The organism is Enterococcus nangangensis, from assembly GCF_005405245.1.
Lineage (GTDB): Bacteria > Bacillota > Bacilli > Lactobacillales > Enterococcaceae > Enterococcus_J > Enterococcus_J nangangensis.
Window position 1 is genome coordinate 1 of record NZ_BJDR01000006.1, and the last position, 57671, is coordinate 57671.

Below are 57671 nucleotides of genomic sequence, written 5' to 3' on the forward strand. Positions count from 1 at the left end.
CGCCGTATACGGAACCGTACGTACGGTGGTGTGAGAGGTCGGTAGGCGAAATAATCGTCTACCTCCTACTCGATTTTGTAAAGAAACTAGTTTAAATGTTTTTCGCAACTTTTCTTTCATTAATTTTTTGATCTGGCTAGTAATAAAAATTAAATTTGTGAATTTTTTTGAACAGATGAGAATTGTTTGCACAAATGGTACATCAAGTATAATAGCGTTACAATAAATAAGAAAACGGTTACCTCGAATATTTGTTTTAATAATATTTGATATTTAATTAAAATTTTGAGATTTAGATTAAAAATGTGTTATTATGAATGAGAGAAGTAAAGCGTAGCTGTTGGCAGGGACAGTGAGAAGTGAAAGGAGTTTTGACGGATTGGAAAATGAAAAACAACAGGAAAATCTTCGGGAAGCTGCCCGAACTTTTACTACAGGGGAAAACTTTCGCATCGATCGTTATCTTGGTTGTCATGCAGGCTTAAAAGAACAAGAGTCGGGATTTTATTTTCGCGTTTGGGCTCCTCGGGCTCAGGAAGTTTTTCTAGTGGCTGATTTCACAGATTGGCATTACGGTGTACCGCTGGTTAAAAATGAATTTGGTATTTGGGAAATTTTTAGCAAAGTTGCCGGGGTTGGTGCTTATTATAAGTATCGGGTTATCCAAGCCGACGGAACTGAAGTGTTTAAAATCGATCCTTTTGCCAAAGTGATGGAGTTACGACCGGGAAATGCTGCGGTAGTTTACCAGGAGGAAAAACGCAAGTGGCGGGATGGTTTGTGGCGTGGGCGCAAGAAACGCTCCAATGCCTTTCAACGGCCACTAAATATTTATGAGGTTCACGCTAACTCTTGGCAACAGCATCCTGACGGGAGTTTTTTAAATTGGCAGGAACTGAAAGAGCAGCTAATTCCTTATGTGAAGGATTTAGGCTATACCCACATTGAATTTATGCCGTTAACGGAATACCCATTAGACGCTTCTTGGGGCTATCAGAGTATCGGTTACTTCTCCTTAACGAGTCGTTTCGGTAGCGTTAGTGATTTTCAAGATTTTGTAGAAGCATGCCATTTGGCCAATATTGGTGTTTTCATGGACTGGGTACCAGGACATTTTTGTGCCAACACCGATACCTTACCTTATTTTGATGGGACGGCGCAATTTGAATATGAGGACCCTAACCGTGCCCAAAATTTTGGCTGGGGTGCTTTAAACTTTGACCTAGGTAAGCCCGAGGTGCAGAGTTTTTTAATCTCTAGTCTGATGTATTGGCTAGATACTTTTCATTTAGATGGAATTCGGGTGGATGCCGTTTCCAACATGCTTTACCGTGACTTTGATCAAGGTCCTTGGACGCCTAATGAAGATGGCGGTAACGAAAACTACGAAGGCTTACACTTTTTAAAAAAATTAAACGCGGTGGCGCATCTTTATCAGCCAGATGTGTTAATGATTGCCGAAGAAAGTACGCACCAAATTAAAATTACGGGGCCTTTAGAAAGTGGTGCTTTAGGTTTTGATTATAAGTGGAACATGGGGTGGATGAATGATATTTTACGTTTCTTTGAAATGGATCCCATCTATCGCAAATTTAATTTTAACTTAGTGACCTTTTCCTTTATGTACACGTTTAACGAAAACTATCTCTTACCTTTGTCCCACGATGAAGTAGTCCACGGCAAGAAGTCTTTGATGCATAAGATGTGGGGCGACCGTTATCGGCAAAAAGCACAATTGCGCAATCTTTTCACCTTCTTAATGTGCCATCCAGGGAAAAAATTAAGTTTCATGGGGAATGAATGGGGCCAGTTTTTAGAATGGAAATTCCAAGAAGCATTGGAATGGCGCGATTTAGAAGATGACTTAAATCAAAAGATGCTCTTTTTTTCTAAAACTCTCAATCAACTTTATAAAGATGAGCCTGCTTTATACGAGTTAGACCATGAAGCAGCTGGGTTACAAATTATTGATGCTGATAACACGGAAGAAACGGTTTTAAGTTTTGTTCGCTATGGCAAACGAAAAAAAGATTTTTTAATTGCTGTTTTTAATTTTACCCCTGTCGAAAGACAAGCCTTTACAGTAGGGGTCCCTTATAGTGGGACTTACCAAGAAATTTTAAATACAGAAAAAGAAGAATTTGGCGGGACCTTTACAAAAGGCAATCCTCCCATGACCACCACCGGCGAAACTTTCAAAGATTTTCCTGATCAACTTAGTGTATTAGTGCCTGCTTTTGGTGCTTTAATTTTAAAACCAACAAGTATTCAACTGAAACAAGCTGAAAAAACGAAAATGAAGGGAGGAATGAGAAAAGTCTAAAAGATTTTTCTCCTGTAACATGAAAACCGAAATGCTGGCAATGATTTTAGCCGGGGGCCAAGGAACCCGGCTAGGAAAACTAACCAAAGATATTGCTAAACCCGCTGTTTCCTTTGGAGGGCGGTACCGCATCATTGACTTTGCTTTAAGCAACTGTACCAACTCCAACATCCGTAATGTCGGGGTCGTGACGCAATATCAACCGTTAGGATTAAATTCTCATATTGGTAATGGCTCTGCTTGGGGCCTAGATGGCATTGATACTGGGGTGACGATTTTACAACCGTATTCCAGTAGTGAAGGGGAGAAGTGGTTTGAAGGAACTGCTCATGCTATTTTCCAAAATATCGCCTATATTGATCAAATGGATCCAGAGTATGTTTTGATTTTATCCGGCGACCATATTTATAAAATGGATTACGAAAAAATGTTGCAGCAGCATCAAGAAAATAATGCCAGCTTGACGGTAGCCGTGATTGAAGTGCCAATGGAAGAAGCGAGTCGCTTTGGGATTATGAATACCGATGAAAACGATCGTATTATCGAATTTGAAGAAAAACCTGCGGAACCAAAAAGTAATCTCGCTTCCATGGGGATTTATATTTTTGATTGGGGACGTCTACGCTCTGTTCTCATGAATTCTTATTCAAAAGATGATCAAATGCTGGACTTTGGGAAACACGTGATTCCTTTCTTCTTAGAAAGTGGTGAAAACGTCTTTGCTTATCGTTTTTCTGGCTACTGGAAAGATGTCGGGACGATTGATAGCCTTTGGGAGGCAAGCATGGAGTTTATCCAACTAGACAACGAGCTAGATATTACCGATAAAACGTGGCGCATTTATTCTAAAAACCAGATTGCTCCTCCCCACTTCTTAACTGCCACCTCTGATGTTCAAGATTCATTAATCGTCGATGGCTGTTACGTAGCAGGCAAGATTCAACATTCAGTGCTTTCCGGTAACGTACAAGTAAAAGAGGGCAGTTTGATTCAAGATAGCTTCATTATGGCTGGTGCGACTATTGGAAAAAATGTCACAATCCAACGGGCAATCGTGGGAGAAAATGCCATTATCGGGGATAATGCCGTTATTGATGGAACGGAAGAAATCGCGGTAATTGGAAATGCTGAAGTGATTGGAGTGCAAAAAAATGAAGACTAATAAAATGTGTGCCATTTTAGGCAATGTTCACCGCTATGACGAGTTGGAACCTTTAACGGCTAATCGCCCCATTGCCACTTTACCTTTTGACTGTAAATATCGGTTAATTGATTTTCCTTTATCAGCGGTAGCCAATGCCAATTTAGAATCGGTTTTTATGGTGTTTAATGAAGGTGAGACGCAATCGGTCATGGATCATATTCGTGGAGGGAAAGAGTGGAGCTTAGACACGTTAAAAACGCGCCACTTTATGTACTTTTATCAAGAATTTGCCCGGATGCGCCAAGCGGGTCAGCCGTATTATAGCCCGTTAATTGACTTCATCGAAAAGTCTAAGACACAATATGCGGTGATTATGGGCAGCAAAATGCTTTGCAATGTAGATTTAAAAGCTATTCAGCGCGTACATGAAAAACAGCATAATAAGTTAACGGCTGTTTATAAACGTGTGGATCCGAAGATGATTGACAATTTTGATACAGTTATTGAATTTGATCAAGATAACCACATCACCGATGCCCATTTATATTATCAAGCACCGCAAGATCCAGAAAAAATGAATTTATGTATGGATATTTTTATTGCTGATGCGGAATGGTTAATTGATTTTTTGAAAAACGCGCAAGCTAATAATGAAACAGATGTCTTAGCTCAGCTTTTGAAAAACCATTTGACGGATGCCGGTTGCTCAGCTTATGAATATACTGGATACCTTAGTAATATTTCATCAGTCGATGCGTATTATCAGGCCAATATGGATATGTTAGATTCGCAAAAATTCCACGCCTTACTTTACAGCAATCAAAAAATTTACACGAAAATTAAAAATGAAGTGCCTACTTACTACGCGCCAGCTTGCCGAGTAAAAAATGCGCAATTTGCCACCGGTTGCTGGGTGGAAGGTGAAGTAGAGAATACCTTAGTTTCCCGCGGAGTGACTATCGCCAAAAAAGTGAGTATCAAGGATGCCATCATTATGGCTAGTTGTGAAATTGGTGTAGGCGCTGAAATTCAATATGCAATTTTAGATAAGAATGTCACTGTAGCACCGGGGGTAAAAATTAAAGGTACCGTGGATGCACCCCTCGTCATTGCTAAAGGAACCAATGTAACCACCAATCAAGTGACACCTACGACAGTTTTATCGGAGGCTCTATGAAAATTTTATTTGCAACGGCTGAATGTGCGCCCTTTTTTAAAACTGGTGGCTTAGGGGATGTCGCTGGAGCGCTACCGCAAGCATTGGCTGCTGAGGACCATGAAGTAGCGGTTATCTTGCCTTATTTGACAAAAATCCCCTCAGAGTTTCAAGCTGCAATGGAAGATTTATTTTATGATTTCATTCAAGTGGGTTGGCGTCGACAATACGTGGGGATTAAAAAATTAGTGCGGCAAGGGGTAACCTATTATTTCGTAGACAACGAGGATTATTTCGGACAAAGGGAGCTTTACGGCTATTACGATGATGGTGAACGTTGGGCTTTCTTCTGTCAAGCGGTTGTTCAGTTGTTGGAACGGTTCGACTTTTTACCTGAAGTAATTCACGTCAATGACTTCCATACGGCGATGATTCCTTTCCTCTTAAAAGAAAAATGGCATTGGGTACAAGCGTATCAAAAGATAAAAACCCTCCTGACAATTCATAACATTGAATTTCAAGGAGCGATGGATCCACAAGTTTTACCAGAGCTTTTTGGGGTAGGCATGGAACGCTACACCGATGGCACCTTGAGAATGGGGGATGCTGTTAATTTCTTGAAAGCGGGAATTCTGTATGCTGATGCGGTTAATACAGTTAGCCCCACATATGCTGAAGAAATTCAGACGCCGGCCTTTGGTTGGGGTCTGGATGGTGTCTTGCGCTCTGTTTCCGGCAAGCTTTCCGGCATTTTAAATGGGATTGACTACCAAGTGTACAATCCAGCTGCTGATCCTTACTTAACCGATCATTTCTCAGTTGATGATTTAACAGGCAAAGCACGCCTAAAAGCCCAGTTACAAAAAAGCTTTGGCTTACCACAAGACGCCCAAGTTCCTTTAATTGGGATTGTGAGCCGTTTGACAGAACAAAAAGGGTTCCGTTTGATGCTGAGTATGATGGATGAGCTATTGAGTGCTGATGTGCAGGTTGTCTTATTAGGCACGGGAATGCCTGAAATTGAAAATGGCTTCCGCTATTATGAGGGCCGTTACCCAAGTAAATTCAAAGCAGACATTGCTTTTAATTTGCGCCGTGCTCAAGAAATTTATGCCGGTTGTGATTTATTCTTAATGCCTTCCGCCTTTGAACCTTGTGGCCTTTCGCAAATGATTGCGATGCACTATGGCACGTTGCCTATTGTTCATGAAGTAGGTGGCCTTAAAGATACTGTAGAACCATACAGTCCCATTACTAAAAGAGGTACTGGTTTTAGTTTTAAAGATTTTAATCCAGAAGGGCTACGTTATGCCTACCAGCAAGCTGTGAACCTTTGCTGGCAAGATCATGAAACGATTTTAAAAATGCAAAAACAAGCGATGACCACTGATTTTAGTTGGGAGAAAAAAGCAACAGAATATTTAACGCTCTACCAAAGTCTGTTTGCCTAAAAAAATATCGCGGTAGGGAGTAAAAATGAAACTTAGTAAGAAAAAATTTGTTGCTGACTTTACACGGACACTACATGAACGCTTTGCTCTTTCCTTGGAAGACTCATCTAATTATGAATTTTACATGTCTTTAGGAATTTTAACCCGCGCCTATTACGCCAAAGCGTGGCAAAAAAGTACGGAACAATTAAAAAGAAACCAGAGTAAACAAGCGTATTACTTTTCCATTGAATTTTTACCAGGAAAACTCCTAAAAAGTAACTTGTTGAGCTTGGGAATCTACGACACCGTTGCGGCTGGTTTAAAAGATTTGAATTTAGATTTAGATGAATTAGCCAACTATGAGCCGGATATGGCTTTAGGGAATGGTGGTTTAGGTCGGTTAGCTTCTTGTTTTATGGATTCATTAGCTTCTTGTGGCCTGCCAGGGAATGGGAATGGGATTCGTTACAACTACGGGTTATTCAAGCAAAAATTTGTCGACGGCTACCAAGTAGAGCTTCCTGATTCTTGGCTAACCAGTGGTAACGTTTGGGAAGTCCGTAAGGAAAATAAAGCTGTGGAAGTAGGCTTTGGCGGTGAAGTATATTTAGTTCCCGATGGCAGTGGTGGTTTACAGCCGCTTTATGAAAATCAAGAAATCTTACGAGCGATTCCTTACGATACTCCAGTTGTCGGCTACCAAAATGACATTATTAATCAAATGCGTTTGTGGTCAGTAGAGATTCCTCTGCGGGAAGAAGGAAAATATTTAACCGTGGAGCAGCGAAAAGCAGTAGAGGATATTACCGCCGTTTTATACCCAGACGATTCTAGTGAAGCCGGTCGTTTATTGCGCTTGAAACAAGAATACTTTTTTGTTTCAGCCGGCTTACAAAGTATCCATAATTACTTCACTAGTTTAGGATTGCCAATTGAAGACTTTCCTAGTAAAGTCGCCATTCACATTAACGACACCCATCCAGCTTTATGTGTGCCAGAATTGATGCGTCTGTTACTAGATGTCAACGGGTTAACCTGGGAAAAAGCTTGGGATTTGACGGTGAAAACTTTAAGTTACACCAACCACACTATTTTACAAGAAGCCTTGGAAAAATGGCCCATCTTTATGGTGCAGTCTCTTTTACCACGCATTTATCAAATCATTCAAGAAATTGATGCTCGTTTTGTAGCAGAAAAAACGCCGCAAGTTGGGCCAACATTAGTCCGTAATACGCGAATTATTCAAGATGGTGTCGTCCATATGGCTAATCTTGCAATTATTGGCTCTCATAGTACTAATGGTGTAGCTAAGTTGCACTCGGACTTGTTAAAAAACGTGGTCCTTCACGATTTTTATTTGCTTTATCCTGAACGTTTTAATAATAAAACAAATGGCATTGCACATCGCCGCTGGTCTCAGTTGGCTAACCCCGCATTAAGTCAGGTTTTGGATGAGACGATTGGTACTACTTGGCGAAAAAATATTGAAGATATTGCGCTGCTGAAAGCTTATCGGGAAGATGATGAGGTTTTAAAGGCTTTACATGCAGCTAAACGCCACAACAAAGAACGATTAGGACAACTAATCCTCGAGAAAACCGGCGTTAGGGTCAGTCCTGATGCAATCTTTGATGTTCAAATTAAACGATTGCACGCTTATAAGCGGCAATTGTTAAATCTTTTGCACATTGTGAAACTTTATTTAGACTTAAAGGGAAATCCTCAGTTAGCCATGGTACCACGCGTCTTTATTTTTGGGGCTAAAGCTGCGCCTAGTTATGACTATGCCAAGACAATTATCAAATGCATCAATGAGGTTGCTAACTTAGTCAATCATGACGATACTCTCCAAGGAAAGCTGAAAGTTATCTTTTTAGAGAATTATAATGTTTCTTTAGCTGAAGTAATCATTCCTGCTGCAGATGTTTCTGAACAAATTTCTTTAGCCTCCAAGGAAGCTTCTGGCACCAGTAATATGAAATTGATGCTGAATGGAGCGTTGACTTTAGCAACGCTAGACGGTGCTAATGTTGAAATTCGCGATGCAGTAGGAGAAGAAAATATTTATCTCTTTGGTTTAACTGTGCCGGAAGTTTATGGCTATTACCAACGTGGGGATTATTGTGCGATGGATTATTATCATGCAGATCCAGTATTGCAGAAGGTTTTGAATGCTTTTGTCAACGGCGTAATTCCCAATATCCAACAAGAAGGGCACGTCATCTTTGAATCCTTGTTAAATTACAATGATGAATATTTTGTTTTAAGGGACTTTGCCTCTTATGTCGCAGCCCAAGCCGCAATTGAGGCTGACTATCAAAATCAACGACATTGGACCCAAATGAGCTTGCAAAACATTGCGAGTATGGCGCGCTTTTCATCTGATCGAACAATTGAAAGTTATGCAGCTGATATTTGGCATATTGAAAGTAAACAGTAGCAAGTAGAGGGTAAAAGAACCAGCGCTGTAAGGAAAAGGACTGTGAGCTAACCAAAGTCACAGTCTTTTTTTGTAAGGAGGAAAGAAAATGCAGGAAAGTTATTATAATTCATGGCTCAGCTATTATAAACGACCCTTTGGCGCGCAGCCGCTTCACAGTCAGGTAACCTTTACGATTGCGCTACCTCAAAACTGCCAGGCTACATTAGTCGTGCAAGGTCCTGACGCTGAATATGGGCAAGAACGATATCCTATGAAAAAGTTGAAAGAGCAGCACTATACATGCGAATATCATATCAAAGGTCAGCCAGGCCTGTATTTTTACTATTTTGAAATTAGTCAAGAAAATCAAGGAATTAGGCGCATTCAATACTATGGTGCTGGCACTAGCGGAGGTGGTGTGGGCCAACTTTATTTGAATGAGCACGAGGTTCAGCCTTATCAACTCACTTGCTATGAAAAAGATGATCCAGCTCCAGCTTGGTACTTAGAAGGCGTCGTTTACCAAATTTTTCCGGATCGTTTTTTTAATGGAAATGAGCACAAGACCATTACTAATCCTAAAGAAAATATTTTTATTTATGGCCGCCCCACCGATGAACCCCTGTATGTCAAAAATCAGCATGGAGATATTATCCGTTGGGATTTTTATGGAGGAAATTTGCAAGGAATCCGCCAAAAAATTCCTTACTTAAAAAAACTTGGGGTGACTGTTGTATATGTAAATCCAATTTTTCAAGCTGCTAGTAATCATCGTTACGACACGGCGGATTACTTTGCAATAGATGAAATGTTAGGTAGTGAAAAAGATTTTGTCCAACTAGTAGAAGCTTTGCACGAAAATGGAATGTATCTCATTTTAGATGGTGTTTTTTCCCATGTGGGACGTAACAGTCGCTACTTTAATTATGACGGTCGCTTTGGGGCGACAGCAGGTGCTTACCAAACGCCGGCCAGTCCTTATTACGAGTGGTTTACCTTTATGGATTATCCTGATAATTATAAATCTTGGTGGGGGATTCAAGACTTACCTGAAGTCAATAAAGACCAGCGTTCCTTTCAAGAATTCATTTATGGAGATTACGAGAGTGTTTTAAGTAAATGGAATCGTTTAAAGGTGGATGGTTGGCGCTTAGATGTAGCTGATGAATTGCCGGATACGTTTATTGCTGGCATTCGCCACAATTTAGATAGTTATCAAGATCGCGTACTTTTAGGAGAGGTTTGGGAAGATGCCTCCAATAAAATTGCTTACGGAAAACGTCGCCAATATATCTTAGAGCCACTGCTTCATGGGGTGATGAACTATCCGTTTCGCAAAATTATTCTCGACTTTTTAACGCAACAAAAAAATGCACAAAACACTAGTTTGTCTTTAATGACTATGAAGGAAAATTATCCGCCGAAAGTTTTATTGAACAATCTCAATAATATTGGTACTCACGATACGCGGCGTATTTTTACAGAATTGAAAGAAGAAGCAGCCTTGGTCAACCTTGCTTGTGGCTTGATGTTTATGTTGCCAGGAGTGCCATGTGTTTATTATGGCGATGAAGCAGGTGTGACGGGAGAGACGGATCCCAATAATCGCAAGTTTTTCCCTTGGGAGCATATTAACCCAGACCTGTACCATAGCTATCAAAAGTGGATCAAGGTGCGCAAAGAAATCCAAGTTTTACAAAGAGGGGAGTTTGTACCATTTTACTCGCAAGAATTATTAGGCATTTGTCGTTACGATTCTTCCGGCTATGCTTTGTATCTTTTAAATCCAGCCTTAAAAAAACAAAAAGTTGAAGTTGCAGAATTAAACTTTGCTGGTGAAAGTCCGTTACCCTACGAAAAATTAGTGAGCTTACTAGCGGGATTGGAGTTGAAACCTCGAGACGGTTATTTAGTCGCTGAAAGCTGGGGGGCCGATGGGGAAATCATCGAGTTTTCATAGGAATTTTCACAATTTTATGCTACACTAAAGCTACTAAATTAAAGTGGGTGAAAGCAATGAATAATCCTGATTTGAAACGCCACTTTCGTTTTCCGGCTTTCCCTGATGAAACCGGCGTAAAATTAACGAATTCCCGAGAAGAACTCTTAGCTGACTTACATTTATTTACTGATTCTAATATCGATGCTAGCATGAAGACAGTTCAGCCAAAAACAGTTGACGAAAAAGAAATTATCCCCGCAGAAACACAAAACGTTACAGCTTCTAACGAAATGGAGCCAACAGGGGCAACTAATCCCGCAGCTACAACGCGGCAAGAACGTTTCCATGGCGTGCCTGAAAAAAGAAACTTTCCAGTAGGGGGGAAACGGACGCAACACGAGCGGATGCAAATGAATAGTCGGCCGACAAAAATCCAGCACACTACAACAAAAATTACGAAACCGACTGATCGTTACAACGGTCGTTCTTATTTTGTGCCGAAGTACGTACCAGCTTCTTTAATTCCTGATGAAGATCAAAAGAAAATAAGTGCAAGTGAACTTATCCAAAGCTTAAAAAAAGCACCAGAAAGTTATTTAAACTTCACAACGGCTCCTGAAGAAACGGAAAGCTCCACACCCCAAGCTCGAGAAAGCTTCGTAGCTACTCCGCCAGTCACGTCGCCAGAGCTTGGCAAAAAAAAGAGCGCTTTGGAACGTTCTTTGGCCGGTATTTTAGCGGATGAGACGGAACAAGAGCCGCTGCGCAATCGCTATTTTGAAGATTAAGCTTGACGCTTAAGGATTGGCCCAATGTATTGTGGCCAGTCCTCTTTTCATGTTAACAAATGGGAGTTGCGAGAAACTCTAGTTGCAATTCTTTTTAAAATGTATCATAATACACAAAGTAGTTTAAACAAAAAACCTAAGTTATTTACAAAGAAGAGGGAAAAAGATGACCGAAACAACAATCGATACTTTAGTAACGGATAAAAGCAAATTATTTCATTTTGTAGGAATTAAAGGAACGGGCATGAGCTCTCTTGCTTTGATTTTGCACCAAAAAGGCTACCGCGTCCAAGGCTCCGATATTGAGAAGTACTTCTTTACGCAACGGGATTTAGAAAAAGCCGGAATTCCTTTGTTGCCTTTTTCAGCTAATAATATTAAACAAGACATGATTGTCATTGCCGGCAATGCTTTTCCAGATACTCATGAAGAAATTGAAGAAGCCAATCATTTAAATGTACCCGTTATTCGGTACCATGATTTCATTGGCAAGTTTATTCAACCTTATACGAGTATTTCCGTTAGTGGTTCTCACGGAAAAACTTCGACGACCGGTCTTTTAGCCCACGTTTTAAGTGGTGTAGCACCAACGAGTTACTTAATTGGCGATGGTACGGGTCATGGTGACCCTCACGCTAAATTCTTTGCTTTTGAAGCGTGTGAATATCGCCGCCATTTCCTAGCGTATTCTCCAGATTACTCGATCTTCACCAACATCGACTTTGATCATCCCGATTATTATACCAACATTGATGATGTCTTTAACGCCTTTCAAACGATGGCTAACCAAGTGAAAAAAGGAATCTTTGCTTATGGTGATGATCCTTATTTACGGAAAATTAAAACAGGCGTGCCAGTCTATTACTATGGTTTAAAGGAGACTGACGACATTTACGCTACCAATATTGAGCGGACAACAGAAGGCTCTGCTTTTGATGTTTATCATGGCAGTGACTTTGTGGGCCATTTTGTTTTACCGGCCTTTGGTCAACACAATATTTTAAATTCTTTAGGTGTGATTGCCGTGGCTTACTTTGAAAAATTAGACATGGCCTTAGTTGCCAAAGAAATGTTGACTTTTAAAGGAGTCAAGCGTCGCTTCTCTGAAAAGAAAGTCGCTGACATGGTGATTGTGGACGATTATGCTCATCATCCAGCTGAAATTAAAGCGACGATTGATGGCGCACGGCAAAAGTATCCCGATAAAGAAATCATCGCCGTTTTCCAACCCCATACTTTCTCGCGGACCATTGCTTTATTAGATGATTTTGCTGAAGCTTTGGATTTGGCAGATAAAATTTATTTGTGTGACATTTTCTCCAGTGCCCGGGAAAAATCCGGTAACGTAAAAATTGAAGATTTAGGCGCAAAAATTAAAAAAGGGGGCACGGTCTTAAAAGAAGACAATGTTTCACCCCTTTTAGATCACCATGATGCTGTAGCAATTTTTATGGGAGCTGGGGACGTGCAAAAATTTGAAGCGGCCTACGAAAATTTATTATCTACAACTACTCATAACGTTTTATAAAAGCGGGGGCCTTTGATGGATAAAATTAAAATTGGTAAAAATATCCACGAGCTCCAAGTAGGAGATTCGTTAAATTTAACAGAACAAATTGAGGATCGACAATTGTTGTTGTATTTAGGGTTAACCAATGACAATAATCCGTTAAATATTCAACATGACTACGCCGCAGAGACAGTTTATGAGCGGCCCCTTGTACCCGTTATTTTGTTGATGGGCTTAATTACTTCCGGTATCTCGAAGCATTTGCCAGGGCCAGGTAGCCGGATTGTTAATTTTGCCATTAACTTTATGAAACCTGTTTATCATTATGATACGATTACTTTGACCTTCCAGTTGACTAAAATCGACGAGCGGAAAGAGGTTGTGACCTTTGACGTGGAAGGGTATAATCAAAAGGAAGAGCGTATTTTGGACGCCACGGTGATGGTGGAACCGCCGCAAACTATTTTGAATGAAGGAGTCGATTTCAATGCAAGAAGTACAAACGAGTTCCCTGAATAAATATTTCGCCAAGATTTATTTATTGATGGCTTTAGGTTTAGCAATGAGTGCTGCTATGAGTTTTGGTTTATTAATGGCCAATCCCTTTCAAGCGGCCTTAGTGAGTTTCGTCAATCATTTTCCTTTAGGGTTTACGGGTCTTTGGCTGGTGGAATTACTTTTAGTCATTGTCTTAGGGATGAAAGGACAAAAAAATCCTACTCTGGCTTTGACGGGCTTTGTCGCTTTTTCTTTGATTAACGGGCTGGTGATTGCCGTAACGCTTTATGCGTATGAGTTGGGTTCAGTAGTTCAAGCTTTTGTCGGGGCTAGCGCTATGTTTGTGGGTTTAGGAATTTTTGGCGCTGTAACTAAAAAAGATTTAACCGGTTTAGGTTCTGCGGCTCGCGCCTTGTTGATTGGTTTAATCATTATGATTCCTTTGAACCTTTTTATTTTTAGAAGTAGTGGAATGGAAATGTTGATTTCTTGTTTGGCTTTAGTCGTCTTTTCTGCTTTGACGGCTTACGACCACCAAAAAATTAAAGCTTACTATCAACGCTATGGGAATCAAAACGGTATCGCCATTTTTATGGCCTTACAATTGTACTTAGACTTCATTAACTTGTTCTTAAGTCTCTTACGTTTGACGGGAAGTCGTCGGAGTTAAATGAAATTTCGAGTAGCTGCAGATTTTGCAGCTACTCTTTTTTCTTTTTCAGTGAAGATTTGTTACAATGAGGAGAAAGAAGAGAGCTAAAGGAGTTTACTATGAAAAAAATATTATTGATTGACGGCAATAGTGTGGCTTACCGCGCTTTTTTTGCCTTGCATAATTCTTTGGAACGCTTTAAAAATCATTATGGACTCCATACGAATGCAATTTATGCTTTTAAGAATATGTTAGAAAATATTTTAAAAGCTGAAGAACCTACCCATGCTTTAGTGGCCTTTGATGCGGGGAAGACAACTTTTCGTACGGCGTTTTTCCAAGAGTACAAAGCTGGTCGCGAAAAAACACCGGGGGAATTCAAAGAACAAATTCCTTTTATTAAAGAGCTAACGACGGGTCTCGGTTTAGCTCAGTACCAATTGGAAAATTATGAAGCTGATGACATTATCGGCACCTTAAGTCGCCAGGCAGCTGCTGAAGGTTTTGAGGTCGTCGTGATTTCCGGTGATAAAGATTTAACGCAATTAGCCAGTGACCAGATTACCGTGCAAGTCACTAAAAAAGGAGTCAGTGAGCTAGAAAGTTACACACCGCTTACTTTTGCGGAAAAATATGATGGTTTGACGCCGCTGCAGATGATTGATTTAAAAGGATTAGCCGGCGATACTTCCGATAATATCCCTGGTGTCCAAGGGGTTGGACCCAAGACGGCGATTAAATTATTAAATCAATACGGTTCTGTCGAAGGTGTCTATCAACACCTTGACGAGTTGAAGGCGTCTAAGATGAAGGAAAACTTAGTACGGGACCAAGAGCAAGCAATGTTGTCGAAGCGCTTAGCGACGATTAACCAAGAAGCGCCTTTAACGATTACCTTAGCTGATCTCGCCTATACTGGACCTGATATTGAGAAGCTAATACCTTTATACCAAGAATTAGATTTCAAAAATTTCTTGCAACAAATTGCCCCTAGTACGGCGGCAACGGAAATTGCGCCTTTAGCGTATGAAGTTGTCACAGAAATCACACCAGACCTTTTTGGTACCGAAAATACCTTCTACATTGAAATGTTAGCTGACAATTATCATACAGCAGAAATTGTCGGTCTTGCTTTTGGTCATGGAGAAAAATACTACGTCTTAAAAGATTTAAGTTTGCTACAAGATTTATTTTTCCAAGAGTTCTTAAGTAATCCTCAGCAGAAAAAAATTGTCTTTGATGCTAAGCGCACTATTGTAGCTAGTCATCGTCTCGGGGCCGATTTAGCTGGAATTGAGATGGATGTTTTATTGGCGAGTTACTTATTGAATCCTAATGACAATGCCAACGATTTGGCGACGATTGCCGCAACTTTTGATTATCAAGATATTCAAACCGATGAAGAGGTCTATGGCAAAGGGGCTAAAATTGCGCTACCGGAAGACCCTGAAGTTTTCCATCAACATTTGGTGCACAAATTAAAAGCTTTACAAACCTTGCAACCACTGCTTGCTAAAGAGCTGGTGGAGAAACAACAAGTGGAACTTTTCAATGAAATTGAACTGCCTTTATCCCAAGTCCTAGCACAAATGGAAATTACCGGAATTACTGTCGATAGCAGTCGCCTTGAAGCAATGAAAGTAGAATTCAGCGGGCGTTTAAAAGAAATCGAGGAAAAAATTTACCAAGAAGCCGGCGAAGAATTTAATTTAAACTCCCCCAAACAATTAGGGGTGATTCTCTTTGAAAAAATGGGTTTACCAGTCATTAAAAAAACAAAAACGGGCTATTCCACAGCGGTGGATGTCTTAGAGCAGCTGCGGGTGCAAGCGCCGATTGTGGATGATATTTTAACCTATCGGCAAATTGCCAAAATCCAATCGACTTACGTGGAAGGCTTGCTAAAAGTTATTGCCCCCGATCACAAGATTCACACCCGTTACCAACAAACCTTGACCCAAACTGGCCGACTCAGTTCAGTGGATCCTAACTTACAAAATATTCCGATTCGCTTGGAAGAAGGCCGGAAGATTCGCCAAGCTTTTGTGCCGCGAAAGGCCGATTGGTTATTGTATTCTTCTGATTACTCCCAAATTGAATTACGCGTCTTGGCGCACATTTCTAATGATGAACATTTACGGCAAGCCTTTTTAGCTGGGGAAGATATCCACGCGGCTACCGCTCGTCGGGTCTTTGGTTTAGCACCGGAGGCCGAAGTGACCCCTAATATGCGGCGTCAAGCCAAAGCCGTGAACTTTGGCATTGTCTACGGCATCAGTGATTACGGTTTATCACAAAATTTGGGGATTAGTCGTAAACAAGCGCAAGAGTATATTGATACGTATTTTGAAAAATATCCTGGGGTTAAGAAGTATATGGAAGATATTGTGCGGCAAGCCAAGGAAGAAGGCTTCGTGGAGACCTTATATCACCGACGCCGCTATTTGCCAGATATTAATTCCCGCAATTACAACTTACGCAGTTTTGCAGAACGGACCGCCATTAACACGCCGATTCAAGGTAGTGCAGCCGATATTATTAAAATCGCCATGATTCGGATGAACGAACGGTTAGCAGCCGAAAAAATGCAAGCGACCATGTTGCTACAAGTCCATGATGAATTAGTTTTCGAGGTGCCAGAAAGTGAACTTGAAAAACTCGACGCCTTAGTCAAAGAAGTCATGGAACAAGCTGTAAGTCTCAGTATTCCTTTAATTACGGAAAGTAACTGGGGCAAAACGTGGTATGAAGCGAAATAAAGGACGGTTAAGATGCCAGAATTACCAGAAGTAGAAACAGTACGGAAAACTTTGGTTCCTTTAATCCAAGGAAAAGTGATTGAAAACGTCCAAGTTTACTGGGACAAAATTATTCAAACGCCTAGTGTCGCGGAATTTTGCCAAGCCTTAGTGGGAGAAGAAGTTGTCGATGTTAAGCGCCGGGGCAAATATTTAATTTTTGAGTTGACCCATTATCAACTGATTTCTCATTTGCGGATGGAAGGAAAATACGGGCTGGCCAAAGTTGGCGAGCCTCATACTAAACATTTGCATGTTGTCTTTACCTTTAAGGACGGCTGGGAATTACGCTACTTTGATGTGCGTAAATTTGGGCGGATGTCCTTAGTGCCGAAAGGCCAAGCAGCAGTGTACCCCGGCATATTAAAATTAGGGCCGGAACCTTTTCCAGAGACTTTTGACCTGCCCGCCTTTCAAGCGGCACTGCAACGAAGTAGTAAAGAAATCAAACCTTTATTACTAGAACAAAAAGTGGTGACGGGTTTAGGGAATATTTATGTGGATGAGGCCTTGTGGGAAAGTAAAATTCATCCTTTAACCCCTGCTAAAAAGCTGACCCATGCAGAAATTAAAAAACTCCACCAAGCTATTATGGACGTCTTAGGTCGCGCTATTATTAGTGGGGGTACGACGATTCGTTCTTATCATAATGCTGTCGGGGAAGCGGGTCATTTTCAAGTGGAGCTGGCTGTTTATGGTAAGACCGGTGAGCCATGTCCCCGTTGTCAAACCGCGATTGAAAAAATAAAAGTGGGGGGCCGCGGAACCCATTTTTGTCCCCACTGCCAAGTATTGAAGGGCTAGCCATGACTTTTATTTTAGGACTAACCGGCGGCATTGCTTCTGGCAAGTCGTTGGTCACCAATTATTTTTTACAACAAAAGATTCCCGTCGTGGATGCTGATATAGTGGCCCGCAAAGTAGTCGCTCCAAAAACGCCAACTTTAGAACGGTTAGTTGCTGCTTTTGGCGTCGAAATATTGCAAGCAGACGGACAATTGAATCGCTCGGCTTTAGGCGCAATCGTTTTTCACGATGATGCGGCCTTAACGCGTTTGAATCAGTTAATGGACGGAGCAATTCGGCAAGAAATTTTAACAGCGATTGCCCAGGCTAAAAAACAAGAGCTGCCACTTTTAGTTTTGGACATTCCTTTATTATATGAAAGTCACTATGATCAGTATTGCGACAGTGTCATGGTGGTGAATGTTAGTTTGGCTACCCAAGTGACGCGTTTAATGCAGCGAAATAATTTGTCGGCTATTGAGGCCCACAATCGGATTCAAAAACAAATGCCTCTAGCTAGTAAAGTCGCCAAAGGAGATGTGGTGATTGACAATAATGGGACACCACAAGCTACCTATCAACAAGTTGAGCGCTGGTTAGCGCATCAAAATTTTAAGCGTGAATGAATAAAGCACTAAGGGGCGAAAGGTTAATCTTTCGTCTCCTAGCGCTTTTTCAGTTATCCTTTTTTACCACTTGCAAAGTAGTGAGCAAGCATCCTTTTTTCGTTTGTCTGTCGTTTCTTTTATACTAACTAGGTCAATCAAGATTTGACGAGGAAAGGAGCTTACAAAAATGGAATATCGGGTTTTACTTTATTATTGTTACACGTCTATCCCTGATCCAGTTGCTTTTGCCAACGAACACTTAGCTTTTTGCAAAAATTTGCATTTATTAGGTCGTATTTTAGTGGCGACAGAAGGAATTAACGGCACGATCTCTGGGACAGTAGCCGAAACGCAAGCTTATATGGATTACTTACATCAAGATTCCCGCTTTGCCGCGACTTATTTTAAAGTGGATGAAAGTCCCAGCCACGTTTTTAAAAAGATGTTCGTTCGTCCCCGCAAAGAGTTGGTGGCGTTAAATTTAGCAGATGACATAGATCCAACAGCTTTAACTGGAAAATATTTGACGCCGGCGGCCTTTAAAGAAGCTTTATTGGATCCAGCGACGGTGGTGTTGGATGCCCGCAATGATTATGAATACGATTTGGGTCATTTTCAAGGGGCCGTTCGCCCAGAAATTCGCAATTTTCGTGAGCTGCCCCAATGGATTCGCGATCATAAAGAACGCTTTATGGATAAAAAGATTGTCACCTATTGTACCGGGGGCATTCGTTGTGAAAAATTTTCCGGCTGGCTCTTAAGAGAAGGCTTCACAGATGTTGGCCAACTCCACGGTGGGATTGCGGCTTACGGGAAAGATCCGCAAGTGCAAGGTGCTTTATGGGAAGGGAAAATGTACGTCTTTGATGAACGATTAAGTGTGGAAATCAATCACGTGGCTAAAACAGTGGTGGGGCGAGATTGGTTTGACGGCACGCCTTGTGAGCGCTACATTAATTGCGCCAATCCTGAGTGCAATCGCCAAATTTTAGCATCAGCAGAAAATGAGTACCGGCACTTAGGGGGCTGTTGTTTAACTTGCAGTCAACATCCGAAAAATCGCTACGTTTTAAAGCAACAATGGACACCAGAAGAAGTGAACCAACGGCTCGCGACTTTAAGGGCGCTATGAAATAAGAATTGATGGAGTTTTTTCGCTCCATCAATTTTTTATTTGCCGCCAAAAAATAGTTTAAGGTAAAAGTTTCTAAAATTTAGCAAATGTCAGGGTGTTTCTTTAAAAAAGCTGCTAGAATCTGTTATACTAACAGTAGTTTAAATTACAGTAAAGAGGTGAGGACCATGCGTTGTCCACGATGTAATCATGCCAACTCGCGAGTTATTGATAGCCGTTCCACTGACGATGGTAAGGCGATTCGTCGGCGTCGGGAATGTGAAAGCTGTGGCTTTCGGTTTACCACTTTTGAACGCATTGAAGTAGCTCCGCTACTAGTGGTGAAAAAAAATGGCGAACGGGAAGAGTTTAAGCGGGAAAAAATCTTGCGGGGCCTCGTCCGTTCCGCTGAGAAACGACCGGTTTCTTTAGAACAGATGGAAGCCGTAGTCGCGCGAATTGAAAGTAAAATTCGCAATCTGGGAGAAAATGAAGTTTCCAGTACCTTGATTGGGGAATACGTGATGGAAGAATTGGTGGACTTAGACGAGATTGCTTACATTCGTTTCGCCAGCGTCTATCGTCAGTTTAAAGATATGTCGGTTTTCTTAAAGGAATTACAAGAGATTGTCCAAAAAGCGAAAAAAAATGAGGAATGACGGTGACTGAAGACGTTTTAAAACCTAGCCAAACTTTTTTTGTAACGCAAGGATTACCCTTGACGTCCCAAGAGCAAGAGGTACTGGAAGGCCTCTACCTACCTTTAGTGGGAAGTATTGCCTTGAGTTTGTATCAATTCTTTGCCTTTCAAAGCAAATTTACAGATCCCCAGCCTCATTTTCAACTTTTAACGCGGTTAGATTTAGGACTGCAAAATTTTTTAACAGCCCGCTATAAATTAGAAGCGTTGGGGCTATTGCGGAGTTTTGTCACGCCTAAAAATGAATATCATTACCAATTGGTGGCGCCAATTAGTGCGCGGCAATTTTTACAAGACGATATTTTTAGTCATTTACTTTTAGGGAAAATTGGCGAAAAAGATTATCAAATGTTGGCCCAGTATTTCTTAACACAAACGGCTACTAGTGCCTCTAACAGTGAAGAAATCGAAATTACCACTTCTTTTCAAGGGAGTTTTGATTTATCACAAGCTCAAATGAGCCAGCCTTTACCCATCACCATCGGAGAGGTACAAGAAGTTCGTCCGCCTGCAACGAAAATCGACTGGCTATTTTTAGCCGATTTATTAGCAAAGCAAGGTTTAAAACTCAAACAATTAACAGGGCTTGAACGGACGGAGTTAGTACAATTGGCTGACCTTTATGGCTATGATGACTTTACGTTAGGCAAATTATTAGTGGAGACTGCCGATGATGACGGTCTTAACTTAAAAAAACTGAAACAAGCCATCGCCAAAAACTTTAATGCCAAGTTACAAACCATCGCTGCAAAACCAAGCGTACCCGCCAATGAAGAACGGTTTGCTGGGTTGAGACAACAGGGGTTTTCAGCAGCAGAGTTACAATTTATTCAAACAATTGAAAAGATTAGCCCGATGGACTTTTTAGCCGCTATTAAAAAGCAAAAAGGGGGCTTTGTGGCGGATCAAGAACGGTACTTACTGGAGCAATTGCGCAGGCGCAGTACTTTGAGTGATGGCGTTTTAAACATTTTAATTGATTATGTCTTGCGCCAGCAAAATCAAGCTAGCCTGCAAGCTTCTTACGTCAATACGATTGCCAATGATTGGGCGCAAAATAAAGTTCAGCTACCTGAAGATGCCATGGTGAAAATTAAGGAACTTATCGGGAAAAGCCAACAATCTAAAGAACAACGTTATGGGCGGAAGAATAATAATAGCCCTCAGCGCAAACGGCCGAAAGAAGAGTTGCCTGATTGGGTAGATAAGCCCATGACGGAAACGGAGATGGACGAAAAAGACAAAGAAGCCTTTTTAAAACGCATCGAAAAATTAAAGGAAAGCCGGTGAGCAGATGGAAAATGTGGGGAAAACGTTGCGCCATTTAATGGATCAACGACACGTAGCAGGCGTCTACCAGCAGTTGATGGAAGATGTGCTTCAAGATAATGAAGTGCAAGCTTTTTTACAAGAGCATGCTGATGAACTTTCTGAAGAGGAAGTCATGAAAAGCTATGCTAAACTTTATGAGTTTGTCCAAGAAAAAAAGAAATATTTAACCCAAGATACGACCATGATTGCTCCTGGTTATAAACCGCAATTAGTTTTGAATCATCATTTTGTTGATGTGAGTTATGTACCCACGGCTGAACTTTTAGCGCAACAAGAAAAGCAAGCCATTATGCGTCGTGTTTCCACTTTTGAAATGCCTAAAGACGTCAAAAATGCAGCTTTTGACCAACTGGAGTTGACACCAGAGCGAGCTCCTGCTATTGATCAAGCCTTGGCTTTTGTGGAAGCCTATCAAGAAAATCCCCGCGACTTTCATAAAGGCTTGTATTTGTCCGGTAGTTTTGGGGTGGGAAAAAGTTACCTCTTAGGTGCTATCGCTCATGAATTAGCCGTGCGGGGCCACGAGACGTTAGTCGTCCATTTTCCTGCTTTTGCTGGTGAAATGAAACGCGGAATTGGCCGGGGCACGTTAGATGAACAACTACAACAAGCAAAAAAAGTTCCGATTCTCATGTTAGACGACTTGGGGGCCGATACTCTCTCTAGTTGGATTCGGGATGAAGTACTGGGGGTCATTTTGCAATATCGGATGCAAGAGCAATTGCCGGTATTCATCTCTTCTAATATCGCCATGAAAGATTTGGAGCGGGTTTACCTGACGACCAATAACAAAGGAGAGGAAGAACCCTTAAAAGCCAAACGATTAATGGAGCGGGTACGCTACTTAACTAAAGAAGTCCACATCGAAGGGCGCAACCGACGCAATATGAATTAAAGTGTTATAAAAAAATAAATAAACAATCAATAATACCAAGGGTTATGTTTTCAAATTGCATTGACTTACTAGTTATCTTATTGGATAATTTAGCTAGAAGGAGGTTTTGCAAGATGAAAAAAATAATCTTTGGTATTTTGCTGAGTTTAACCACTTTAACATTCCTTTCCGCTTGTGGTGAAAACAAAGCTAGCACACAAGAAAGTACGACAGCCTCAAGTAGCGCTGAAGTGGCCAGTGATGCTAGTGTTTTTACTGGTGTGTTAGCTGAAGAAGCGACAACGAGTGCAGATGGTTCCATACAGTTAAAGTTGACGGACGTTGAAGCCATCAATGATCCAGAAGAAATCAGTAAGTCTTTTGCTAATGACGGTGTCATTCTGAATGTTAGCGAAGAACAGTTTGCGGCGAGTTTTGATGCAAACGATTACAAAACCGGAGCGATTGTCCGCTTCACTTTACAAGGGATGCCGATTATGACCATGTCGATTCCCCCACAAATTCCTGGCAACTCCATTCAAACGGTGGAATTAGGAAAATAAATTTTTCTTCCTGAGACTCGCTAGTTTTATCCTTTACGAGTTTCAGGAAGTGAATTTTTATTTGTGAGAAATTTGTTACGGAAAAGAAGGAAAAATCGTCTTTTTCTCCACCATAAATAACTGGTATAATGAACACGAGGTGAGGAAAAGCATGAATGAATATAGCTTATCAAAGCGCTTAAAAGCGGTGGCCGATTTGGTTCCAAAAAACAGCCGCTTAGGAGATATTGGCTCCGACCATGGCTACCTAGCTAGTTATTTACTTTTAAAAGGGCAAATTACAGCAGCAGTTTGTGGCGAAGTAGTACCTGGACCTTATCAACAAACCCTTGAACAAATCGAAAAAAGAAAATTGACCGCGCAAGTGACCGTCCGCTTAGCCGATGGTTTAGAGGCAATTGAAGAAAGCGACCAGTTAACGTGCATCACCATCTGTGGGATGGGGGGCAAGTTGATTCGCGATATTTTAGCAGCGGGAAAAGAAAAATTGACGCCAGCCATGACGTTAATTTTACAAGCTAATGTTGGGGAACATTTACTGCGGGAGTGGTTAGTAGCAGAAAATTACGTTATTACTCAAGAGGTAATTCTTGAGGAAAACAATAAAACTTATGAGATTATCAAGGCAGAAAAAGTACCGGCGCAAGTTTTATTAACGCCAGCTGAGCTCCTTTTTGGTCCTATTTTGTTACAAGCTAAAGAAAATCAAGTTTTTCAAGCAAAATGGCTGCGGGAATATCATAATAAAGAACGCATTTTAAATCAGTTATTAGCAGCAAAAGATGTTGAGCCAGCGAAAGTGACGTATTTCCAACAAGAATTAGCTTTAATTAAGGAGGTACTGGTGTGATTGTTGCTGATTTTATTGAACGTTTTGAAGCGTATTGTCCGCCATCTTTAGCGGAAGAAGGTGATCCGATTGGTTTACAAATCGGGGATCGTAACGCTGTTGTAAAAAAAATCTTAGTGACCCTAGATGTGCGGCCGCAAGTGGTGGCAGAAGCGATTGCTGCCGGTGTCGATTTAATTTTTGCCAAACACCCCTTAATTTTTCGTCCAGCTAAAACCATTACGACGGACAATCCGCAAACGAAAATGTATTTGGATTTAATTCAGCATCAGATTGCCGTTTATGTCGCCCATACTAATTTAGATATCGTTCCTAACGGTTTGAATGACTGGTTTTGTGAAGCTTTGGAAATTCAAGAAACAGACTATTTAACACCGACCCATACGAAAAAATTCTATAAGCTACAGACCTTTGTTCCAGCCAGTCACACGACAATTTTGCGGGACGCTTTAGCTAATGTTGGGGCAGGCGTTCTTGGGGCGTATCAAGGATGTGCCTTTACTAGTGCAGGGACTGGTTATTTTACGCCAAATGTTGAAGCAAAACCTTTTAGTGGCACTAAAAATCAGCCTAGCGCCGTTCCTGAAGAAAAATTAGAAGTGAGTTTTCCAGAAGAATTGTTGGCGATGGTTGTTGAAACAGTGTGGCAACATCATCCATATGAAGAACCAGTTTTAGATATTTTTTTAGACGAAGGTAAGCGGGAGAACTACGGCTTGGGCCGCGTGGGGAATCTCGCAACGCCAATCCCCCTTGCGGATTTTATTCAGCGGGTGAAAAAGACTTTTGCAGTACCGACAGTTAAAGTAATCGCTAATGACCCGCAACAAATGGTGCAACGTATTGCCATTTGTGGTGGGAGTGGCGAAAAATTTTATCCCGATGCGATTAGGCAACACGCCGATGTGTATATTACCGGTGATGTCTATTATCATACGGCCCATGATATGGAAGCACTAGGATTGACAGTGATTGATCCAGGCCATTATATTGAGAGCTTTTGTAAAGAAAAGCTTGTCCGTCTTTTTAATTCTTGGCAGTTAGAAAAGGAGGAGGACCTAACGATTGTGGCCTCCAAGGTCAATACGAATCCTTTTTCTTTTCAATAAAATAAATAGCACAAAAGGAGAGATGTACCATGTACGAAAAATTGTTGGATCGTTTTTTAAAGTATGTAAAAATTGAAACTCGCTCAGATGGAAACAGCACGACGACGCCGTCAACAGCTACGCAAATTGATTTCGCCCGTATTTTACAAAAAGAGATGGAAGAAATTGGCTTGCAAAATGTTTTCTACAACGAAAATAACGGCTATGTCATTGGTACGTTACCAGCGAATACCGACCATGCACCACGGAAAATTGGCTTTATCGCCCATTTAGATACGGCTGACTTTAACGCTGAAAATGTTAACCCACAAATCGTTGAAAACTACGATGGCCAATCAGACATTCCATTGGACGCTGAAGGAAAATTTGTTTTAACGACGAAAGACTTCCCGCATTTAAAAAATTATGCTGGGCAAACTTTAATTACCACGGATGGCACGACGTTACTAGGAGCTGATGACAAATCCGGGATTGCCGAAATTATGACAGCGATGGATTATTTAATTCAACATCCAGAAATTAAACACGGAGAAATTCGCGTTGGTTTTGGTCCTGATGAAGAAATCGGTGTTGGTGCTAATAAATTTGATGTGGAAGAGTTTGATGTGGACTTTGCTTATACGATTGATGGCGGACCAGTCGGCGAATTACAATATGAAACTTTCTCTGCCGCTTATGCTAACATTACGATTCAAGGGAAAAATGTCCACCCAGGGACAGCCAAGGATACCATGATTAATGCTTTACAATTAGCTGTTGATTTCCAAAATGCCTTACCACAAGACGAAGTGCCAGAAAAAACCGCAGGGTACGAAGGATTCTTCCATTTGATGCACGTGGAAGGTAATGTGGAAGAAGCAAAAATGAGCTACATTATTCGTGATCACGATAAAGAAAAATTTGCAGCGCGGAAACAACAAATTTTAGACGTCGCTGAAAAATTAAATGCCTCCTTTGATCAAGAACGCGTCCATGTGGAAATGGCGGACCAATACTACAACATGCGGGAAGTTATTGAAAAAGATATGTCCATTGTGGAATTAGCGAAAAATGCCATGATTGAATTGGACATTGAACCAATTATCGAACCAGTACGGGGCGGGACAGATGGGTCCAAGATTTCCTTAATGGGTCTGCCTACACCAAATATTTTTGCTGGTGGTGAAAATATGCACGGTCGCTTTGAATATGTTGCTTTAGAATCCATGGAAAAAGCGACGGATGTCATTGTAAAAATTGCCGAATTAAACGCTAAATAATTACTATCAGTAAACCATTGGCGCTGTCTGCTCCTAAAAGCCAAAGCTTGGAGGGAGACGGCGACAATGGTTTTTGCATTTTTTTTGAATAACGGCTAAGATAGACAAAGAAAGGAGGAGACAACGTGGTAAATATTTTGTTAGGCTACCTATTAGTAGTCAATCTTTTTTTATTTTGTTTAATGGGTTTTGATAAATATCGCGCGATTCATCACGGGTGGCGGGTACCTGAAGCGCACTTGTTAGGCTTGGCGATGCTGGGTGGCGGCTTAGGTGGTTTTATTGCCAGTCGTTTGTTTCATCATAAAACACGCAAAATTTATTTCACTCTTGCTTTTGCCCTAGGGATGTTGGAGCTTTTAATCGTGTTGTGGTGGCTTGTCTTCAAAGGTGGTATATGAAGAAAAAGTTAAAACTTGCCTTAAATGTCTTACTAGTGGTGGTAATTTTTGGCGTAATTTTTTATGTCGTGCGAACCTCTATGGAAAGTGTTTTTCAACAATTAGCGCAGACGAATCTTGCTATTATTTTTCTGGTTGTTTGGGCCGGACTTTTATTTCAGCTAATTGAAGGGGCGAATATTCAAACCATGATTCAACGCTCCGTGAAAAAGTTTTCCATTTACGACGGCTTTTGGTGTTCTTGTTACACGGCGTTCATGCGGGTGATTACCTTTGGGGCAGGAACGATTGTCGCTGAAGTATTGTATTACCGTGATAAAGGCCTCGCTTCTTCAAAAGGCTTTGGCTTAGTCTCATTGCGGATGATTTTTTACAAGGCAGCCTTAATTATCTTTTCCATCGTGGGTCTGATTTTCTTTGGTCCTCAGCTGCTGCAAGAATCCCCCAGCTTATTTGCCGGCGTAATTGCCGGAATTGTGGTGACATTTCTAATTATCGCCGGTCTCTTGGCTTTATCTTTAAGCATTACGTTGCAAACACTTTTTGCAATGCTGGCTAATAAAATGTTTAAAAGTGATAAGTGGCGCGATCGCATCGATGAGTTGAATCTCAAAGTTTTCTCCATTCGTGAAATGGTTTTACATCTGCTACAAGATCGAAGTATTTTAATCAAATTAATTTTGTTAAACTTGGGGAAATTATTTTTCTGGTTTATCGTTCCTTGGTTAGTTTTCCAAGGAGAAACAGCCTCGCTGGGCTTTTTTGAATGCTTCTTTTACACAGCCTTTGCCTCGATTTTAGCCGGCATTATTCCCACACCGGCGGGACTTGGTTCACTTGAATTTGTCTTTACGTTATTGTTCCGTCCATTAGTCGGACAAGTTGCGGCCATTTCCGCTTTACTTTTGTATCGCTTTGCTACCTACGTCTTACCTTTCTTACTGGGGCTAGGTTTTGCCGCTTATCGTAAGCGCCGTAGTTTAAAACAAGAAGTGCAAGAAATCAAAGAAGAGGATAGCGAAAGTAAGTAGTGCTGAAATTTTTCAGTGCTACTTTTTTGCATTAAGCGCATAGTTTAATCGGCAGTAATGTTCTATACTGAAGCTAAGACAAGATTCAACGAATAGTTGAGTCATTTTTTAGGACGTTCAACAGAGAGTTCATTGCTTAAGTTCAAACAGGGGAGGTAGACTGATGTTAGCACTAGGAAAAAATATTCGCGAATTAAGGATGGCCAAAAAGTTAACGCAAAAAGATTTAGCCCAAGTTTTAAACGTTACACCGCAAGCCGTTTCAAAATGGGAGCGAGACGAAAGTAATCTCGATTTAGAAACATTGCTTAAACTAAGTCATTACTTTGATGTTTCGGTGGATAAAATTTTAGGCAACCAAAGCAAAACTTTTTTGGCTTCCTTGTTCTCAAAGGTGAAAGGGAGTAAGCAGATGGAAAAAGGTAATAGGACGAAGGGGAGTAGTCAGGACAAGAAGGTCATTATTTTTGACATGGTTGTCAGTTTCATTGCCGCTAGCGGTCAGTTGCAAACGCAATTCTTACAACAAAAATTAGTAAACTTGCTGCAAGAAAAACAAAAGGATATCAGTGTCATCACCCACACTTCCAATGAAGTTGCCACGCATGGCCCAGAGGCTGACCTCATTTTGTTAACGCCAGCTTTTGCGTATGCCCAAGCAGATATAGCTAAAGAATTTCCACAAATTCCAGTGTTGACGATTACCCAAAAAGATTACGGTTTATTAAATGTTGAAACGTTGTATCAGGAGATTGTTACTTTAATTGGGTAAAGGCATAAAAAGAGCAGAGCCAAACTTTTTTGGGAGTTTGGCTCTGCTCTTTATTTTGCGGCAATCCAATTTTCTACAGTAGCGATTTGATTAAGATTTCAGCTCACGGAGGTAACTGCCGTAAAGAGATTCATCGTTAGTATTTTTTACGAGAGCCGTTATTTCAGCTCTTTTTTCGTCAAAGTCAGGAAGTGCTAAAATACGGGCTAAAACTAATGGATTTAAAGAATCAGTCGCCGCAGTATTTGCTAGCTCTGTTTTAAAAAGTTCTACGAAACACGTCTTGCAATCCGCCTTTGCAAGATAAGTATTTAAATCTGCGTTGCTATTTTTGGTGGAAGTTAAGCCTTGCTTTATATGATCGTAAGCATAGGCAGGCATCAGGGCATCAGCGGCCAAAAGTTGTTTGCCTAAAGCCAAGGTTGTAGGCGTCAAAGTAGCAAAGCCGCCAGTTATGGGACTGGTTCAGTTGCGGAATTTTCTGTCGCTAAAGGTTGCGGACTTAAATTAGGGACAGAAGTTGAAGTAGCTAGACTTTTCGCAGCTTCGTTGTTAGGATTCTCGCTGTCTGTTTTTATTTTTAAAAGTAGGACGGCAGAAGTTAACACGAGTAAGGGAATGAGCCATAAAATTTTCTTTTTATTTTTCATGGTGCGAAATCCTTTCAAAAAAATATTTAAAAACAAAGGCTACAAGATATTTTCTATTATTTACACGATAGCATATTCATAATTACTTTACAATATAGGATTGAGGGCACACTTTAAAAATAAAATTTCAAGCAAACTTTCGGAGATTTTGAAGGCTTTCTTTTTGACCAATTCTGACCATTAGCAGTATAATGGTTACAGTGCTAAAGGAGGTAGATAAAATGAATCCAGAAAAAATGACTACGACGTTGCAAGAAGCCATTGGTCAAGCACAGCAAATTGCGGTGACACGTCACCATCAAGAAATTGACATTGCCCATTTGTGGAAAATCTTCATGACGCCTAATCATTTCGGTCGCAATTTATATCAAGATTGTGGGATTGAAGTGGCTAGTTTTGAAGGAGAAATTGACCGCTTGTTGGATGAATATCCGCAGGTTAACGGCAGTAACGTAAACTATGGTCAAAGTATGAGTCAAAATCTTTATCATTTATTACAAGAAGCTGAACAATTAAAAAATCAATTTGGCGATGAGTATCTCAGTACGGAAATTGTGATTCTTGCGTTAATGAGTTTGAAAAATTATCCCTTAACCGTTTATTTAAATCGCCAAGGACTTACTGCTAAAAAATTACAAAGTCAGATCGAAACACTGCGAGGAGGAGAAAAAGTGACCTCACAAAATCAAGAAGAACAATACAAAGCGTTAGAAAAATACGGCGTAGACTTAGTCCAACAAGTCCGTGCCGGTAAACAAGATCCCATCATTGGGCGCGATGAAGAAATTCGTGATGTGATCCGAATTCTTTCGCGGAAAACCAAAAATAATCCGGTTTTAATTGGGGAACCTGGGGTAGGGAAAACCGCCATTGTGGAAGGTCTAGCTCAGCGAATCGTCAAAAAAGATGTGCCGGATAATTTGAAAGGCAAAACGATTTTTTCTTTAGATATGGGCTCTTTAATTGCGGGCGCTAAGTTCCGTGGTGAATTTGAAGAACGTTTGAAAGCCGTTTTAAAAGAAATCAAAAAAGCGGACGGCCAAATTATTTTATTCATTGATGAAATTCACAACATTGTGGGTGCCGGGAAAACAGAAGGTTCGATGGATGCGGGTAACTTATTGAAACCCATGTTAGCACGTGGGGAACTACACCTCATTGGAGCGACCACCTTAGATGAATATCGGCAATACATGGAAAAAGATAAAGCTTTAGAGCGGCGTTTTCAAAAAGTTTTAGTGCAAGAGCCGACTGTCGAAGATACGATTAGTATTTTGCGGGGGTTAAAAGAACGTTTTGAAATCCATCATGGCGTTAATATTCACGACAATGCTTTGGTAGCTGCGGCTACTTTATCGGACCGCTACATCACGGATCGTTTTTTACCGGATAAAGCTATTGATTTAGTGGATGAAGCTTGTGCCACCATTAAAGTGGAAATGAACTCCATGCCTACCGAATTAGACCAAGTCACGCGGCGTTTAATGCAATTAGAAATCGAAGAAGCCGCCTTGAAAAAAGAAACCGATGACGCTTCGAAGAAACGTTTGGCTAATTTGCAAGAAGAGCTGGCTGATTTACGAGAAGAAGCCAACGCTAAAAAAATGCAATGGGAAACCGAAAAAGAAGAAGTTGGGAAACTCTCTGAAAAACGGAGTGCCATTGAACAAGCCCGGCGTCAATTGGAAGATGCGGAAAATAATTACGATTTAGAAAAAGCGGCTGTTTTACGCCACGGGACGATTCCACAATTGGAAAAAGAATTAAAAGAACTAGAAGCCAAAGCTCAAAGCGATGACTTGAAGATGGTGCAAGAATCCGTCACGGAAAACGAAATTGCCGAAGTCGTTGGGCGTTTAACTGGGATTCCAGTCACCAAGCTAGTCGAAGGCGAACGGGAAAAACTCTTAAAACTAAACGAAACCTTGCATCAACGGGTAATTGGTCAAGACGAAGCCGTCAATGCCGTGAGCGATGCAGTATTACGCTCAAGAGCAGGCTTACAAGATCCACACCGGCCATTAGGTTCCTTCTTATTCTTAGGACCAACAGGTGTCGGGAAGACGGAGCTCGCCAAAGCTTTAGCGGAAAACTTATTTGATTCTGAAGACCACATGGTGCGGATTGATATGAGTGAGTATATGGAAAAATTTGCCGTTTCCCGGCTAGTGGGAGCTCCTCCAGGTTATGTCGGGTATGAAGAGGGCGGCCAATTAACCGAAGCTGTGCGTCGTAATCCATATACCATCGTCTTACTGGATGAAATTGAAAAAGCCCATCCAGATGTTTTCAATTTATTGCTACAAGTCTTAGATGATGGTCGTTTAACGGATTCTAAAGGACGCGTAGTAGACTTTAAGAACACGGTTTTGATTATGACTTCTAATATCGGCTCGCAGTTGCTACTAGAGGGCGTTACCCCTGAAGGAACAATTCCTGAAAATATCCAAGAGCAAGTGCTGGAACTGTTGAAAGGTCACTTTAAACCAGAATTTCTTAACCGGATTGATGACACTATTTTATTTACCCCGTTAAGCCTCGAGAACGTCAAGGGTATCGTGGGTAAATTAGTGGAACAAGTTGCTGATCGTTTGAAAAATCAAGAGATTGAATTAGTCTTGAGTCCGGAAGCACAAACGTGGATTGCCGAACAAGCTTACGATCCAGCTTATGGTGCGCGGCCATTGAAACGCTTCTTAACGAAAGAATTGGAAACACCATTGGCCAAAGAAATCATCGCCGGTCGGGTCTTACCGAAGACGAAAGTAACGGTCACTTTATTGGGAGATCAGTTAGTTTTCCAAAATGAACCCCTTGCAGAAGACGAGGAATAATCGTCTTAAATAATCTTTAAAGAAATCTTCAAGCAAGATTAACACCTTAAAAAGAAATCCTTGTTATACTTAAGGTAGAAAGGTTGGTGATGAAGATGCAAATGGTTGTCACTAGTATTGTTACAGTGTTAGGCGTTGCTTCTTTAGCAGGGTTACTCTTGGTGGGGTTGAAAGCCGCGCAAACTAAACCCGAACCGATTCGTGTACCTGTAGAAAGAAATCGTCGTTAACAAAAAAATGAAGAGCCATCTGTACTACTCCTTGTTGAGTCGTTACAGATGGTTTTTTGTTTTTAAAATTATTTTCGGCTGCTGATTGAGCTAGCTTACTTAATGATGAAAGCGTATACTAAATAAAAGGTCTCCAATATCAAAAAATAGAGTGGAGGATGCGCAATGGTTACAACCGAAAAAATAGTTGATGAGTTGGCGCTACTGTTGATGGGAAAAATCGCAGCGGAGTTAAGTGAAGGACAACATTTATTTCTGCAAGACCAAGTTCTTAGTAAGATTCAAGCCAGCTTAGCACCGACTGAAAATATTTTAAGTGTGGTCGTTGAACAGCAAAAGTTAGGGGTTTGGGTGAATGTTCCAGTAACGAAAGCCAGCACTAAGGAATACCTGCGACTCTTTGCCAACGATAATAGCAATGTGCTGCTGCTGACGGATAAAAAATTTATTTATTTTAACGTGGTGACCTTGCTAGAAAACGAGGAAGTATTGTCTTATCCTTTTGATACCCTGCAGACGATTCTCTATGGTCCTTATTATCAAAAGGGTGAGGTGAGCTCTGCGGCAGCTGGTCTGGCGCTTTTAACGCGAGATTATACGTTTGTGGCGCTGAAAATTACGGCGGAAATGCCGGCATTAGCACCACTTTTGACTGCTACTGGTGTGCAAGTTTTAACACCGACTACAACAGGGATTGCCGATATTCAAATTAAATGGAGTAATACTTCCCAAGCCGGCTTTACTAAATATCTTGCCAGTCTCAGCTAGCATTATGAGATAAAAAAATGAGGTGAAAAATGACGACACCCTTTACTATTTTGGTACTCCCTTATCGGTATGATGAAGATAACCAAGTACAAGTAAGTATTTTGAAACGAAAAAATCAGCGATTTTGGCAATTTGTTAGGGGGAGTGGGAAAGCTGGGGAAAGTGCTGAAGAAGCCGCTTTAAGCTTACTAGCTAAAGAATTTTGTTTGCCTAAAAATTTCTTTCCTCTAACCCCTTTAATCTCCTTGGAGACTAGTACTCCTGGACTATCAAGAAGATTAACTACCCATCACCACCACAGGCTGCCGGTAAAATGTTTTGCTTACGACTTGTCTAATCCAAAAGAGAACGTCAATATTTTTAAGAATGACACAGTATATCAATGGATATCCTACGATAAAGCAGCTGCGCTATTACATTTTGCTTTGGATAAAAAAGCATTGAGAGAACTTGCGCAACGATTGAGAAAATAAAAACAGTAAAAAATATCTGTGAGCGAGCCATTGAGGTGTAGTTTGCAGATGTTTTTATGATTCGCACTCGTGCTAGCGCTATCATTTCCAACTTTTTCCCGTTATACTAAAGTAAGCAAAACAAAACGACAAGAGGTGACGGGATGATTAAATTAGTAATCAGCGATTTAGATGGCACGTTTTTAAACAGTCAAGGAACGTTTGACCGCAAGCTTTATCAAAAAGTGCAAGGATTAATGGCTCAACAAGGAATTATTTTTGCTCCTTGTACCGGGAAGCAATGCGAGCGCGTGGAAGAACTCTTTGGACCAGAATTAGCTAGTGATTTATGGATTTTAGGAGACAGCGCCACGCGAATCAAGCATCAAGGGCAATATGTTTATGAATCCTTTTTACCCAATAGTTTGGGGCAACAAATCATTACCCAATTAGAAAAGATTGCCGACGATCACGTGATTATCGTTTGTACACCTGATGCTGCCGTGATTAAAAATTCGGTGCCAGAAGAAATTGCCTCTAAATTACGTCGTTCTTATACGCGAGTTACCACAGTGGAAGAGCTGGCTACCATCTCTGAGGATTTTGTTAAAATTACGGTCTTTGATCCTCAGTTGCGCTGTTTCACCAGTGTCAAAGAATTAGCGGACTTTCAAGAGCAAGCCTACATTGTTGCTTCTGAAGCGGCGTGGATCGATATTTCCAACTACGGTGTGCATAAAGGCACGACCGTGGCCCAGCTCCAAAAAATTTTAAAGGTGACACCGGCGGAAACCATGGCTTTTGGCGATGGCTTAAATGATTTAGAATTATTGGCTGCAGCTGATTTTAGTTTTGCGATGCGTAATGCTTTTCCAGAGGTACAAGAAATTGCACGTTATATTACGGGGAGCAACGATGAGCAAGCCGTGCTCACCACAATTGATCAAATTATTCGTTTACAAAAATAAAACAACACGTCTCTTCCTGTGCGTTTCATGAGCATAGAAAAGAGACGTGTTATTCATTTTAAAAGTAATCAGAAAAGTAAGCTTCCGTATCGGGGATAATCAGCTCTAAAGTTTTTAACGTGCCGGCATCTGTGTGGAGGCGTTCAATTTTAGCTAAGTAAGTCGCCCGACGATAGTTCATTAATAAACAGCTTAAAGTTTGAATATTCAAGGCGACTTTCTCACCGCAAGCTTTACCCCGCGTGACGGTAAGCTTTCCGGTGTCATCCCATTCCAGTCCGAAAATATCCTGATTCCATTCAGCCAAAGGATCAGTGACGGCCAAATGAAAAGCCTGAAGTCCTGGGGCGTAATTAAAAGGAAAATGGGCTAAAAATTCTTCAACGTCGACAATTCGCGCCATATAGTAAGGTTCAATCGTTTCTTTAAACTGGGAATCCTCAATGAGAAAAGCGAGGGGTTCATTTTTATAAATATCACCTTCCACCCAGTAAACCATGGAAAAGTGGGCGCTAATAAAGTTCCACAAACCATTCCGAGCTTCTTGGTTTAAATAAAACATCTCCCGCACGTGGAAAATGTCATCGCGAATCCAGTAAAACAAGACTCCTTGCGGCTGATGATTTTCATCATAATAAATAGCCGCAGTGCGTTCTTCTTCTTTTTCATAGCGCCAATATTCTTCCCAGTGAAACTGATTGCGAATCAAGGCGCCATGATTTTCTTTGGCAAAACGTTGGTAGACATCATCCACATCTGGATCGTCAACATTTTTCCGTTCCACAATGCCCGGCAAGGTGATGGGTTTAGGAAGCTGGGTATCTCGCAATTTAAAAGTAATTTTATCACTCATAATTTCCCAACCTTTATTGCGGTAATAGGGAATGGAATAAGGATAAAGATAAGAAATCCATTGCTTTTTGGCTCGCATTTTCGTCAGGGCTAAATGAATTAAGTCTTTCATTAAACCGTGACCGGCAAACTCGGGATAGGTGCCCACACCCGTGATGCCCCCCATCGCAAAAATTTTGCCATGAATGTTGACTTCACAAGGATAAATGGCGATTTGGGAGACCAATTGATTGCCTTGAAACCAGCCGAAAACATCGGATAATTTTAAAATGGGCTGTTTGGACTTTAAGAGCTCGCGTTTTGTTTCAAAACCACTTTCTTCAATTTCATCATCAGTAATTTGAAAAACGTAGCGCAATAACTCGTTAAATTGATTCACGTCTTTTTCCGTGACTTGCTTAATTACCAGCTGACTTTTGTAGTCGGCTTCCATAATTCCAACTCCAATCTCAATAGTTATTTTTATTATAGCACCATTTAAAATAAGAAACGAATGGCAAACTATCCTTTAGGGGAAAAAGACTTTCCTTGTGTAGTTTTGCTTGTTATAATACTATTGACTAACTGAAAGTAGGGAACGTAATGAAGATAGATGAATTAAAGGCACGGCAAGAGTTAATTCGGAATTTTTCCATCATCGCCCATATCGACCACGGAAAATCCACTTTAGCTGACCGTATTTTAGAAAAAACCAATACCGTTTCACAACGGGAAATGCAAGCACAACTCCTAGACTCCATGGATTTAGAAAGAGAACGGGGGATTACCATTAAATTGAATGCTGTCGAATTGCACTACAATGCTAAAGACGGTAAGACGTATATTTTTCATTTGATTGACACCCCAGGACACGTGGACTTTACGTATGAAGTATCCCGCTCCTTGGCGGCTTGTGAAGGCGCCGTTCTCGTGGTGGACGCAGCGCAAGGGATTGAAGCCCAAACGCTAGCTAATGTTTATTTGGCTTTAGACAACGATTTAGAAATTATCCCGGTGATTAATAAAATTGACTTACCGGCGGCTGATCCAGAAAAAGTGCGCCAAGAGATTGAAGATGTCATTGGCATCGACGCCAGTGAAGCGGTTTTAGCCAGTGCGAAAGCTGGGATTGGGATTGAAGAGATTTTAGAACAAATTGTGGAGATTGTTCCGGCACCCACTGGCGATTTGACGGCCCCTTTGAAAGCTTTAATTTTTGACTCCGTCTATGATAGTTATCGTGGCGTGGTCTTAAACGTGCGGGTGATGGATGGCATTGTGCGGCCCGGCGATGTGATTATGCTCATGAGTAACGGCAAAAAGTTTGAAGTAACCGAAGTAGGGGTCTTCTCCCCTAAAGCCATTCAACGAGATTACTTGATGGTAGGCGACGTGGGCTACATTACCGCCGCCATCAAGACCGTTCAAGATACGCGCGTCGGGGATACGATTACCTTAGCGAATAATCCGGCAACCGAAGCTTTAGAAGGTTATCGCAAAATGAACCCGATGGTCTTTTGTGGCTTATATCCTATCGAAACATCTAAGTATAACGACTTGCGGGAAGCTTTAGAAAAATTACAGTTAAACGATGCTGCTTTACAATTCGAACCAGAAACGTCGCAAGCATTAGGTTTTGGTTTCCGTTGTGGCTTTTTAGGTCTCTTACACATGGACGTGGTGCAAGAACGCTTGGAGCGGGAGTTCAATTTAGAACTGATTACCACTGCACCTTCTGTAATCTATCACGTGAACAAGACTGACGGCAGTCAAATCGTCGTGGACAATCCGGCTGATTTTCCAGAACCTGTGACAATTCAATCGGTGGAAGAACCTTATGTTAAAGCCCATATTATGGTGCCCAACGAATACGTGGGGGCCGTGATGGAACTTTCCCAACGGAAACGGGGGGATTTTGTGACCATGGATTACCTCGATGAATATCGCGTCAATGTCGTTTACGAAATTCCTTTATCCGAAATTGTCTATGACTTTTTCGATAAATTGAAGTCTTCCACTAAAGGATATGCCTCTTTAGATTACGAAATGTCTGACTACCGCGTTAGCAAGCTGGTGAAAATGGATATCTTATTGAACGCTGAACGAGTGGACGCCTTAAGCTTTATCGTCCACCGTGACTTTGCTTTTGAACGCGGGAAAGTTATTGTGGAGAAATTGAAAAAATTAATTCCTCGCCAACAATTTGAAGTACCCATTCAAGCGGCCATCGGTCAAAAAATTATCGCCCGTTCTGATATTAAAGCTTTACGGAAAAACGTTCTGGCTAAATGTTACGGCGGCGACGTTTCTCGGAAACGCAAACTGTTAGAGAAACAAAAAGAAGGTAAAAAGCGGATGAAACAAATCGGTTCAGTGGAAGTACCACAAGAAGCCTTCTTGGCCATTCTGAAAACCGATGAGGATGAACCGAAAAAATAAATTTGTCTTTGTTAGCCTGTCAACAATGCTACTGTTGACAGGCTTTTTCTATGACAAAAAAACACTGCAATTCGTTAGCAGGAGCACCAACAAATTGCAGTGGGGAAGATATTTATCATGAGTCATAGTTATGGTGCAGGCGTTAGAATAATTTTGCCGTCTTGGTCACTATCAACAGGTGTGAGGATAATTTTTTTACCATCTTTTTTGACAGTATAGGCACTATCGACATCAAGTAAACCTTCATCATCGCTTTTAAGCGTTAATTCATTTTTTTCTAGTGTGTAGTCAAATTCAAATTTAATATTTTCCAAAAGACTTTTACCAAACTCTTCACCTAAAGCTTCTAGACCACTGCTGTTGCTTGTTTCCATTTCACTTGTGTCAAAATAAAAAGTCATTTCATTGTCTGTAAAAGAACTCATCATTTTCATCCCAGTCGATTCGTCCTTCTTATCAGTTTCCCAATCATTTTTTTGCAAATCTTGACTCGTAATATTCCCACTCATACAAGCTGCAAGTGATGCAACAGTTAAAACAGTCATTCCCAACAATGCTAATTTTTTCAAGTTAATTCCTCGTTTCTATTCATAGCAATCATAACTTAATGGTAACCGGTTATGTGTGGTCTTAATATCCCATCTTTTCAAATCGTTTACTGATGTCCCATGTGAGGGTATCCACACAATTTTATTTTGCCAGAGTCAGCTTTAAAGGCCGTTTTTTATACGCTTATCTAATTCCCACAGCGCTGTTTTATCTAAATCAAAGTGGAGCAATTCCATAGCTTGATCGAAGGTAACCCAGCGGTACTCCAAATGCTCTTGGGATAATTTTACGTTCAGCTGAGTCATTTTATAGGCATACGTATAGCTTGGAATGACGTATAATCCATCTTTCCAAGCTTCTTTAAAGGGTACAAATAAATTACTAGGAACTGTTCCTATGGTATCTAAAGTTTCCATTGAACGCGTATCAATTTCGCTAATCCCGGTTTCTTCAGATAGCTCTCGACTTGCGCCCATCTTGGGGATTTCATCGCCTTCGCCACCGCCAGCAACAAACTGCCAAGCTTTCATGTCTGCTCTTTTTTAAATACAATATAATGGCACCTCAGAAAGGTAATAGGGAATAATCAGAGTGTTATATTTTGCTCTCATGGCTTTTCTCCTTTTAGTTGATGCTGGTTTCAGGCCAATAATCAACTTTTCCTTTCAATTTCAAAAAACTTTCGTAAATTAGCAAGGTCTTTAACCTTGGACAAAAATTTTATAACTTATTTCCAAATTAAAGGTGTCCTTAGTTTCACTGGTTGTTAACGGATTTAAAAACTAATCTTCCCAGCCACAGAGGGTATATCCTTGAGCTTGAGCTTCAGATAAAGTCATAGAAACAACAGAGTTTGCCTTGCTTAATCCTCTACAAGTGGAACTAAAGTGATATTTTTTTCCAGAATCTGGAGCAACGTATACGATTTGTTCGTTGTTTGTGGTCTGGGCAGCGGCTTGTTCTTCAGATGCTTTTTGTGCAGCGGCTTGTTCTTCAGATGCTTTTTGTGCAGAGGCTTGTTCTTCAGCTGCTTTTTGTGCAGCGGCTTGTTCTTCAGCTGCCTTTTGTGCAGCGGCTTGTTCTTCTGCTGCCTTTTGTGCAGCAGCTTGTTCTTCTGCTACCTTTTGCGCAGCGGCTTCTTCTTCCGCTTTTTTTGTAGCCTCAGCTTGAAGTTGAGCAACCACTTCTGAATTTTGCTTAATCAAAATCTTGGAACTAATTTTATCGTCAGCCAATTTGGCATTGATGGTTAGTTCTTTAGATTCTTCACCTGAAATTTCATAAGATAGTTTGAAATTTCCTTTTTTATCGGCGGTCACAGAATTTCCAGAGTCAATACTAACAACAGCTCCTGGTAGCGTTACGCCAGTAATCTCAGCTTTTTTATTAGTCCCAGCCTCAACCTCAGCTGGCGCTTTTAAAGTCAACTTTTCCTTTTTTACTTCCGATGTAGAAATGGTAGTGGAAGAGGATGATGATGCCGCATCCTTACCATTACTCTTAGCAGTGCAGCCTCCAAGCAGCCCAATACATACTATACTGATTAATATTAATCCGATACCGACGTTTAATTTTTTCCTATTAGTTTGTTTCTTAATAAAAAACCATGTCCCAACACAAGATACCAAAAAAACCAATGCAAAGAAATTACTCACTTTACTCCCTCCAAAATAATATTTTGCTCCCATTTAATGGCAGGTAACGATAGTCGCCATGCGTAATTTTTTAAATTAAGCATAGCGTACTGCTTACATTATATCAATAGTAAAAATTACAGATTATCAAAGATTAAATGCTAAAATGATAATAAAAACCTTGCTGAAAATTACAAAAAAATTTCTGTATTTCAAATGGATAAGAAATTAGGTTGTAGTTATAGTTAGGAGAAATAAAATAGTTCTATCTATAATTATTTTTTTGATTAACGATATAATATTGCCGAGAAGATTTTAGAGACGTAAGTTGTTTTTAACTAATAAGGAGAGATAAATTATGCTGATTACAAAATCAAGATTACAAGGGAATTCAGTAGTGTTGAATTTACCAGAAGAAGAGGACAAAAGCCCAGAGCCTAATACTGAGTACATCGTGATGCATTCTTTAGATGGCACAATCACGTTAGTTCCCACAAAAAAAAGTTGTGTATGCTAAGAAGAAGTTGTAAAAAGATTACTAGCTTTCCTAAAAGGGAGTTAGTAATCTTTTTTACTAGTAGGCAGAATCGCTGTAGAGTAATTGATTCAGCACTGTAATTCTAAAACTAGCTTGATTTTTGATAGACAAGCTATAAATCTGAGAAAAAAGCCAATCTCTGTTAGACTGGAAGTAAGGAATTTTGTTTCAAGAGAGGGGCAATTGTAACTTGCTCAGTCAATCAATTGGATTGGACGATAAAGAGACGATAAAGAAAGGAAGTTTATGATGAAAAAAATACTCGCAATTAGTCTCTTCTTGTTTAGTATCAGCTTAATGAGTGCATGTACTTCGACACCACCGAAAGATAGTGAAACGACTAACAGTAGCAGTACGCTGCCTACGACCAGTTCTACTGCAACAACAGAGACCACTGCTTCGAGTAGCGCACCACAAACGAGTGGTGCTACTGCGGATATCACTGATAATGGCATTGTTTTGAGCTTTTCCGAAGCTATTGCCATCTTCCAAAAAGAGTTTCCTGACGTAGATATTGCAGAATTGAAGTTGGATGCGGATCACAGTGTTTACTATTATGAGTTTGAAGGCCTGGATGATGAAAAGGAGTACGAGCTGAAGTTTAATGCTACTACTGAAGAGATTGTCAAAAAAGAAGCAGAAAATTTAGAGCAAGACGAAGCTGGCGGTGTGAAACGTGCCGAAGAGAAGTTGACACTGTCCGACTTAAAGAGTCAGGCGGAAATAACGCAGCTTGCGCAAACTGCCGTATCTAGCGGACAGGCTGTTTCCTGGAAAGTGGAAAAGAAATTGGGTCTGACCTATTGGGAAGTTGAAGTAAAAAAGGATAATCAAGAAGTGGAGGTCAAGATTGAAAACGCTACTGGTGAAATTTTAAAAAAAGAAACGGACGATTAATATTAATAAATTAAAAAAGCAGTTCCTATTCATGTAGTGCCACCATAAGTTAAACTTGTAGCGGCCAAAACATAAAAGGAACTGCTTTTTATTATTTTTAATTAAGCTAAGGCGAGTAATTCATCCCGCACTTCAAAAATTGATTTATCGGTAGCTGTTGCTAAAATCACCAACATTTTAGGTGTGACTTCTTCAACGCTGTGCTCTTTGTACGTGTCATCTAACGAAAAGATATAGCCCGTCTTTTTGAAAATTGTGGAAACGTCTAATTTATGCGCCGCAAAAAATGCTTTTAACCCTTGATACATCCTCTTCAATCCCTTCATTTTTTCTTCCTGTTGCCTTCATTTTAACGAAGTATTGTTAAATCATTATGAACTAACTGGAAAAATTTCAATCCGACAAAGGTTATTCATCGTCTTTTGCTAAAGATAAAATGGTTAAAGCAGATTTTTCGTCTAAATAAAGATGGGTGAAGAAGTTACCGTTTAAGGCGCCTAAGAGTGCTTCTGCTTTAAACTTGTAGTTACAAACACCAACCCGCACGGGAATTTTTAAAATTTCTTCGATAGTTAACCCGAAAGTTTTGTCTTGTTCAGTTTGAATAAATTCGCCGCGGAGGTTGAAGGGGCGACCATATAAGAAGCCAACAGCGTGATCTAATGAGCCAAAGAGAATGCGTTTGTGTTGCTTCCAAGAAGAAACGGAATCCACGGAATTTACTGTACCAATGCCTGAGATTAAAACGTCAGAGTGGCGAGCGGTATCCAATGTTTTGGCGATAATCGGTTCCATGGATAATAACTCCCGCGCTAAATCGTTTAAGACGTAAAGGGGAGCACTTAGGGTTAGATAGTCGGACTCATAGCGATTGGCCGCCTTTTGGACTAAGCGCATAGAGCCGGCTAGGGAGTTATACTTGCCGATTTCCCCGATAAATTGGGTAAAAACTAACTTTTCATTTAACTTGGTAGCAAACTGATCTATGGTTTTATAGACGGAATCCCCCCAAGCAAGAGAGATAATTTTCCCTTGGTCTACTAAAGCTTGAATATTTAAGGCGCAAAAATGCCAAAAGTTACTGTCTTCTTTGACGAGGTCTTCGCTCTCTTTTAAAATGAAGACTTTCGTTTTATATTTTTCCGCAAAGATATTTTCTAAGTCATAGTTGCGGGCGTAGGGATTATAAATGGAAATGGTTACCAATTGTCGCGTTTTGGCATCATCTAAATATTTTAAAATTTTATAGCGGCTTAAGCCGTACTTGGCGGTTAAATCAGTGATGGTAATATTAGCTAAATAATAATCTTCAGCTAACTGAATCAAGAGATTCTCATAATCGGAAAATTCCGTAGACACTGGCACGCCCCCCTTTTTTTCTAATTAAAGGTAGTTTAGCAAATAAAAATTAAAAATAAATGATAGAGCTTCATGAAGGATTTTCCATAAAATAGCTTATGAGTGGAAGAAAATCCCTTGCTATTAGTGGAACCGTCATCATTATTTTTAATTTTTAAAAAAGAAGTGTACAAATTTCAAAAATTAAAAATGTGTAATTTAAGTTTTTTAAAAACGTAAAAGTGGTATGCTATTTTTATAAAATTGAAAAGAAATTCCCTTTCTTTTCCGTAGCACTTATTCATTTTGCCTATTTTGAAGGAGGACGCTCATGAGTAGCACTAGTTTTATTGCCAGAAAGGATATTCATCCTACTAATTCTATTTTTTCCAACATACGGACAACAGTAGAAACTTTTTTCTATGGGAACAACGTAACGGCCGTTAATACTTTAGCTGAAGCGTACCAATGGGGGCAAAAAGCTCCCGGGACGGTCACTTCCGATTTACCCATCTTACACACTACAGAATTAGGTTTGCCAGAAGGAGCAAAAGTGCTAGTAGCCAATAGTGGCACGATTACCGGACGGACGGCTGCTGCGCGACGGATTATCGGCCAACCGGGGATTGATAGCAATTATTATGCAGGCATTCTACGGGAAGCAGTTTTTGCTAGCAGCTTGAAACCTTTCTTAAAAGGGGATGCGGTTGTGGGCCTAGCAGAAGATTTCATGGTGAAAGCTCATCTTACTTTACCAGAAAAATATGCCATGAATGTTTATTCTTGGATGTTAAATTTTCAAGTCATGAATGACACTTATCAAAAAATGTATGCTGAATCAAAAGTTTATCCAGAAGGGGACATCTTTGTTTATGGCGATCCTGACTGGACGCATCCTGATTTTCCGCAGGGTTTAGCGCTTTTTGATCCTGAACATAATGTTGCCGCAATCCTCGGTTTACGTTACTTTGGGGAATACAAAAAATCTTCTTTGACTTTAGCGTGGGGGATTGCCCATCGTAACGGCTACATTGCTTGTCATGGCGGGATGAAGCAATATGATCTCGGCACTAAAAAATTCACGATGGCCGCTTTTGGGTTATCTGGTTCTGGGAAATCCACCATTACTTTAGCCAAACAAAAAGGCAAAGATAACGTAACGGTTTTACACGACGATGCGTTTATTATTGACAAAGAAACAGGCGCCACCACGGCGTTAGAACCAGCTTACTTTGATAAAACCCAAGACTATCCCATGGACAATCCAGCGGTGAATTATTTCTTAACCGTGCAAAATGTCGGGGTGACGCTAGATGAAAAGGGTCAAAAAGTTTTAGTGACCGAAGATATTCGTAACGGCAACGGTCGGACGGTAAAAAGTCGGTACGTTACGGACAATCGAGTGGATCATTTAGGGGAAAGAATCGATGCAGTCTTTTGGATTATGAAAGATGATACTTTGCCACCCGTGGTAAAAATTGACGATCCCGTTTTAGCGGCGGTCTTTGGCGCAACTTTAGCCACTAAACGTTCCACCGCTGAAAACTTAGCAAAAGGTACGAACTTAGATAAGTTAGTCATGGAACCTTTTGCTAATCCTTTCCGTTGTTATGCGTTAGGGGAAGACTATCAAGACTTCCGTAATTTATTTGCCGGGGGCAAGACCGCTTGCTACATTTTAAACACGGGCTTTTTCAATGGCGAAAAAGTAACGAAAGAACAAACTTTAGGTAGTGTGGAAAAAATTGCCACCAATGCCGCTGAGTTTGTACCTTTTGGTAATCTAAGCCACTTAAGTTACTTGCCTCTAGCCGGCCACACGGTCGATTTTAGTGACCAAGCTTACTTAGAACGGTTAACTAGTCGCATGGAAAGTCGTTTAGCTTTTATTCAAGAACAAGCGCAACAATTAGCTGGCTTCCATGCTTTGCCAAAAGAAGCAGGCGCTTTAGTGGAAAAAATGATTGTGGAAATTGCTGAAAATAAATAGTCCTGACTAAATAAAAATCGTTGGCGAGTTGGCCAACGATTTTTTGCTTTATCCATAGCTTAAAACTTGCATCGGGATTTTCTGTACATTATAATTAAATTAGAAAATAATTAAAGAGGTGGAAGAAATGGATTTAGCATTACACTTAGTCAGCAGCGTCAACATTTACAATGTCGCTTTTGTTTCCATGGCGCAAACATTAAAGGACATTGAAGAGCAACAGGTTTCGATGTATCAACAAAAAATTTTAGCCGACTCTTTGGCGATTTCCATTCGCCACAATACAAAGCGCTTATTACAGCGGATTCAAAAGATTCGTTTAACGGTTAAAGTATATCCCAATGTGGTGGAACGGGACAAAGTCAACTTGCTATTAGAGATGGTGCGGCCCTATGAAGTGAACGTGTTAACTTTGGAAAGAATTTTATCTGGAGAAATTAGCCAACAAACTCACCGTCAGTGTCTACCTTTACTAGAAGAGATGAATCAGCAGATGCGGGCAATTATTCAAACGATGCAAGCTGATTTAAAGATTACCACGAAGCTTTCCGTGTAAAAAGACAAATGAAAAAGACGTTTTGCTCTTTGCGGCAAAACGTCTTTTTTAGACGCGTAACTGATATTTAAACATGTGGGTTATCATGCTCCTTAGGCAGTTTGTTTTAAGTTGGCAATGGCTTGTTCAACAGTGATTCCCTTGGCTTGATGTTTTGCATTATAAGCAATGAAGAAATTACCTACTGTGTCAAAGGCAACTCGATAGATCAAAGATTTTTGTTCTTTTTTCATTACGCATCCTCCTTTCTAAAATTTCTAGAAGAAGATCTTATAACGAAATTCCTTTACTAGCATACCACGTTTGACTAAAAGTACAAAAGATAATGGTTATTTGCCTAAGACCTTTAGGCTTTCTTAAGGTGGATGAGACTTAGAAGAGTTGTCAAGGAAGGAAAAAATCGCTATCATGGACATAAATAATAAAAGAAAAGAGGGATTTAAATGCGTCAGGATAAATATCGACAACCTCAGTATCAAAAAAATAAAGGAACCGTCATTTTGTGGGTGTTAGTAGCTCTTTTTGCCATTGTCTTGGGAACATTGCTGTGGCAAATTTTTAAACCAACAGAAGTCGCCACTACCAATAGTACCTCAGCAACAACCACCCTCAGCAGCACTACAGCCACCAGTGCTACGCTAACTACTAGCAGTAGGGCTAAAGAACCTACCAGTTCCACGAGCTCCAGTAGCACACTGGACTCCACTACTACTAGTTCTAGTACAACGACGACCACCACCACTAATTCCGTTAGCGATGAAAATCGCCAAGTAGATACGACAAAGTTAACCACACCGCAACTGCAAGCTTGGATTGCAGCGATCATGGAGCACCGTTTGCAACAGGGAACAGGGCTGCGACCTGATGGCAGCAATCCTTGGAATTACAATAAGGTTATGCGGGACGGCTTAGCTTACGTAGAGATTACGCAAACGGCTGATGGTGGTGCGCGTCAAGCTTTAATTACTACTTTTCGCGTGAATGCTGCCGGTGAACTAGAAGAAGCTAATCCCAATGACGGAACCTATCAAGTAGTGGCACAATACTTTATGGAGGTAGGTTAGCGCATGCATTTAGTTGATGAAAAGTTAAACTTGGAAATTCGTTTTCCCACGCGAGCTGAGTTGCGGGAAGTTTGGGAAGTGAGTTATCGCGATCATTTAGAGTGGATGGATTGGAATGGTCCATACTTTCACGATCCTGTTTTTAATTGGGTGGAGTTTCAAGCCAAATGTTTTCCGTGGTTTGCTAAAAGTCGGGTAGCGGTGATTTTTATTGATGGTCACGTAGCTGGTGAGGTGAGCTGGCACTACGAAGATGGCGAGCTGGCGCAGTGGCCAGAATTTGGGATTTGTATTTTTGATTCGGCCTATTGGTCCAAAGGCTATGGAAGCACTGCGGCCAAACTGTGGGTAGATTATTTATTTGCCAGTCAAAACTTTCGCCGGTTAGGCTTTACGACTTGGTCCGGTAATCAGCGGATGATGTTGTTGGGAGAGCGGCTGGGCTTTCAAAAAGAAGCACAAATTCGTCAAGTCCGCTTTTGGCAAGGGCAATACTATGACTCAGTGAAATACGGCATTTTAAAAAAAGAATGGCAAAAGCGCCCATAAAAATAAAACTAGTAAATATTTTTACCGAAAAGTTCGCGGTAAAAAAATATTTGCTAGTTTTTTTGCGTATCTTTTAATGAACAAATAAAAGGAGGAATTATTATGCAAAAATTAATTACCATTTGTCGCCGGGAAGGTTTTAATCAACGGACGTTTTATCAGTGGTTGCAAGACGAGGAGCTGATTGTCAAAAGTGAGATGGGCTATGAGATTGGCCCCCGTGCTTTAACAGGGATGGAGACATTTCATTATAATTACCGTGGGGCGGATGGCTCCCAACAAGAGCGGACGCAAGTACGAGTGCCGCAAGAATTGGTGGCACCTTTAGCCGATGCTTTTCAAAATAGTGGCTTGGAGCGTTTATATTCCCCAACCAATGTGAACCCCAATGCTTTAGATAGTTTGGAGTTATTAAAACGGCAAACAGCTAAAATAGAAGGACTCCTTTTAAGTCTGCAACAGCACTTAAAAGAAGTCCATCAGTTATTGGAAAAATAAAAGGTTAATCTTTGTCGGCTTCAGCTACGATCAGCACTTCTTCATCGGTTTCTTTTAAGCGTGCTTGAGCAGCAGCCACTTGTTCTTTGACGCTAATTTTAACGCCAGCTTTTTTCAAATCGTGATATTCAGCAGTAGCGGTAAATAATAAATCAGAGGCCGAGTTCACGGCTGTTTCCACGGAGTCTTGAATGACGCCGATGATAAAACCGACACCTACGACTTGCATGGCAATGTCGTTACTGATCCCAAATAAGCTACAAGCTAAAGGAATCAACAGTAGCGAGCCGCCAGCAATGCCGCTGGCTCCTGTAGCCGAAATGGCCGTTAAGAAACATAAAATTAAAGCTAAGGGGAAAGGAATTTCCATTCCTAAGGTATAGGCAGCAGCTAAAGTCATAAGGGAAATTGTAATAGCTGCCCCGCCGCTATTGGCCGCTGCTCCTAAGGGAATCGAGAGGGCGTAAGATTTTTCGTTTAAACCTAATTTCTCCGCTAGGTTCATATTAATAGGAATATTCACCGCGGAACTACGGGTGAAAAAGGCGGGGATGCCACTTTCTTTAAAACAGTAAAAAGTTAAAGGATAAGGATTTTCGCGAATCATCACCGCTACCATGAAAGGGTAGACGACAAAAGAAACGAAAAGCATCGTACCTACAACGATGATCACCAACTTGCCGTATGCTAAAAGACCATCAACTCCAGTGGAAACGACGGAGTTATAAACTAGGCCGACAATCCCTAACGGTGCTAATTGAATAATTCCTTGAATCACATGGGAAATTGCTCCGGAAATATCCGTCACCACTTTTTTAGTCGTTTCGGAAAAATTCCGTAAGGCGAGTCCTAATAAACTGCCCCAGAAAAGTAAGGCTAAGTAATTGCCCTCACTTAAAGCTGCGATAGGGTTTGCGACACCATTGACGAAAATATTTTTGACTACGGTCATTAAATCTTTCGGCGCTTCTTGCGTCAGGTCACTGACTTGCGGTAAAACGATTTTTACGGGGAAGAGATAAAAAATTCCCACGGCGGCAAGGGCTGCGACAAAAGTTGCTAAAAGATAAAGAATCACAATGGAGGTCATATGAGTCTCCGTACCCTTTTCGTGCCGTGATAAAGAGGACATAATAATGAAAAAGACTAGTAAAGGAGCGATGGCCTTTAGACTGCCGACAAAAATTTCGCCGAGTATACTAAGCCAGGTCCATTGGGGCACCGCCAATCCTAAGAGTATCCCAAGGAGAATCCCAATTAAGATTCTCTGGATTAAAGAGAGCTTTTGCCAACGTTTAATCATCTAAATAACCACCTTTCTTTAAATTGTTAGCATTTAAGTTAACAAAGGAAGTAGTAAATGTCAATCTTTATGATGAAAAAAAGCCAACTATTTGCGATAGTTGGCAATTGCAGCGTGTAAAGCTTGTTGAGCGAGGTGGTGGGCGCCGGCATGTTGACGATCATTTTGCCATTGCAACTGGAGCTTTGGAAAATGCGGCAGTAGAAAATTTATTTTTTCGAGATAGGGTTGGTAGTCAGGATTAGTCGTGTGCTTTTTGGCGACAACTTCCAACATGGTGCGACTGTCACTATAAAGAAAAATAATTTCATCTTGGTAGCCTTCTTTTTTTAGATAGCGTAAGGCCGCGATGAAGACAGCAAATTCCGCCTGATGGTTGTTGAGACAATTTAAGGGAATTTTAAGTTGTTGGTGCAAGTTTTCCCCCACGATTAAAATACCGCCACCGCTAGGTAGTTGAGGGCTTTTTGTGGCTGCATCAATATATACTTTAAGCATTGTTACTCCTTGTTTCTTCCTTTTGCAAATTACGAAGTTGTGCTATGATTATAGCATGATTTCTAAGGGAGGGGAGCGACATTTTTCAATATCGATTTCAACCAGAGCCAGCCTTAAGCATTATCTATTGGTCGCTTACTTTAGGCATTTATTTAGTGGGTCTGATTGTGACTTTAGAGAATACGTACGTGTATTGGCTTTCCTTAGTAATTTGGGGAATTGCCACAGTCTTTTTATGGCTAGGTTTGAAACGCCAACTTTTTCTTAATGAAGAGGAGTTGTATTTAAAAGCCTTATTAAAAGTGAATCGGCGGCACCTACCTTTGGCTGAAATTCAACAGTTACAAGTCGCCAAAAATGGTATTCTAATTATTACTGTCAAAGAGCGGCAGTACTGTTTACTAATGGGACGCCGCACGAGTCAAAGATTTCTTGTGGAACAAGCGAACCATCCTTTGTTGAAGGATAAAATTAAAATTATTAATAAAATTGACTTTTTAGTCGATTAATCAGGCGAATTCTTTTGGGAGAGTTTGCCTTTTTTACTAGGCAAAAAAGAATTTTTTTGTATAATGATTTTATGAACAAAAATTAAATTTTAAAAATTAACGTTCGGAAATGAGGAGATTAAGTGTTAACGGATATTGAAATTTCGCAAGAGGCTACTTTAAAACCTATTACAGAGATTGCGGCCGATTTAGGCTTTACCCCTAAGAATTTAGAAAATTATGGCGCTTACAAAGCTAAAGTCAGTTACGATGCTTGTGCTCGTGCCGCCGAAAATCCTTTTGGCCATTTAATTTTGGTGACGTCAATTAATCCTACTGCTGCTGGTGAAGGGAAGTCCACCGTCACCGTTGGCTTGGGCGATGCTTTTAACCAATTAGGGCAAAAAACAGCCATCGCTTTACGGGAACCTTCCATGGGGCCGGTGATGGGAATGAAAGGTGGCGCGACAGGTGGTGGCTACGCGCAAGTGCTCCCGATGGAAGATATTAATTTGCACTTTACGGGGGATATGCACGCGATTACTTCTGCCAACAATGCCTTAAGCGCCTTGATTGATAATCATTTACAACAAGGCAATGCCCTGCAAATTGATCCCCGGCGCATTTTGTGGAAACGTGTTTTAGATGTCAATGATCGGGCTTTGCGCCAAGTCACCATCGGCTTAGGTGGGCCAGTCAATGGTATCCCGCGGGAAGATGGTTTTGATATTACGGTAGCCTCAGAAATTATGGCGATTTTATGCTTAGCTACCAGCTTGGAGGATTTAAAGAAACGCTTAGGACAGATTGTCTTTGGCTATAACTATCAACGAGAACCTTTAACAGTGGCGGATTTACATGTGGAAGGTGCTTTAGCGTTAATTTTAAAAGATGCCTTAAAACCAAATTTAGTCCAAACGATTTATGGTACACCCGCTTTTGTCCACGGCGGTCCTTTTGCCAACATTGCCCACGGGTGTAACAGTGTCATGGCTACCCGTCTTGCTTTGCAAACCGCAGACATCGCTGTGACCGAAGCCGGCTTTGGTGCTGATCTTGGTGGTGAGAAATTTTTGGATATTAAAGTTCCCACTTTAGGCAAAGTTCCAGATGCCGTAGTAATTGTGGCGACAATTCGGGCTTTAAAAATGCACGGTGGTTTGAAAAAAACAGAGTTGAAAAATGAAGATGTGACAGCATTGCAGCAAGGCTTTGCTAATCTTGCCAAACACATTGAAAATATTCAACAATACGGCTTGCCAGTGGTGGTGGCGATAAATCAATTTGTCACGGATACAGAAGCTGAAATTACTTGTCTTAAAGAACTCTGTCACAAGCGCCACGTGCCTTGTGCTTTAACTAGCGTTTGGGAAAACGGCCCGGCAGGAGGCATCGAATTAGCCCAAGCCTTATTAAAAGAAATGGATAATACACCTCATCACTTCACTCATCCTTATGCGCCGCAAGCCAGCTTGGAAGAAAAAGCGCAAGCTATCGTCCAAAAGATTTACGGCGGCAAAGAAATTATCTTAGGGAAAAAAGCGCGGAATCAATTGAAAGTTTTCCAAGCGTATGGCTGGGATCGCTTGCCCGTTTGTATGGCCAAAACGCAATATTCTTTTTCCGATGATCCGAAACGTTTAGGACGACCGACGGATTTTTCCGTGACGATTCGCGAGTTTGTGCCGAAAATTGGTGCTGGTTTTATTGTGGCTTTAACTGGAGATATTTTAACTATGCCCGGCTTACCGAAAGTACCCAACGCTTTGAACATGGACGTAACAGCAGACGGAAAAGCGCAAAGGTTATTTTAAATAATAAAACTGTGACGAAAATCCTTTTTTGTCACAGTTTTTTTTGTTAAGATAAGAAATAGCAACATGGCATCGACAAAGTAAGCAAGGAGCTAACTTTATGAATATTCAAGTGAAACGACCGTCCTTTTTCTTTGGCTATGGGACGCCCATTGCCCTCTTCCATAATGGCAAGAAGGTGGCTAGCCTCAAGGTGCAGGACACGCAATCCGTAACAGTTGAAGCCGGGGATCGCCTCTACGTGCAACAATCCCTTCTCGCCAGTCAAGATTATAAAATTACTGCTACGGATCAAATGTTAACCATCGGCTTAAATCCGATTTTTTTGAAATATTATGGTTTGATTTTTCTCTTGTTACTTTTTACTGCCGGTACTCCCGCTTTCTGGTGGTTATTACCGGTAATTGTCGTGATGGTTATCGTGATTTTTGTCCTGTTACGGAAACACTTTTTTATTTTGAAAAAGGGGGAGCGCTAGTTGGGAAAACGAGCCGAAAGTTTTATTAATAGTTTTAATCGCTTAGAAAAATTTTTAAAAGAAGAATTAAAAGCCCCAGCCAATATGGGCTTTGCTGAAGTGGTCCGCCGTTTGTCACGGCAGCGCAATTCGCCAGTAGCAGTTTATGAAAATGATTTGTTACAAATGGCCCAATTGCGAAACGCCATTGTTCATGAAAAAATTGCTGAAGATTTTGTGATTGCCGAACCCAACGAGTGGGCCTTAAAACGGATGACTGAAATCCAACAAGCGATTATGGAGCCGGAAAAAGTTTTACCGCGTTTTCGTAAACACGTGACAGGGTTTGAAAAAAATATCCCAGTTCAAGATATTTTTGCGAAAATTGCCGAGAAGCATTATTCGCAATTCCCTATTTATAACCGCGGTCAATTCTTAGGTTTGATTACCGTGCAAGGTATCGGCTTTTGGGCGGCGCAAGAGTGTGCCGATGGTCATTTAGATGTTACTAAAAAGACCGCCCAAGATATTTTGGCAAATCCCTTAAAGACTCCTAATTATCGCTTCTGTCATGAAAATACTAGTATTGCCGAAGTAGAAAAATGGTTTCGGGAGCTGCAACCTTTAGAAGCGGTCTTAATTACGAAAAATGGGGAGAGTGATGGGACCTTACTGGGAATCATTCGTCCACGGGATTTGCGATTTGAACATTAAATTTAGAAAAGAGTGAAGATGTGTTAGCAATCTATTTTATTTTAAGCGGCCTATTAGTGGCGCTTGATCAGTGGACCAAATTTTTAACAGTGGATCATATTGCTATCGGGGAAGAAACTTCTGTAATTCCTGGGGTGATTTCCTTTACCCATTTGCAAAATACGGGAGCTGCTTGGAGTTTATTGGAAGGAAAGATGCTCTTTTTTGCGGCGATTACCGTAGTTGCTGTCGTGATTATTGTTTATTGTCTGTTACGTTATGGCAAAAAAAGCGTCTGGTTCAGCCTCGGTTTGGCTTTGATTTTAGCTGGTGCTATTGGGAACTTTATTGATCGCATGCGTTTAGGCTATGTGGTGGATATGATTAAAGCTGATTTTATTAACTTTCCGATTTTTAACGTGGCGGATATGTGTCTCGTGGTAGGTGTCATTGTGGTCTTTATCTTTGTCTTAAAGACCGACGATAGTTTTTTTAGTGGAGGAAAAATCGCTTGGAAGAAAAAATAATTACTTTAGAAAGCGCCGGACGAATTGATAAACTTTTGCCGCCGCTTTTAGGCATTACCCGTTCCCAGTTGCAACAGTGGTTAAAAGAAGATTTAATAAAGGTCAACCAGGTGGTGGTGAAAGCCAACTATAAGGGTAAAGTGGGGGACGTGGTGCAAGTGGTGCCGCCGCGCATCCAAGAACTAGCTTTAGAGCCAGAAAATATTCCGTTGACCATTGTTTATGAAGACACGGACGTCTTAGTGGTGAATAAACCCCAAGGCATGGTGGTTCATCCTTCAGCAGGACATCCAACAGGCACTTTAGTTAATGCGCTACTTTATCATGTGAAAAATCTTTCCAGCATTAATGATATCGTTCGTCCAGGTATCGTTCACCGGATTGATAAAGATACATCTGGCCTTTTAATGGTGGCTAAAAATGATCAAGCCCACTTAAGTTTAGCAGCGCAATTAAAAGAAAAGACCTCTAAGCGGAAGTACTTAGCCATTGTCCACGGTACTTTCGATCATGAGAAAGGGACCATTAATGCGCCAATTGGTCGTTCGAAAGTCGATCGCAAAAAACAAGCTGTTGTCGCTGAAGGGAAAAACGCGGTGACCCACTTTACCGTCTTAGAAACTTTTGACCAATACTCGTTAGTAGAATTAGAGACTGGACGCACACATCAAATTCGCGTGCATATGGCCTATATTGATCACCCGGTAGCAGGCGACCCTTTATATGGACCGAAGAAAACTTTGCAAGGCCACGGCCAATTTTTACACGCCGAGCTACTAGGTTTTACCCATCCAACAACAGGAGAAGAGCTGGTCTTTGAAGTTCCAGCGCCAGAAATTTTCCAAACAACTTTAGAAAAATTACGTTTAGGCCTTGCATAATTAAAGGTAAAAAGGTATAGTTACATCAAGTGAATACGAGAACCTTTAATTTAGTCCCGTGAGGCTAAGAAGGAAGTGCTAGGTGCGCCTAGCAAGTGTTAGGCTACAAACTAGGTGTAGTCTAAAATAACAGCAACTTTCCTCCTAACCTCAAAAGGGTTGGGAGGTTTTTTTGTATATCCAAAAGGAGGAAAAGAAAATGCAAAAAGAAGTTGTCGATGCAGTAACGATGAAACGGGCGTTAACCCGGATTACCTATGAAATTATTGAACGGAACAAAGGGGTGCAAGACATCGTTATTTTAGGAATTAAAACCCGCGGCGTTTACTTAGCTAATCGCTTAGCTGAACGTTTGAAACAATTGGAAGGCTATGATGTGCCGGTGGGAGAACTGGATGTCACCATGTATCGGGATGACTTAGAAAAAAACGGCTCTACTAATACGACAACACCGGTGGAACTGCCTTTTTCCGTGAAAGATAAACACGTGCTTTTGGTAGATGATGTTCTTTACACAGGCCGGACAATTCGTGCTGCTCTAGATGCGGTGATGGACTTTGGTCGACCAAAGAAAATTTCTTTAGCTGTCCTCGTGGATCGCGGACATCGGGAATTACCAATTCGCGCCGATTATATTGGCAAGAACATTCCTTCCGCCCAAGCTGAAGAAATCATTGTGGAAATGGAAGAGCGGGACGGACAAGATCGCATTTTAATCGTTAAAGACTAAGATAAAGGTGGCAAATTGATGGCAGCAGAATTTCGTAATCCAGAAGCAATTTTAGATATTCACGATAAACCAAAACCAGGACCGTGGTTAGGCTTATCTTTACAACATCTTTTCAGTATGTTTGGTTCGACGGTTTTAGTACCGATTATGGTGGGCTTAGATCCGGGGGTGGCACTCTTTTCTTCCGGTTTAGCGACTTTAGTCTACCTATTCATTACCAAACGCAGCGTCCCGGCTTATCTTGGTTCCAGCTTCGCCTTTATTACGGCAATGCAAGTTTTAATGGGGACAGATGGTTACGGCGCGATTGCCCAAGGTTCCTTAACGACGGGGCTGGTTTACATCATTACCGCCTTAATTGTCAAAAAAGTTGGCTCCGGCTGGTTGGATAAAGTGTTACCGCCTATCGTAGTGGGACCAGTCATTATGGTGATTGGTTTAGGACTAGCCGGTTCCGTAGCAAGTGGGGCCATGAATAACGCTAGCGGCGATTACACACCGAAGTACGTCTTAGTCGCTTTAGCAACGTTAATTTTTACTATCGTCTTTAATATGTATTTAAAAGGTTTCTTCAGCTTGATTCCGATTTTACTAGGTATTATCTGCGGCTACTTAACCGCCTTAGCGGTAGGCATTGTGGACTTCCAAGCAGTCCTTGATGCGCCGTGGTTCTCCTTGCCTAACTTTGAAATCATGGGAAAAACTTATGAAATGAAAATGCATTGGGACGCGATTACCATGATGGCGCCCATTGCTTTTGTCACCATGACGGAAATGATTGGCGATGTGATGGTGATTAATAAACTAACCAAGCGCAACTTCTTTGAAAAACCTGGGATGTTCCGCCTCCTTTTAGGCGATGGTTTCGGCCAAATTATCGCCGGGATGGTTGGGGGGCCACCAGTGACCCTTTACGGCGAAAATATCGGTGTTTTAGCCATCACGCGAGTCCACAGTGTCTACGTGATTGGTGGCGCTGGGGTGTGTGCCATGGCTTTAAGTTTTATCGGGAAAGTTTCCGCTTTGATTTTAAGTATCCCGCAACCAGTAATTTCGGGGATTAGCTTTGTCTTGTTCGGCGTCATCGCTTCATCTGGCTTACGGATTTTAATTGACCACAAAGTAGATTTAAATCAAAAACGTAACCTCTTGATTGCTTCGGTGATTTTAATTGTCGGCGTGGGAGGCTTAGTCTTAGAAATTGGCTCCTTTAAATTTTCCGGCATGGCTTTAGCAGCCATTATGGGGATTATCATGAATTTAGTCTTACCGCAACAAGCAAGAAGCGAGGAGGCCTAAAGGGCAATGGAAAAAAAATTAGCGTTAAAAAACTTAGTCAGTATGGAAGATTTAAGTAAAGAAGAGGTCCTGCAACTTATTTATCGCGCACAAGCCTTTAAAGGGGGCGCCAGTACCCCGAGTTGTGAAAAGATTTTTGTTGCCAATCTCTTTTTTGAAAATTCCACGCGGACGCATCGTTCCTTTGAAGTAGCAGAAAACAAATTGAATATGAAAGTGATTGAGTTTGACGCCACCACTTCTTCCGTCCAAAAAGGCGAAAGCTTGTACGATACGGTGGGAACCTTTAACGCTATTGGGGTGGATGTCCTAGTCATCCGCGCCAAAGAAGAAGAGTATTACAATGAACTACTGCAAAGTCCGCTGATTACCGCTAGCCTTATCAATGGTGGTGATGGTTCCGGGCAACATCCTAGTCAGTGTTTGTTAGATCTCATGACGATTTATGAAAGCTTCGGTCATTTTGCGGGCTTAAAAGTTGCCATTGTCGGTGACTTACGCCACTCGCGAGTAGCCCGTAGTAATATGCAAATGTTAAAACGCTTAGGCGCCGAACTTTATTTTTCTGGACCTGTTGCCTGGTTCACACCGGAATTTGCTGAATACGGCACTTATCTAGGGATGGATGAGCTGGTAGGGCTGGTGGATGTTTTAATGCTGTTAAGAGTACAACACGAACGACACACAAGTAGTAGCGAAGCCGCCTTTTCGAAAGAAGAATATCATGAAAAATTCGGCTTAACGACGGCGCGCTATGAAAAAATGGCACCTCAAGGGATTATCATGCACCCGGCACCCGTCAATCGCGATGTGGAAATTGCCAGTTCGCTTGTGGAAAGTCCTAAATCAAAAATTTTTACCCAAATGACCAATGGGATGTTTATGCGGATGGCGATTTTAGAAGCCATTGTCCGTGGTCGGAGTTTAGAGGAGGCACATGATGGAAACCTTAATTAAAAATATTCAACTGTTGGAAAAAGACAATACTTTAATTCCCGGAGCGTTATGGCTCAAAGATGGCCGCATTCACGCGATTGGCACGAGTTTTCCTGAAGAAAACTTTGCTGAAGTTATTGACGGGCATCATTATTTAGCAACACCAGGTTTTGTCGACGTCCACGTGCATTTAAGAGAACCGGGTTTTACCTATAAAGAAAAAATTGCTACCGGCTCTAAAGCAGCTGCTCGTGGGGGGTACACGACGATTTGTGCCATGCCTAATTTAAATCCCGTACCCGATACACCAGAACGCTTAAAAGATGTATTAGCGCGTAACAAACAAGACGGGGTCGTGAAGATCTTACAATATGCGCCGATTACTACAGGGTTAAAAAGTGAAGAATTAGTCGATATGGCAGCTTTAAAAGCTTTAGGTGCTTTTGCTTTTACCAATGATGGCGTGGGAGTGCAAACGGCAGGCACCATGTACCTGGCTATGAAAAAAGCAGCAGAAGTCGGTTTAGCCTTAGTGGCCCACACGGAAGACAACTCCTTATTATTTGGCGGGGTGATGCATGAAGGCCACAAAAATAAAGAATTAGGCTTGCCGGGAATTTTAGGCGTGACGGAATCTTCCCAAATTGCGCGGGATATTATGTTGGCAGAAGCCACCGGTGTTCATTATCATGTCTGCCATGTTTCCACCAAAGAAAGTGTGCGGGTGATTCGCGATGCTAAAAATGCGGGCATTCACGTCACGTGTGAAGTGACGCCCCATCATTTATTACTGGATGAAGAAGATATCACCAAAGACCACGGCTATTTTAAAATGAACCCACCATTACGGGGAACAGATGATCATCAAGCTTTAATTGACGGTCTTTTAGATGGGACCATCGACTGTATCGCTACCGACCACGCGCCTCACGGTCATGAAGAAAAAAATCAAAGTATGTTAAAAGCACCTTTTGGCATTACGGGTTCTGAAACGGCCTTTAGTCTGCTTTATACCAAATTTGTTAAAACCGGAGTGTTCACTTTACAACAATTAGTTGACTGGCTAACGGTGAAACCCGCCGCAATCTTTTCTTTAGATGCGGGGACTTTAAACCTCGGCCGACCAGCTGATCTGACTTTAATTGATTTAGCAACCAGCAGAACCATTAAAGATACAGACTATGTTTCCATGGCG

57 protein-coding genes and 1 pseudogene (1 of these 58 running past the window's edge) are annotated in these 57671 nt (G+C 41.1%); 47 read left to right on the forward strand and 11 right to left on the reverse strand.

Features of this window, described 5'->3' with window-relative positions; translation table 11 throughout:
- Positions 1–379: 379 nt before the first annotated feature.
- The 24 genes from glgB (at position 380) to FFM57_RS03420 (ending at position 28065) form a co-directional block, all read left to right on the forward strand.
- Complete coding sequence (gene glgB, locus FFM57_RS03305; RefSeq protein ID WP_137599095.1) at positions 380–2323, forward strand: 1,4-alpha-glucan branching protein GlgB; 1944 nt, start codon at positions 380–382, stop codon at positions 2321–2323.
- Positions 2324–2342: 19 nt separating this feature from the next.
- Positions 2343–3485 carry a glucose-1-phosphate adenylyltransferase gene (locus tag FFM57_RS03310; RefSeq protein ID WP_137599096.1) on the forward strand — a complete coding sequence of 381 codons (1143 nt, stop codon included), beginning with the start codon at positions 2343–2345 and terminating at the stop codon, positions 3483–3485.
- Positions 3475–4644: a glucose-1-phosphate adenylyltransferase subunit GlgD gene (glgD, locus tag FFM57_RS03315; RefSeq protein WP_137599097.1), complete on the forward strand. Its 1170-nt coding sequence runs from the start codon at positions 3475–3477 to the stop codon at positions 4642–4644. The genes FFM57_RS03310 and glgD overlap by 11 nt, the downstream gene beginning before the upstream one ends.
- On the forward strand, positions 4641–6074 hold the full coding sequence (glgA, locus tag FFM57_RS03320) for a glycogen synthase GlgA (RefSeq protein ID WP_137599098.1): 1434 nt from the start codon (positions 4641–4643) through the stop codon (positions 6072–6074). Before glgD ends, glgA begins: the two co-directional genes overlap by 4 nt.
- Positions 6075–6099: 25 nt before the next feature.
- Positions 6100–8496: a glycogen/starch/alpha-glucan phosphorylase gene (locus FFM57_RS03325; protein WP_137599099.1), complete on the forward strand. Its 2397-nt coding sequence runs from the start codon at positions 6100–6102 to the stop codon at positions 8494–8496.
- A gap of 88 nt (positions 8497–8584) precedes the next feature.
- Positions 8585–10438, forward strand: a complete 1854-nt coding sequence (locus FFM57_RS03330; protein WP_137599100.1) for a glycoside hydrolase family 13 protein — start codon at positions 8585–8587, stop codon at positions 10436–10438.
- 56 nt (positions 10439–10494) lie between these two features.
- Positions 10495–11208 (forward strand): hypothetical protein, encoded by a 714-nt coding sequence (locus tag FFM57_RS03335; RefSeq protein WP_137599101.1) that lies wholly within the window; start codon positions 10495–10497, stop codon positions 11206–11208.
- A 166-nt stretch (positions 11209–11374) separates the two neighbouring features.
- A complete protein-coding gene (murC, locus tag FFM57_RS03340; RefSeq protein ID WP_137599102.1) occupies positions 11375–12736 on the forward strand; it encodes a UDP-N-acetylmuramate--L-alanine ligase in 1362 nt (453 codons plus the stop codon).
- A 15-nt stretch (positions 12737–12751) separates the two neighbouring features.
- Positions 12752–13237, forward strand: a complete 486-nt coding sequence (locus FFM57_RS03345) for a MaoC/PaaZ C-terminal domain-containing protein (RefSeq protein WP_137599103.1) — start codon at positions 12752–12754, stop codon at positions 13235–13237.
- Complete coding sequence (locus FFM57_RS03350) at positions 13200–13886, forward strand: Bax inhibitor-1/YccA family protein (RefSeq protein WP_371851237.1); 687 nt, start codon at positions 13200–13202, stop codon at positions 13884–13886. The genes FFM57_RS03345 and FFM57_RS03350 overlap by 38 nt, the downstream gene beginning before the upstream one ends.
- Before the next feature lie 101 nt (positions 13887–13987).
- On the forward strand, positions 13988–16627 hold the full coding sequence (polA, locus tag FFM57_RS03355) for a DNA polymerase I (protein ID WP_137599105.1): 2640 nt from the start codon (positions 13988–13990) through the stop codon (positions 16625–16627).
- Between the two features lie 12 nt (positions 16628–16639).
- Positions 16640–17470 (forward strand): DNA-formamidopyrimidine glycosylase, encoded by an 831-nt coding sequence (gene mutM, locus FFM57_RS03360; protein WP_137599106.1) that lies wholly within the window; start codon positions 16640–16642, stop codon positions 17468–17470.
- A gap of 2 nt (positions 17471–17472) precedes the next feature.
- Positions 17473–18078 carry a dephospho-CoA kinase gene (gene coaE, locus FFM57_RS03365; protein ID WP_137599107.1) on the forward strand — a complete coding sequence of 202 codons (606 nt, stop codon included), beginning with the start codon at positions 17473–17475 and terminating at the stop codon, positions 18076–18078.
- A gap of 169 nt (positions 18079–18247) precedes the next feature.
- Positions 18248–19192: an oxygen-dependent tRNA uridine(34) hydroxylase TrhO gene (gene trhO, locus FFM57_RS03370; protein ID WP_137599108.1), complete on the forward strand. Its 945-nt coding sequence runs from the start codon at positions 18248–18250 to the stop codon at positions 19190–19192.
- A 170-nt stretch (positions 19193–19362) separates the two neighbouring features.
- On the forward strand, positions 19363–19833 hold the full coding sequence (gene nrdR, locus FFM57_RS03375) for a transcriptional regulator NrdR (protein ID WP_137599109.1): 471 nt from the start codon (positions 19363–19365) through the stop codon (positions 19831–19833).
- A 2-nt stretch (positions 19834–19835) separates the two neighbouring features.
- A complete protein-coding gene (locus FFM57_RS03380) occupies positions 19836–21164 on the forward strand; it encodes a DnaD domain protein (RefSeq protein WP_170999872.1) in 1329 nt (442 codons plus the stop codon).
- A gap of 4 nt (positions 21165–21168) precedes the next feature.
- The gene (gene dnaI / locus FFM57_RS03385) at positions 21169–22101 is read left to right on the forward strand and encodes a primosomal protein DnaI (RefSeq protein WP_137599111.1); all 933 of its coding nucleotides are present in this window, start codon (positions 21169–21171) and stop codon (positions 22099–22101) included.
- A 113-nt stretch (positions 22102–22214) separates the two neighbouring features.
- A complete protein-coding gene (locus FFM57_RS03390) occupies positions 22215–22643 on the forward strand; it encodes a hypothetical protein (RefSeq protein ID WP_137599112.1) in 429 nt (142 codons plus the stop codon).
- A 151-nt stretch (positions 22644–22794) separates the two neighbouring features.
- Complete coding sequence (locus FFM57_RS03395) at positions 22795–23493, forward strand: tRNA (adenine(22)-N(1))-methyltransferase (protein ID WP_137599113.1); 699 nt, start codon at positions 22795–22797, stop codon at positions 23491–23493.
- Complete coding sequence (locus FFM57_RS03400) at positions 23490–24602, forward strand: Nif3-like dinuclear metal center hexameric protein (RefSeq protein WP_137599114.1); 1113 nt, start codon at positions 23490–23492, stop codon at positions 24600–24602. The genes FFM57_RS03395 and FFM57_RS03400 overlap by 4 nt, the downstream gene beginning before the upstream one ends.
- 29 nt (positions 24603–24631) lie before the next feature.
- A complete protein-coding gene (gene pepT / locus FFM57_RS03405) occupies positions 24632–25861 on the forward strand; it encodes a peptidase T (RefSeq protein WP_137599115.1) in 1230 nt (409 codons plus the stop codon).
- A gap of 125 nt (positions 25862–25986) precedes the next feature.
- Entirely contained in the window at positions 25987–26262 is a 276-nt protein-coding gene (locus FFM57_RS03410) for a DUF1294 domain-containing protein (RefSeq protein WP_281275723.1), read from the forward strand.
- Positions 26259–27293 (forward strand): lysylphosphatidylglycerol synthase transmembrane domain-containing protein, encoded by a 1035-nt coding sequence (locus tag FFM57_RS03415; protein WP_137599116.1) that lies wholly within the window; start codon positions 26259–26261, stop codon positions 27291–27293. Before FFM57_RS03410 ends, FFM57_RS03415 begins: the two co-directional genes overlap by 4 nt.
- A 163-nt stretch (positions 27294–27456) precedes the next feature.
- The gene (locus FFM57_RS03420; protein ID WP_137599117.1) at positions 27457–28065 is read left to right on the forward strand and encodes a helix-turn-helix domain-containing protein; all 609 of its coding nucleotides are present in this window, start codon (positions 27457–27459) and stop codon (positions 28063–28065) included.
- A 90-nt stretch (positions 28066–28155) separates the two neighbouring features.
- Here the strand turns inward: FFM57_RS03420 and FFM57_RS03425 are convergent, their stop codons facing one another.
- Together FFM57_RS03425 and FFM57_RS03430 are read right to left on the reverse strand one after the other, a co-directional pair.
- The gene (locus tag FFM57_RS03425; RefSeq protein WP_137599118.1) at positions 28156–28500 is read right to left on the reverse strand and encodes a hypothetical protein; all 345 of its coding nucleotides are present in this window, start codon (positions 28498–28500) and stop codon (positions 28156–28158) included.
- A gap of 17 nt (positions 28501–28517) precedes the next feature.
- Positions 28518–28715: a hypothetical protein gene (locus FFM57_RS03430; RefSeq protein ID WP_137599119.1), complete on the reverse strand. Its 198-nt coding sequence runs from the start codon at positions 28713–28715 to the stop codon at positions 28518–28520.
- 221 nt (positions 28716–28936) lie between these two features.
- On the opposite strand from FFM57_RS03430, the gene clpB reads away from it, so the two are divergent.
- The 5 genes from clpB to FFM57_RS03450 all read left to right on the forward strand — a co-directional run bounded on the left by clpB (position 28937) and on the right by FFM57_RS03450 (position 33967).
- On the forward strand, positions 28937–31549 hold the full coding sequence (gene clpB / locus FFM57_RS03435) for an ATP-dependent chaperone ClpB (protein WP_137599120.1): 2613 nt from the start codon (positions 28937–28939) through the stop codon (positions 31547–31549).
- 89 nt (positions 31550–31638) lie between these two features.
- Positions 31639–31779: a hypothetical protein gene (locus tag FFM57_RS09825; RefSeq protein WP_170999873.1), complete on the forward strand. Its 141-nt coding sequence runs from the start codon at positions 31639–31641 to the stop codon at positions 31777–31779.
- Between the two features lie 165 nt (positions 31780–31944).
- A complete protein-coding gene (locus tag FFM57_RS03440; protein ID WP_137599121.1) occupies positions 31945–32547 on the forward strand; it encodes a hypothetical protein in 603 nt (200 codons plus the stop codon).
- Between the two features lie 29 nt (positions 32548–32576).
- Complete coding sequence (locus tag FFM57_RS03445; RefSeq protein ID WP_137599122.1) at positions 32577–33020, forward strand: NUDIX hydrolase; 444 nt, start codon at positions 32577–32579, stop codon at positions 33018–33020.
- 143 nt (positions 33021–33163) lie between these two features.
- Positions 33164–33967 carry an HAD-IIB family hydrolase gene (locus tag FFM57_RS03450; RefSeq protein ID WP_137599123.1) on the forward strand — a complete coding sequence of 268 codons (804 nt, stop codon included), beginning with the start codon at positions 33164–33166 and terminating at the stop codon, positions 33965–33967.
- A gap of 58 nt (positions 33968–34025) precedes the next feature.
- On the opposite strand, the gene FFM57_RS03455 is transcribed toward FFM57_RS03450, so the two are convergent.
- Entirely contained in the window at positions 34026–35252 is a 1227-nt protein-coding gene (locus tag FFM57_RS03455) for a GNAT family N-acetyltransferase (protein WP_137599124.1), read from the reverse strand.
- 149 nt (positions 35253–35401) lie between these two features.
- Between FFM57_RS03455 and lepA the strand changes: the two genes are divergently transcribed.
- Positions 35402–37237, forward strand: coding sequence for a translation elongation factor 4 (lepA, locus tag FFM57_RS03460; protein ID WP_137599125.1), 1836 nt, complete (start codon positions 35402–35404; stop codon positions 37235–37237).
- A gap of 128 nt (positions 37238–37365) precedes the next feature.
- On the opposite strand, the gene FFM57_RS03465 is transcribed toward lepA, so the two are convergent.
- From FFM57_RS03465 to FFM57_RS03475, 3 genes are all read right to left on the reverse strand, one after another.
- Positions 37366–37806: a hypothetical protein gene (locus FFM57_RS03465; RefSeq protein ID WP_137599126.1), complete on the reverse strand. Its 441-nt coding sequence runs from the start codon at positions 37804–37806 to the stop codon at positions 37366–37368.
- A 141-nt stretch (positions 37807–37947) separates the two neighbouring features.
- Complete coding sequence (locus tag FFM57_RS03470; RefSeq protein ID WP_137599127.1) at positions 37948–38316, reverse strand: NUDIX domain-containing protein; 369 nt, start codon at positions 38314–38316, stop codon at positions 37948–37950.
- Positions 38317–38568: 252 nt separating this feature from the next.
- Positions 38569–39441, reverse strand: a complete 873-nt coding sequence (locus tag FFM57_RS03475) for a hypothetical protein (protein WP_137599128.1) — start codon at positions 39439–39441, stop codon at positions 38569–38571.
- Positions 39442–39778: 337 nt separating this feature from the next.
- Here FFM57_RS03475 and mazE point away from each other — a divergent pair.
- Positions 39779–39922 (forward strand): annotated as a pseudogene (gene mazE, locus FFM57_RS09960) (type II toxin-antitoxin system PemI/MazE family antitoxin); the annotation flags it as partial.
- Positions 39923–40207: 285 nt separating this feature from the next.
- Positions 40208–40855: a PepSY domain-containing protein gene (locus FFM57_RS03485; protein WP_170999875.1), complete on the forward strand. Its 648-nt coding sequence runs from the start codon at positions 40208–40210 to the stop codon at positions 40853–40855.
- Between the two features lie 101 nt (positions 40856–40956).
- Here the strand turns inward: FFM57_RS03485 and FFM57_RS03490 are convergent, their stop codons facing one another.
- A complete protein-coding gene (locus FFM57_RS03490; RefSeq protein WP_137599130.1) occupies positions 40957–41181 on the reverse strand; it encodes a hypothetical protein in 225 nt (74 codons plus the stop codon).
- Between the two features lie 82 nt (positions 41182–41263).
- On the reverse strand, positions 41264–42214 hold the full coding sequence (locus FFM57_RS03495; protein ID WP_137599131.1) for a sugar-binding transcriptional regulator: 951 nt from the start codon (positions 42212–42214) through the stop codon (positions 41264–41266).
- A gap of 310 nt (positions 42215–42524) precedes the next feature.
- Between FFM57_RS03495 and FFM57_RS03500 the strand changes: the two genes are divergently transcribed.
- The gene (locus FFM57_RS03500; RefSeq protein WP_137599132.1) at positions 42525–44183 is read left to right on the forward strand and encodes a phosphoenolpyruvate carboxykinase (ATP); all 1659 of its coding nucleotides are present in this window, start codon (positions 42525–42527) and stop codon (positions 44181–44183) included.
- A 127-nt stretch (positions 44184–44310) separates the two neighbouring features.
- Positions 44311–44739, forward strand: a complete 429-nt coding sequence (locus FFM57_RS03505; RefSeq protein WP_137599133.1) for a hypothetical protein — start codon at positions 44311–44313, stop codon at positions 44737–44739.
- Positions 44740–44831: 92 nt separating this feature from the next.
- Here the strand turns inward: FFM57_RS03505 and FFM57_RS09830 are convergent, their stop codons facing one another.
- On the reverse strand, positions 44832–44972 hold the full coding sequence (locus FFM57_RS09830) for a hypothetical protein (RefSeq protein ID WP_170999876.1): 141 nt from the start codon (positions 44970–44972) through the stop codon (positions 44832–44834).
- A 210-nt stretch (positions 44973–45182) separates the two neighbouring features.
- On the opposite strand from FFM57_RS09830, the gene FFM57_RS03510 reads away from it, so the two are divergent.
- The 3 genes from FFM57_RS03510 (at position 45183) to FFM57_RS03520 (ending at position 46850) form a co-directional block, all read left to right on the forward strand.
- Complete coding sequence (locus tag FFM57_RS03510) at positions 45183–45803, forward strand: hypothetical protein (RefSeq protein WP_137599134.1); 621 nt, start codon at positions 45183–45185, stop codon at positions 45801–45803.
- A 3-nt stretch (positions 45804–45806) separates the two neighbouring features.
- Positions 45807–46352, forward strand: coding sequence for a GNAT family N-acetyltransferase (locus FFM57_RS03515; protein WP_137599135.1), 546 nt, complete (start codon positions 45807–45809; stop codon positions 46350–46352).
- A gap of 102 nt (positions 46353–46454) precedes the next feature.
- Positions 46455–46850 carry a hypothetical protein gene (locus FFM57_RS03520; protein WP_137599136.1) on the forward strand — a complete coding sequence of 132 codons (396 nt, stop codon included), beginning with the start codon at positions 46455–46457 and terminating at the stop codon, positions 46848–46850.
- A 4-nt stretch (positions 46851–46854) separates the two neighbouring features.
- Here FFM57_RS03520 and sstT read toward each other — a convergent pair whose 3' ends face one another.
- Both sstT and FFM57_RS03530 read right to left on the reverse strand, forming a co-directional pair.
- Complete coding sequence (sstT, locus tag FFM57_RS03525) at positions 46855–48153, reverse strand: serine/threonine transporter SstT (protein ID WP_137599137.1); 1299 nt, start codon at positions 48151–48153, stop codon at positions 46855–46857.
- Positions 48154–48240: 87 nt separating this feature from the next.
- The gene (locus FFM57_RS03530) at positions 48241–48651 is read right to left on the reverse strand and encodes a reverse transcriptase-like protein (RefSeq protein ID WP_137599138.1); all 411 of its coding nucleotides are present in this window, start codon (positions 48649–48651) and stop codon (positions 48241–48243) included.
- Between the two features lie 80 nt (positions 48652–48731).
- Here FFM57_RS03530 and FFM57_RS03535 point away from each other — a divergent pair, with 80 nt between their 5' ends.
- The 10 genes from FFM57_RS03535 to pyrC all read left to right on the forward strand — a co-directional run.
- Positions 48732–49160: an EbsA family protein gene (locus FFM57_RS03535; protein ID WP_170999877.1), complete on the forward strand. Its 429-nt coding sequence runs from the start codon at positions 48732–48734 to the stop codon at positions 49158–49160.
- Between the two features lie 122 nt (positions 49161–49282).
- Complete coding sequence (locus tag FFM57_RS03540) at positions 49283–50953, forward strand: formate--tetrahydrofolate ligase (RefSeq protein WP_137599140.1); 1671 nt, start codon at positions 49283–49285, stop codon at positions 50951–50953.
- 100 nt (positions 50954–51053) lie between these two features.
- The gene (locus FFM57_RS03545) at positions 51054–51431 is read left to right on the forward strand and encodes a hypothetical protein (RefSeq protein WP_137599141.1); all 378 of its coding nucleotides are present in this window, start codon (positions 51054–51056) and stop codon (positions 51429–51431) included.
- The gene (locus tag FFM57_RS03550) at positions 51432–52124 is read left to right on the forward strand and encodes a CBS domain-containing protein (RefSeq protein ID WP_137599142.1); all 693 of its coding nucleotides are present in this window, start codon (positions 51432–51434) and stop codon (positions 52122–52124) included.
- Positions 52125–52144: 20 nt separating this feature from the next.
- On the forward strand, positions 52145–52630 hold the full coding sequence (lspA, locus tag FFM57_RS03555) for a signal peptidase II (RefSeq protein WP_137599143.1): 486 nt from the start codon (positions 52145–52147) through the stop codon (positions 52628–52630).
- Positions 52615–53511: an RluA family pseudouridine synthase gene (locus tag FFM57_RS03560; RefSeq protein ID WP_137599144.1), complete on the forward strand. Its 897-nt coding sequence runs from the start codon at positions 52615–52617 to the stop codon at positions 53509–53511. The genes lspA and FFM57_RS03560 overlap by 16 nt, the downstream gene beginning before the upstream one ends.
- Before the next feature lie 178 nt (positions 53512–53689).
- Entirely contained in the window at positions 53690–54241 is a 552-nt protein-coding gene (gene pyrR, locus FFM57_RS03565; protein ID WP_281275725.1) for a bifunctional pyr operon transcriptional regulator/uracil phosphoribosyltransferase PyrR, read from the forward strand.
- Between the two features lie 18 nt (positions 54242–54259).
- Positions 54260–55540: a solute carrier family 23 protein gene (locus FFM57_RS03570; protein WP_137599146.1), complete on the forward strand. Its 1281-nt coding sequence runs from the start codon at positions 54260–54262 to the stop codon at positions 55538–55540.
- Positions 55541–55546: 6 nt separating this feature from the next.
- Positions 55547–56497 carry an aspartate carbamoyltransferase catalytic subunit gene (locus FFM57_RS03575; protein ID WP_137599147.1) on the forward strand — a complete coding sequence of 317 codons (951 nt, stop codon included), beginning with the start codon at positions 55547–55549 and terminating at the stop codon, positions 56495–56497.
- On the forward strand, positions 56481–57671 hold the 5' portion of the coding sequence (gene pyrC / locus FFM57_RS03580) for a dihydroorotase (RefSeq protein WP_137599148.1). It continues 90 nt past the right edge of the window; the window shows 1191 of its 1281 coding nt (coding positions 1–1191); its start codon is at positions 56481–56483; the stop codon falls past the right edge of the window. The genes FFM57_RS03575 and pyrC overlap by 17 nt, the downstream gene beginning before the upstream one ends.

Coding starts and splice junctions, on each gene's coding strand:
- FFM57_RS03310 (WP_137599096.1), top strand. CDS start 2,343: ATGAAAACCGAAATGCTGGCAATGATTTTAGCCGGGGGCCAAGGAACC.
- glgD (WP_137599097.1), top strand. CDS start 3,475: ATGAAGACTAATAAAATGTGTGCCATTTTAGGCAATGTTCACCGCTAT.
- glgA (WP_137599098.1), top strand. CDS start 4,641: ATGAAAATTTTATTTGCAACGGCTGAATGTGCGCCCTTTTTTAAAACT.
- FFM57_RS03325 (WP_137599099.1), top strand. CDS start 6,100: ATGAAACTTAGTAAGAAAAAATTTGTTGCTGACTTTACACGGACACTA.
- FFM57_RS03330 (WP_137599100.1), top strand. CDS start 8,585: ATGCAGGAAAGTTATTATAATTCATGGCTCAGCTATTATAAACGACCC.
- FFM57_RS03335 (WP_137599101.1), top strand. CDS start 10,495: ATGAATAATCCTGATTTGAAACGCCACTTTCGTTTTCCGGCTTTCCCT.
- murC (WP_137599102.1), top strand. CDS start 11,375: ATGACCGAAACAACAATCGATACTTTAGTAACGGATAAAAGCAAATTA.
- FFM57_RS03345 (WP_137599103.1), top strand. CDS start 12,752: ATGGATAAAATTAAAATTGGTAAAAATATCCACGAGCTCCAAGTAGGA.
- polA (WP_137599105.1), top strand. CDS start 13,988: ATGAAAAAAATATTATTGATTGACGGCAATAGTGTGGCTTACCGCGCT.
- mutM (WP_137599106.1), top strand. CDS start 16,640: ATGCCAGAATTACCAGAAGTAGAAACAGTACGGAAAACTTTGGTTCCT.
- coaE (WP_137599107.1), top strand. CDS start 17,473: ATGACTTTTATTTTAGGACTAACCGGCGGCATTGCTTCTGGCAAGTCG.
- trhO (WP_137599108.1), top strand. CDS start 18,248: ATGGAATATCGGGTTTTACTTTATTATTGTTACACGTCTATCCCTGAT.
- nrdR (WP_137599109.1), top strand. CDS start 19,363: ATGCGTTGTCCACGATGTAATCATGCCAACTCGCGAGTTATTGATAGC.
- dnaI (WP_137599111.1), top strand. CDS start 21,169: ATGGAAAATGTGGGGAAAACGTTGCGCCATTTAATGGATCAACGACAC.
- FFM57_RS03390 (WP_137599112.1), top strand. CDS start 22,215: ATGAAAAAAATAATCTTTGGTATTTTGCTGAGTTTAACCACTTTAACA.
- FFM57_RS03395 (WP_137599113.1), top strand. CDS start 22,795: ATGAATGAATATAGCTTATCAAAGCGCTTAAAAGCGGTGGCCGATTTG.
- pepT (WP_137599115.1), top strand. CDS start 24,632: ATGTACGAAAAATTGTTGGATCGTTTTTTAAAGTATGTAAAAATTGAA.
- FFM57_RS03415 (WP_137599116.1), top strand. CDS start 26,259: ATGAAGAAAAAGTTAAAACTTGCCTTAAATGTCTTACTAGTGGTGGTA.
- FFM57_RS03420 (WP_137599117.1), top strand. CDS start 27,457: ATGTTAGCACTAGGAAAAAATATTCGCGAATTAAGGATGGCCAAAAAG.
- FFM57_RS03430 (WP_137599119.1), bottom strand. CDS start 28,715: ATGAAAAATAAAAAGAAAATTTTATGGCTCATTCCCTTACTCGTGTTA.
- clpB (WP_137599120.1), top strand. CDS start 28,937: ATGAATCCAGAAAAAATGACTACGACGTTGCAAGAAGCCATTGGTCAA.
- FFM57_RS09825 (WP_170999873.1), top strand. CDS start 31,639: ATGAAGATGCAAATGGTTGTCACTAGTATTGTTACAGTGTTAGGCGTT.
- FFM57_RS03440 (WP_137599121.1), top strand. CDS start 31,945: ATGGTTACAACCGAAAAAATAGTTGATGAGTTGGCGCTACTGTTGATG.
- FFM57_RS03445 (WP_137599122.1), top strand. CDS start 32,577: ATGACGACACCCTTTACTATTTTGGTACTCCCTTATCGGTATGATGAA.
- FFM57_RS03450 (WP_137599123.1), top strand. CDS start 33,164: ATGATTAAATTAGTAATCAGCGATTTAGATGGCACGTTTTTAAACAGT.
- FFM57_RS03455 (WP_137599124.1), bottom strand. CDS start 35,252: ATGGAAGCCGACTACAAAAGTCAGCTGGTAATTAAGCAAGTCACGGAA.
- lepA (WP_137599125.1), top strand. CDS start 35,402: ATGAAGATAGATGAATTAAAGGCACGGCAAGAGTTAATTCGGAATTTT.
- FFM57_RS03470 (WP_137599127.1), bottom strand. CDS start 38,316: ATGAAAGCTTGGCAGTTTGTTGCTGGCGGTGGCGAAGGCGATGAAATC.
- FFM57_RS03485 (WP_170999875.1), top strand. CDS start 40,208: ATGAAAAAAATACTCGCAATTAGTCTCTTCTTGTTTAGTATCAGCTTA.
- FFM57_RS03490 (WP_137599130.1), bottom strand. CDS start 41,181: ATGAAGGGATTGAAGAGGATGTATCAAGGGTTAAAAGCATTTTTTGCG.
- FFM57_RS03500 (WP_137599132.1), top strand. CDS start 42,525: ATGAGTAGCACTAGTTTTATTGCCAGAAAGGATATTCATCCTACTAAT.
- FFM57_RS03505 (WP_137599133.1), top strand. CDS start 44,311: ATGGATTTAGCATTACACTTAGTCAGCAGCGTCAACATTTACAATGTC.
- FFM57_RS09830 (WP_170999876.1), bottom strand. CDS start 44,972: ATGAAAAAAGAACAAAAATCTTTGATCTATCGAGTTGCCTTTGACACA.
- FFM57_RS03510 (WP_137599134.1), top strand. CDS start 45,183: ATGCGTCAGGATAAATATCGACAACCTCAGTATCAAAAAAATAAAGGA.
- FFM57_RS03515 (WP_137599135.1), top strand. CDS start 45,807: ATGCATTTAGTTGATGAAAAGTTAAACTTGGAAATTCGTTTTCCCACG.
- FFM57_RS03520 (WP_137599136.1), top strand. CDS start 46,455: ATGCAAAAATTAATTACCATTTGTCGCCGGGAAGGTTTTAATCAACGG.
- sstT (WP_137599137.1), bottom strand. CDS start 48,153: ATGATTAAACGTTGGCAAAAGCTCTCTTTAATCCAGAGAATCTTAATT.
- FFM57_RS03530 (WP_137599138.1), bottom strand. CDS start 48,651: ATGCTTAAAGTATATATTGATGCAGCCACAAAAAGCCCTCAACTACCT.
- FFM57_RS03545 (WP_137599141.1), top strand. CDS start 51,054: ATGAATATTCAAGTGAAACGACCGTCCTTTTTCTTTGGCTATGGGACG.
- FFM57_RS03570 (WP_137599146.1), top strand. CDS start 54,260: ATGGCAGCAGAATTTCGTAATCCAGAAGCAATTTTAGATATTCACGAT.
- FFM57_RS03575 (WP_137599147.1), top strand. CDS start 55,547: ATGGAAAAAAAATTAGCGTTAAAAAACTTAGTCAGTATGGAAGATTTA.